The following is a 57671-nucleotide window of genomic DNA, read 5'->3' as shown; positions in this document are numbered from 1 at the left end:
GCCGCCCGCAGTTCGGCCCCGGCCAGCACACCCCGGCGCCAGCTCAGGCCGACCGTGAGCCCTCCCCGGGCCCGCAGGCCCCGGACGTCCCCGTCCGGCCAGGACGGCGGCAGCGCGGGCAGCAGCCGCAGGACGCCGTTGTGGCTCTGCAGCAGCGCCTCGGCGACGGCGGCGGTCATGCCGAGGTTGCCGTCGATCTGGAAGATCCGGGGCGGGTGCAGGTCGAAGAGGTTGGGCGCGATCGAGGTGGCGAGCAGTCGCTCGACGGCGTGCCCGGTGAGCGCGCCGTCGCCCAGGCGGGCGGCGAGGGCCGCGACCCAGGCGAGGCTCCAGCCGGTGCCGCCTCCGCCGTGCTCCAGTCGGCGTCGGAGGGCCCGGCGGGCCGGGTCCAGCAGGGTGGTGTCACCGAGCGGGTCGACGGCGCTGCCCGGGTAGAGGCCGTACAGGTGGGAGAGGTGGCGGTGGCCGGGGTCCTCCTCCGGGAGGTCGTCCCTCCATTCCAGCAGGCGGCCGTCGGCTCCGAGGGACGGTGGGCGCAGCCGGGCGCGGACGCCGGCCAGTTCCCCGGCCAGCTCGTGGTCGACGCCGAGTTCGCGGGCGGCGGCGACGGTGTTGTCGAGGAGTTCGGCGGCGAGCCAGTGGTCCATGGTGGCGCCGGCGTCGACGGCGGCCAGGGAGCCGTCGGCGAGCCGGAAGTGGTGCTCCGGTGAGGTGGACGGGCAGGTCACCAGCGCGCCGTCCGCGTCCTCGACGAGGAGGTGGGTGAGGAAGCGGGCGGCCTCGCGCATGGCCGGGTAGGCGCGGTCGGCGAGGAACTCGCGCTCCCCGTGGAAGAGGTGGTGGTCCCACAGGTGGGCGGCGAGCCAGGGCCCGGCCATGGGCCAGTGCGCCCAGACCGGGTCGCCCGAGACGGGGTTGGTGGCGCGCCAGAGGTCGACGTTGTGGTGGCAGCACCAGCCGGGCGCGTCGTAGTACGCCCGGGCGGTGGAGCGCCCGGCTTCGGCGAGGTCGGCGACGAGGTCGAACAGCGGAGCATGGCATTCGGCGAGGCCCGTGGTCTCGGCGGGCCAGTAGTTCATCTGGAGGTTGATGTTCGACGTCCAGTCGCAGTTCCACGGCGGGGTGAGGTCGTTGTTCCAGATGCCCTGGAGGTTGGCGGGCTGGGTGCCCGGCCGGGAGGAGGCGACGAGCAGGTAGCGGCCGTAGGCGAACAGTCGGGCGGTGAGCGCCGGGTCCTCGGCGCCGGCGTTCGCGGCGGCGAGGCGCTCGTCGGTCGGCCGCTGCTCGGCCTCCGCCGGGCCGTGGAGGTGGAGTTCGGCCGCGCCGAAGAGCCTGCGGTGGTCGGCGACGTGTGCGGCGCGCAGTTCGTCGAAGTCCTGCCCGCCGCTCCGGTCCAGCCACCGGTGGGCCTCGGCGAGCGCCGCCTCGGGGCCGTCCGGCCGCTGCCGCCAGTCCCGGTACCCGGTGCCGACGGCGACCAGGAGCTCCGCCTCGTCGGCGCCGGTGACCTCGAGCGAGCCGTCCACGGCGCGGGTGGTTCCGTTCACCGTCCGCACGCGTATCGCGGCGGCGAAGCCCGTGCCCTCGTCGTCCCGGTGGACGGTGGCGGCGCCCCGCCAGGACGCGGCGCGCCCGGATATCGACAGTGCTCCGGGTTCGACCGCGCTGGTGGCGGCCGGGTGGGGTGTCGTGAGGCTCACGCGGAAGGTGAGGGCGCCGGGGGTGTCCGTGCGCAGGCGCAGGGCCAGCACGCCCGCGGGCGCGGAGACGAAGCTCTCCCTCCGGTACCGGGCTCCTCCTTCGGTGAACGAGACGGTGTGCACGGCCTGGTCGAGGTCGAGTTCGCGCCGGTAGTCGGCGGCCTCGCCCTCCTCGCGGGCCGGGAAGGTCAGCAGGAGGGTGGCGAGCGGCTGGTACGCCTCGGTGTCGGGGCCCTGGAAGTGGGCCGTGGAGATCGCGTGGGCGTCGGCGTGGGCGCGCTCGCGCAGCACGGCCTCCCGCAGGGCGGGCAGGTGGCGGGCGGCTTCCGCCCGGTCGCGGGGGCCGGGCCCGCCGGACCACAGGGTGTCCGCGTTGAGTTCGATCCGCTCGGTGCGCACCCCTCCGTACGTCATGGCGCCGAGCCGGCCGTTGCCGAGGGGCAGCGCCTCGAGGAAGTCGTCGGCGGGGCGTCGGTACCAGAGGGTCTGCTCGGGCGTCGGGTGGGTGTCCGTCGGCACGCTGTCCGTCAGCGCGGGGTCCGTCGGCACGGGGTCCGTCCGATCGTGGGCGGGGCGGAGGAAGGGTGTCGGGGGGCGGTACCGGCGGTGCCGTGGCGTTCGCGGTCCGGGAGGGGGGCGGCGCACGTCAGGGCTCCCGGGGGGTGGCGCGCCGCTCGTGGTTGAGCCGGCCGGAGGCGAAGCCGTCGACCACGACGGGCGTGGTGCCGAAGCCCGCCTCGCCGACGCTCTCCGCCAGGGAGGCGAGTGCGGCCGCCGCGGTGGCCGTCTCGGGGTCGAGTTCGATCCGCACGGTGTCGCCGAGGTCGCGCACCCGCAGCTGCTCGGTGCGCAGCCCGGCCCGGTGGAGCGCCCGGCGTACCGCCGCCTCGGCGCGGTCGACCCGGGCCAGTCGGTGGCGGGTGACGGGGATGCCGTAGCGGATGCGGCTGGCCAGGCAGGGGGTGGCCGGTTTGTCCCAGGTGGGCAGGGACCACAGCCGGCTGACGGCCCGTACGTCCGCCTTGGTCAGGCCGGTGTCCAGCAGCGGGGTGCGGATGCCGCGCTCGCGCCCGGCCCTGATTCCGGGCCGGAACGGGTCGGCCGCGTCGTCGGCGTTGGTGCCGGTGGCGACCAGGTCGAAGCCGTGCTCGCGGGCCGTTCCGGCGATCGTGTCGAGGACCTCGGACTTGCAGAAGTAGCAGCGGTCCGGGCCGTTGGCCCGGTAGCCGGGGCTGTTCAACTCCTCGGTGCGGGGGGCGAGGTGGGTCACGCCGAGGCTCTCGGCGAGGGCGCGGGCGGCGTCGAGTTCGCCGGAGGCGAGGCTCTCGGAGACGGCCGTCACGGCGAGGACGGCGTCGGGCCCGAGGGCGCGCGCGGCGGCGGCGAGCACGAGGGCGGAGTCGGCGCCGCCGGAGTAGGCGACGGCGAAGGGCCCGGTCGCGCGTACGGCCGACAGCAGGGCGGCGGCCTTCACCTCGACCACCTCCGCCGGGTTGTCGTCCGTGTGATCGCTGTCCGGCCTGCCGTTCATGGCGTTCATGGCGTTCCGCCTTCCTCCGTCGAGCCCTCGGGGTGTTCCCGCTCGGCCAGCCGCCGGGCCCGCTCGGCGACGACGCGCAGCGGCAGGCCCGTGAGCGCGGCGGCGGTCGCGGCGTCGTCGTGCTCGGCCTTGGCCCCGAAGGGCCCTTGCTTCACGCGGACGGGCACGCCGCCGACGTCGACGGTGCGCGTACTCCGCGGTACCGCGACGCGGGTCTGGGCGGTGTGCCGGATGCCGAGCGTTCCGGTCTCCGCGAGCACCAGTGCCTGGAGCCGTCCGACGGCCTCCGGCCGGGCGAGGACGTGCAGCACCTGCGCCGGCCGGCCCTTCTTCATCACCGCCGGCGTCGTCCAGGCGTCGAGCGCGCCCTCGTCCAGCGCCCGGGCGATGGTGTGGGCGAGGGTCTCGCCGGTGACGTCGTCGAGGTTGGTCTCCAGGGTGACCAGGGCCTCGAGCGTCGTGCCGTGCACGTCCGGCGGGTCCGGCGCGCCCGGCGGGTCCTGGGGGCGGCCGAGGGTGACGGCGACGACGTTGGGGCGGTCGGGCAGGACGCGTGTTCCGGCTCCGTAGCCCGTCGCCACGGGCGTCATGGTCGGCGGCGGGCCGTAGCGGGCACCGGCGGCGCGCAGCAGGGCGGCGCCGGTCGGGGTGACGGTCTCGCCGCGCAGGTCGGTGCCGGTGACCACGGCGCCCTCCAGCAGGGCGAGGGTCGCGGGGGCGGGGCAGGGCAGCAGTCCGTGCGCGGCGCGGACCCGGCCGGTGCCGAGGGGCAGCGGGGCGGACACGACCTCGGTGACGCCGAGGGCGTGCAGGGCGGCGGCGACGCCGACGATGTCCACCAGGGCATCGTGGCCTCCGAGTTCGTGCAGGTGGACCTCGGCGGGGTCGGTGCCGTGCAGCCGGCCCTCGGCGTGGGCGATCGCCGTGAGGGCCGCGGTGCTCAGTGCGGCCACCGGCTCGGGCCGCGCCGAGGCGGCCAGTTCCAGCAGTTCGGCGGCCCGCCGCTCGGTGGCGCTGTCGGTCACCCGTACCCGGGCGCTGGTCGCGGTGAGCCCGTGCACGGTCACCCGCTCGGCTTCGAGTTCCCAGCCGGTGAGGCCCGTCGCGCCGATCGAGGCCCTGACCTCGTCCAGAGGCGCGCCGGCGTCGAGGAGGGCGCCGAGGAGCATGTCGCCGGCGAGGCCCGTGAACGGGTTGATCCAGCAGATCACGGGCGCCGCCTCCCCGCCCAGGCGAGGCGGTGGGCGGCCATCGCCGCGCCGAAGCCCGAGTCGATGTTGACCACCGTGATGCCGGCCGCACAGGAGGCGTGCATGGCCAGCAGGGCGGTGATGCCCTCGAGGGAGGCGCCGTAGCCCGTCGAGACGGGCACGGCGATCACCGGGCAGCCGACCAGCCCTCCGACGACGCTGGCCAGGGCGCCCTCCATCCCGGCCACGACCACGACCGTGTCGCTCGCGCGCAGCTGTTCCCGGACGCGGAGCACGCGTTGGAGTCCGGCCACGCCCACGTCGTGCACGGTGGTGACCGTCAGTCCGACGGCCGTGGCCACGGCGGAGGCTTCCGCCGCCACCGACCAGTCGGAGGTGCCGCCGGAGACGACGGTCAGGGCGAAGCCGACCGGTTCGGCCGGGCGGCGCCAGAGCAGCAGGCCCGCGAGGGCGTCGTAGGTGCCTCCCGGCACGTGGGCGAGGACGTCGGTGGCGGTTTCCGCGTCGACGCGGGTGACCAGGACCGGCCCGGTGTTGTCGCGCAGCAGCTCGGTGACGATCGCGCGGATCTGGGCGGGGGTCTTGCCGGGCCCGTAGACGGCTTCGGGCAGCCCCTGGCGCTGCTCACGGCCGATGTCCACCTGGGCGAAGTCGAGGTCGTGGACTCGGTTGGGGTGCATGCGGCTCTGCTCCTCCTGGTGCTGTGCGCGGTGCTGTGGGTGGGGGGAGGCGGGTCGGGCGGAGGGGCCCGCGGATCAGAGCGCCGCCGCTTCGCCGTGCCGCAGGTACGGGATGGTCATGGGGCCCTCCGGCAGGACGCACACCCGGGCGTCGGGGCCGGCGGCGGCGAGCGCCTCGGCCACGGTCGCGGCGATGTCGTCGGTCTGTTCCAGGTGGGCGGTGGCGAGTTCGGCGTCGCCGAGGTGGGAGGTGTGCATCACCACGCGGCAGGAGGACTGGATGCGGGCCTGCACCTGCACCTGCCACTGGTCGGGCACGGTCACCGCTCTGGCCCGGATGTCGGCGAGCAGCGCCTGCGGGGAGGGCGCGGAGGCCAGCACCTCGCGGTAGGAGCCGTGGTCGGGGAAGCCGTCGCGGCACTCGGCCGCGCAGACGATGAGCCCGCCGGGCCGGACCACCGTGTGGGCCGCCGACATGCCCTTGACCGACTGGTAGAGGTTCTGGTCGAGCGGATGGCCCGCGTTGGTGGTGACCACCACGTCGAAGAGGCGGTCGACCGGGCGCATCGCGATCCGGCGGGCGGCAGCGGTGGCCGCGGCGTGCATGGGCAGCAGGTCGCCGCCGAACGCCTCCACGATGCGGTGGTCGCGGTTGAGGACGACGTCGAGCGCGAAGTCGACGCCGGTGCCCGCGGCGATGGCGCGCACGTCGTCGTGGACGGGGTTGCCGTGGGTGGTGCCCCAGGTGGCCCGGGGGTCTCCGATCCGCTTGGCGTCGTGCAGGACGAGCACCGTCTCCAGCCCGGCCAGGCCGGGGGCGACCAGCTTGGGGCCGCCGGAGAAGCCGGCGAAGAAGTGCGGCTCGACGAATCCGGTGGTGATCCGGACGTCCGCTTCCACCCACTCGCGGTTGAGCCGGACCGGGACGTCGTCGCCCCAGCGGCCCATCCACGTCAACCGGGCGTCGTCGCGGGCGTCGTGGTTGACGATCCGGATGTGGTCGACCACCTCGTCGCCGAACATCCGCCGCAGCTCGTCCGGGTCGTTGCCCCGGTGGGTGCCGGTGGCCACGAGGATCACCACGTCCTGCGGCCGGACGATCCCGTCGAGTTCGGCCAGGACGGCCGGGATCATCAGGTGGCGCGGCTGCGGGCGGGTGCCGTCGCAGGCCGAGATGGCCACGGTCTGCCCCGGCCTCACCCGCTCGCGCAGCGGCGGCCCGGCGACGGGGCGGCGCAGCGCGGCGCGGAGCACGGCCGTCTCGTCGGCGGCTCCGGGGTGGTGCAGCGGCTCCACGACCGTGGTGACGGCGGGGTCGACCTCGAGGTCGAGCCCGGTCTCCCCGTAGGCGAGGCGGATCCTCATGCCGGTACCTCCTCCTCGCCGGGGCGGGCCGCTTCGCCGAGCCCGTAGGTCCTGGCCGCGGTGCCGCCGAAGACATGTGAGCGCTCACATGATTCGAGACTGTCCGTCAACTCCTCGGTCGTGCTGATGACTTGCTCATAGGAGGCGGCGACCAGGCAGACCGGCCAGTCGGAGCCGAACATCACGCGGTCGGGCCCGAAGGCGTCGAGGACCGTGTCGGCGTAGGGGCGCAGATCGGCGACGCTCCAGCCGTCCGGGGCGGCCTCCGTCACCATGCCGGAGAGCTTGCAGACGACGTTGGGCTCGCGAGCCAGTTCGCACAACAGGGCGGCCCAGGGCTCCAGTTCGCCCCGCGCGATCGGCGGCTTGGCGAGGTGGTCCAGGACGAACGGCTGCCCCGGCAGGGCGCGCACCGTGTCGATGGCGGCGGGCAGTTGGTGGGGCCGCACGAGCAGGTCGTAGCAGAGCCCGGCGTCGCCGACCGCGCGCAGACCGCGCCGGACGTCGGGGCGGGCGAGCCATGCAGGGTCGGGTTCGCCCTGGACGAGGTGCCGGATACCGACGAGCCGGTCGCCGCCGGGCCCTCGCCGCAGTTCGGCGAGGGTGTCGGCGATGCCGGGCGCGGTGAGGTCCGTCCAGCCGACGACCCCCGCGATCAGCGGTTCGGCGGCGGCCAGGGCGAGGAACTCCCCGGTCTCGTCGGCATCGGGCAGGACCTGCACCAGCACGGTGCGGTCGATGCCGGCCGCCCGGGCGTGGGGGGCGAGGTCGGCCGGTCCGAAGTCTTGCCGGACGGGCGCCAACTCCGGGGCGTCGAGCCAGGTTTGCGGGCGCCGGGTCAGGTCCCACAGGTGGTGGTGCGCGTCGACTCTCACGCGCGGTCGCTCCTCGGTCGGTGGTGGACGGGTGGTCGGGTACGGGCCTGGTCCGGCTGCGGTTCGACCGACGGGCCGGGGGCGGGCCGGGGACGGCGCCAACGTAGCAGGAGATCCCATGTCTCGAAAGGCGATCGGCGACTTCCTCGCCAAGCTTCACAGATGACCTGCAGGTTTACCGGACCCGGCCGTACTCGCGAACGCCCGGGCCACCCCCTTCTCGGTGGATACATCCCATGTCTCTACCGGGAGGGGCCGGTCCGAGCGCCCCGGCTCATGATCCGGCGTAGGCGGTCGCCTGGATGCCGTAGAGCTCGGCGTAGCGCCCCCCGAGGGCCAGCAGCTCCCGGTGCGAGCCGACCTCCTCCAGGCGCCCCCGGTCGAGCACCAGGATGAGGTCGGCGCCGGTGACGGTCGAGAACCGGTGCGAGACGATGACCGTGATCGCCCCGGTGCGCTCGGCGAGTTCGCGGGCGCGGGCCATCTGCCGCTGGAAGATCTCCTGTTCGCTGGGGGCGTCCAGGGAGGCCGTGGGCTCGTCCAGGACGAACAGCAGCGGCTCGCGGCGCATGGTCGCCCGCGCCAGGGCCGTCTTCTGCCACTGGCCCTCGGACAGCTCCACCCCGCCCAGGGCGCGGCCGAGCCGGGTGTCGACGCCCTGGGGCAGCCGGCTGACGAAGCCGGTGGCCTCGGCCTCGCGCAGGGCTTCGGCGATGCGTCCCCGGTCGTCGACGTGCGGCAGGTCGCCCAGCCCGACCGTCTCGGAGAAGACGGTGCGGTACCGGCCGAAGTCCTGGAACGCGGCGCTCGTGCGGGCGTGCCAGCCCTCGCCGTCGTGGAGGGCGAGGTCCACCCCGTCGACGGTGATGCGGCCGGAGTCCGGCCGGTAGAAGCGGTTGAGCAGCTTGACCAGCGTGGTCTTGCCGGAGCCGTACTCGCCGACGATCGCGACCACCGTCCCGGCCGGGATGGTGAAGCTCACGTCCTCCAGGGCGAACCGGTCGGTGCCGGGGTAGCGGTAGCTGACCCGCTCGAAGGCGATGCCCTCGGTGAGCCGGGGCGGCGTGGCGAGCCCGCCGGAGCCGTGCGTGCGCCGCTCGGCGACGAAGCGGCGCAGCCACAGGTAGGGCTCGACGAAGCGCTGGGCGGCCACGGAGTCGGTCGTACGGCCGACCGCGGCCTCGACCGAGCCGCGCAGGGTGGAGGCGACGGTGATGGCGAGGACGATGTCGCCGGGCGAGCCGTGCCCGTCGGCGGTGCGGTGGATGACGACGGCCAGCGCGGCGACGAAGCCGACGGTGAACAGCGACCAGCCGCTCACCCGCCAGGCGGCGGCCCGCATTTCGGCCCGGAACCTGTGGGTCGCGACCGCCTCCCAGACCGCGGCCTGACGGCGGACCAGTTCACCGGCGGCCCCGGCGACCCGGATCTCCTTGGCCGCCGCCTCCTCCGAGGCCGTGTCGAACAGGTGCTTCTGGAGGCGGACCGCCTCCGCCGTGTCGGTCTCGGCCCGGCTGACGCGGCGCTGGCCCTGCCGGTCGAACCAGAGCGGGGCGGCGGCGAACAGGACGAGCAGCAGCAGCCAGGGGCTCACCGTGCCCAGCAGGAGGAGGGAGATGCCGAGTTGGAGCACCCCGAAGAGCGCGGCGACCGCCGACCAGAAGCCGTTCACGATCGCCCAGGGGGCGGAGAGGACGATGTTCACCCGGTCCAGGAAGTCGCTGCGCTCCACGTGCTCCAGCCCGTCCAGCCGCGCGATGTCGCGGTTGATCGAGGCCGGCAGGTCCAGCACCGCGACCTTGTCGACGAGCCGGCCCTTGACGTTGAAGCCCAGATCGCCGAGGGCGGCGGTCGCGGCGTAGACGACGGCGGCCCCGGCCGCCCCGGCCACGGCGGCGCCGGTGTCGTGGGCGATCGCCCCGTTGATGGCCGCGCGCAGGGTCAGCGCGGTGGCGGCGACCGTCACCAGGGACAGCGCCTGGGTGAGCAGGACGGCGATCGTCAGCCCCGGCGCACGGCGGTAGGAGACGGCCGGCAGTTCACGGGCCAGCCCCGCGTACTCCCGTGCGGTCGGCCGGACTTCGGGCTGCTGCGGGTCGAGTGTCACGAGGGATCGCTTTCGTCCGAGCGGTCGTCGTAGCCGAGCCGGAAGCGCTCGGCCTGGATGGTGAAGAGCTCGGCGTAGCGGCCGCCGAGGGCCATGAGTTCGTCGTGGGTGCCGGATTCGGTGATCCGGCCGCCGTCGAGGAGCACGATGCGGTCGGCCTGCCGCACGGTGGACAGGCGGTGCGAGATCAGCACCACACTCGCCCGGCCCCGGTGCTCGGCGAGCCGGCTGAAGACCTCGAACTCGGTGCGCACGTCCAGGTGCGCGGTGGGTTCGTCGAGGACCAGCAGGTCGGCTCCGGTGTGCACGGCGTACAGGGCGCGGGCCAGGACGGCCTGCTGCCACTGGCCGCCGGAGAGGTCGACCCCGCCGGTGCGGGTGCGCGCGAGCGGGGTGTCCCAGCCGTCGGGCAGGCGCTCCAGCACCGCGTCGAAGCCGGAGTCCTTCGCGGCGGCGTCCAGCGCGGCCCGGTCGACGGGCACCGTGGCGTTTCCGAGGGCGACGTTGTCGGCCGCCGACAGCTGGTACTTGACGAAGTCCTGGAAGACGACCGAGACGCGCCGGCGCCAGGCGTCCGGGCCCAGCTCGGCGATGTCCGTCCCGTCCGCCGTGATCCGGCCCCCGGTGGGCCGGTAGAGGCCGGCGAGCAGCTTGATCATGGTGGACTTGCCCGCGCCGTTGAGCCCCACCACGGCCAGCAGTTCGCCGGGCCCGACCTCCAGGCGCAGCCCGTCCAGCACGGTGCGCCTGGTGCCCGGGTAGGCGAAGGAGACGTCCTCGAAGGCGACCAGCGGCGGCTCGGTGCGGCGCCCGCCGTCCCGGGGCGCGGGGACAGCGCGCGCGGGGACGCCGTGCTCGGGGTCGGCGTGCTCGGGGTCGGCGTGCGCGGGGACGGTGTGCGCCGCCGCGGCCTGTACGCCGCCGAGGGCCGCCCGGAGTTCGCCGTGGGCGAGCATGCCCTCGGTCGCGGCGCGGACGCTGCGGACGTCCTCGCTGTAGCCCAGGGACTGCACGAGCGACCAGGAGGCGGCCAGCACCGCGGTGAGGGCCGAGACGCCGACCGTGCCACGGGCGGCGTCGTCGGCCGTGACCAGGTACACGAGCATGAGCGGAGGCCCGATCAGCAGGAGCTGACTCCACTCGCCGCGCATGATCCTGCGGGACACCTCCCAGGTGGGCTCGAACATCGCCCGCAGGTGCTGCTGGACGCGCTCCACCATCCAGTCGGCGAAGCCGAAGACCCGCAGCTCCATGCTGGGGCCGACTTCGGTGAGCCCCTTCACCCACGCCTCCGCACGCAGCCCGTGCTCCACACCCCGCCGCCACGTCCGGATGTAGACGTGCGCCTGACGGGCCCGCAGGTACTGGTTGACCGCGCCGGGCACCAGCAGCACCGGCACGGCCCACCACACGTACTGCGCCAGCACCGCGCAGGCGCCCGCCAGGCCGAGCAGCGAGGTGAGGCGGCGCAGGCGCCCCAGTGCGCCGTCGCCCGGGGTGCGCTCGGTCCAGTTGGCCGGCTGGGCACGGGCGCGGCGGATCAGCTCCTGCACCTGCGGCGTCTCCAGCGCCTCGATCGTCGGGCTCGTCGCGGTGAGGTGCAGGACCCTGGCGCGGTGCGCCCCGTCGATGCGCTGGGAGGCGAGGTGCCCCAGCGGGGCGATCAGCGCCTCGATGACGTGCCCGAGCAGCAGGACCGCGCCGAACACGGCGAGGGGGGCGACGGCGGCGTCGAAGAGGTCCGCGCCCGGATGGCTCTGCACTCTCGCCACCAGGGCCGCGGTGGCCAGCGCCGCGGCCGCCGGGAGGGCCGCCTGCACCACGAGGAGCCCGACCAGTGCGGTCAGGAGCGGCGCTCGCGCGTCGCGCAGCGGGTGGACGAGCAGAGCGAAGCGGCTCGCTCTCGACCGAACGGCGCCGTCGAAGCGCTTCGACTCAAGCATGCGACGAATGTGGCAGGAGTCCTGATGGGGTGTCAACTCATATATTCTGGACCGGTATTCCCATCGATATCATCGAAATCGGCGTCGAATTCCCGAGGTTATGAAGGTCGTCGAACCAGTAGTCGTACTGGCCCCGGGCTACCCGAGGGGAAAGTGGCGGGCGAGGAACTCGTTGCGGAACCTGCCCGCCGGGTCGAGGTCGCGCAGAAGTCCCCGGAAGTCGTCCCAGCGCGGGTAGGACGCGCGGATCGCCTCGGGCGCGGTGGTGAAGACCTTGCCCCAGTGCGGCCGGGCGGAGAAGGCGGACAGGGCCGCCTCGACCGCCCTCACCGCGCCTGCGGCGGCGGCCGCGTCGGGGTGCCAGGTGAAGTGGAAGGCGACGCAGTCGCGCCCGTAGGCGGGGCTGAGCCACAGGTCGTCGGCCGCCACGGTACGGATCTCACCGATCTGCAGGGCCGGTGCGATCCGGTCCCTGACCGCGTCCAGCGCGTCGAAGGCGCGGACGGCGTCGGCGCGGTCGACGAAGTACTCGGACTGCAGCTCGTCGCCGCTGCTCGGCGTGAACTCCGCCCGGAAGTGCGGGAGCCGGTCGTGCCAGCGGCCCGGGGCGCCCAGCTGCCGGGTGCAGGGTTCGGGCGGGCACCCCGGCACGGGATGGCGCGGGCCGTCGGCGAGCACCGCTCCGAGCCAGGCGCCGGGCGCGTCGGGGCCGCCCCGCCGCTTGAGCCAGACCTGGTCGATCCGGTCCGTACGCCAGCGCGTGAAGAGGCTGACGCTGTACGCCGCCGCCATGATCTCGTCGAACCGCTCCCTCAGCACGGTGCCGGGCAGGCCCTCGTAGACCCACTGCCGGACCTCGAAGGCCGGCACCAGGTCCAGGGTCAGCCGGGTGACCACGCCGAGGGCGCCCAGGGCCACGACGGAACCGGGGAACTCCGCCGCGCCCCGGGCGATCGTCCGCAACTCGCCGTCCGCCGTGACCAGTTCGACGGCCCGGACCGCCGTGGCGAGGCTGCCGTTGGTTACCCCCGAGCCGTGCGTCCCGGTGGCGCACGCGCCCGCGACCGAGATGTGCGGCAGGGACCCGAGGTTGTGCAGGGCGAACCCCGCCCGGTCCAGCACCCCGGTGAAATCGGCGAACCGCAGCCCGGCGCTCACCGTGACCGTGCGGGCCCGCTCGTCCACCTCGACCGTCCTGGGCAGGCCCGCGACGGACACCAGGTCGCCCGTGGTGTCCGCGATCGTGTTGAACGAGTGCCCGGTCCCGACGGTTCGCACGGACCGGGCGCCCGCGACGATCCGCCGCAACTCCTCGACGGAGCGCGGCTCGTGGCGGCGCTCGGCGCGGAACCTGATGTTCCCGGCCCAGTTGGTCGCGGCCACGGTCATGGGCGGTGCCTCCTCGGGCTCGGGCTCGGTGCTGCGGCAGGTCGGCAGCGGGTTCAGCAATGGGTTCAGCAGCGGGTCAGCCGCACCGCGAGGCCGTCGTGGGTGTGGATCGGCGTCGCCCGGTACCCGTCCGCGTCGACCGTGACGCTGCCGAACCCGCCCTGCGGCGTGCGCCCGCCGATCACCGGCACCACGACGTCCTCGTCGAGCGCCTCCGCGTCCGGCACCCGCAGGACGAGCCGCGCCCCCGAGCCGAGCGTCACCCGGCCCTCGACCGTCAGGGCCGGGGAGTGGAGGTGATGGAGCGTCACCTCCAGGGCCGTTCCGTCGGCCGCCTGCAGGTAGTCGCCGTGGACCCGGACGGCGCCCCGCTCGGCGTCCACGCGCAGGGTGCCGCCGCGTACCTGGACGCCGCCGCGCCCGAGCGCGTCGCGCGAGCCGGCCACGAGGACTCCGCCCTCCACCACGGTGGTGCCCGTGTAGCGGTTGGTGCCGGTCAGGGTCAGCGTCCCGGTGCCGCGCTTGGTGAGCCCGCCGGGCCCGGCGATGTCGTTGCGCCAGGCGTCCGCCGCGCGGAACCCGCCGTCGGCCGCGTTCAGCTCCACGGTCACGTCCCGCTCGAAGGCGCCGTAGCCGTCGGCCGCGGCGAACAGGTCGAGCCGGCCCCACATCTCCGGGCCGTCCAGCAGGACGTAGCCGGAGGGCAGGGCGGTGGTGCGCAGCACCTCGCGGCGCTGGGCGGCGTCGAGGTAGGGCAGCCTGGTCTCCAGCAGGACCTCGGCGCCCTTGGGCACGACCATCGGCACGTTCCGGCCGCCTCGGCGCAGGACGTACGTCAGCCGCGGGGTGACCTTCTCGGCGTTGACGTCCCGGTCGGCGTACGGGTCCTCGTCCGTGGTGGCCCGGTGGGCGAACTCGTACAGGGTGTCGGCCGAACTGCCCGTCCTCTGCTGGAAGTAGGCGGCGGCCTGGCTCCGGGCGGCGGCCTTGAGGGCGGCGTTGCCCGGGTCGGAGAGGGTGGCCGCGGCGAGTGCGGTGGCGAGCGTGCGGCCGCCGATGACGTCGAGCGGGGAGTGCATGCCCGCGGTGATCCGGGTGTGGCTGAGGTCGAACGCCCGGGCGATCATCTCCTGGAAGCGCTCGGGCACCGCGTACGCGAGGGCCAGCGCGGCCAGGTGGAAGGCGTTGGTGTGACCGCTCACAAAGCCGCCGTCGTCGGCCGGCGAGGTGCCGCGCTGGCGCAGGAGCTGCGGGGCGACGACGACGTCCGACTCGTAGACCGGGTAGCCGAGGGCGTCCGTGGCGCCGGTGTCGACGACCGCGCTGTCCTCGTTCAGCCGCCAGGGGCGCGGGTACCGGTACGCGTACTTGGCGGGGTTGCCCGAGGCGTGCGGCCCGCGGAGCGTGTTGACCAGGGCGACCACCTGCCCCAGCTCCGAGTCGGTGGCCCCGGGGCCGAGCGCGGACCCGGCGGGCGCGCCGGCGGGGACGGCGTCGTCGACCTTCGCGGGCGGGGTGGAGTCGGGCGCCGTGGTGATCGAGGTGACGGCCCGGGCGCCGGTCCGGTAGAGGTCGGCGAGCGGGCCGAGGCCCGCGATGGCGGCGTAGCTCTGGTGCTGGCGGTCGTAGACGAACGCCTCCCGGGCCTCCTCCTCGCTGCGCTCCGTGGTGACCCGCACGCAGTAGCGCACGTTGGCGCGCAGGACGTCGGCCAGCAGGGGCGAGCCGTCGTTCCAGGACGCGCCGGTGTGCCAGATCCGGTTCATCCCGGTGAGGATGCGCACGGCCGCGTTCCCCTCGGGGGTGAGGTCGGCCATCGTGTTGGTCGCGTAGGAGTCCACGAAGGCGGCGCCCTGGGCGGGGCCGGCGGGCGCCGCGGCGGCGCGCTGCGGGGCGGCCAGCAGGCTCATCGCCGTGGGCGCGGCGAGGATGCCGGCCGAGGCGACTGCGGAGTTCCGCAGGAAGCGGCGGCGGTTCAGGGTGGGCTGATCGTTCACGGTGCTCTTCCTGCGGTGCTGGGCCCGGGGGCGTGGCGCGGTTCGGGGCGTGGCGCGGTTCGGGGCGTGGCGCGGTTCGGGGCGTGGCGCGGTTCGGGGCGTGGCGCGGTTCAGGAGCGGGGAGGGTCCCGGCCCGGGCGGCGGCCCGGGCCGGGAGTTCGGCGGCGTGGGGCCGGGGTCAGCGGCGGGTGAGCAGGAGGCCGAGCTTGTCGACGGCGTCGCCGGAGCGTCCGTGGAACCCGGCGATCTGCCAGCCGGCGGGCGCGGTGCGGGTCACGCAGTCGGCGGTGGTGGTGCCGCCGGCCAGGGTGCGGCCCAGGTTGGTGGTGAACGAGGCGGAGAAGATGCGGGTGTGCCCGTTGTACGAGCCCTGGCAGAGGGTCGCCGAGGTCAGGTACTCGTCGCCGCCCAGGGTGAGCGTGGCGGCGGTGCCGCCGGTGCCGCCGTGGGTGAGGGCGGTGCCGTCGGTGAGGGTCAGTCCGACCTGGTCGACGCGGGTGCCGGCCCGCAGGCTGACCGAGGCGGCGCGCGCACCGGCCGGGACGCGGTCGATGTCGTTGTAGAAGTCGCCGTGCGGGCCGCCGAACTGGTCGCTCGCCTGGTAGGCCGGGTTCCGGCTCCAGGTGAAGCCGACCGCGACCGGGTCGTGGTCGGAGAGCATCGTGCCGGAGCCGTCCAGGAAGTCGGCGTGCTTGTTGGCGTACGAGGTCGCGTTCAGCGAGACCAGCGCGCTGCCGCGGAACAGGACCTTGTCGACGATCTCGCAGGTGTCGGTGGGCGCCTTCTGGTCGCACAGCAGCGGGTCGGCGCCCTTGGTCGGTGCCACGCCGCCGCGCTCCAGCTTCACCCACGCGTCGGTCAGCCCGTTGTCGGCGGCGAAGGCGCCGATGGTGTCGTCGGCGCGCGTGTAGCGGGTGTTGGTGTCACCCGCCACGAGGACGGCGTTCCCGGCCGAGTGGGTCCTGATGTAGCCGGTGAGCTGCGCCAGGTTGGCGGCGCGGGCGGTCTCGTCGCCGGGGTTCGTCCCCGCGTTCGCGTGGAGGTTGTAGACGTCCACGTAGACGCCTTCGGCCAGCCGGGTCCGCATGAAGGTGAACCCCTTGGGCGTGAGGCAGTCACCGGAGTCCAGCTGGCAGTCGTTCCACTTGACCCGCTCGAAGTCGTCGGTGTCGTAGGCGAGGCCGGACAGGGTGTTGAGGCCGCTGCCGATGCCCGCCCCACCGCTGGTCGCCGTCCGGTTCGGGTGCGCGTCGGCGGCGTACAGCGCGGCGTGGTAGTTGAAGTCCTCCTGGACGTTCACCAGGTCGTACGGCGCCAGCCGGCTCCCGATGGCAGTGGTGCTGCTCTGCCGGTCGGTCGAGGCGCTGGACAGGACCTGCGGGAGGCCCGCGACGTTGTACGTCAGCACGGAGAACGACCCGCCCGCCGTGTCGGCGTGCGCGGCCGGAGCGGCGGCCAGGCCGCCCAGCGGGGCGGCCGCGCCGAGTGCGACCACGAGGAGGGAGCGGGCGAACGTGTGACGGAAACGGGGCTTGGACATCGTGCTCCGATCGGAGGGCAGCCACGGAAGATCAATCCGGTGCCCGGAGCGTATGAGCGAACCTTGAGAGCGTCAACAGGGCCGGAGCGTCCCACAATCCGCTCTGACCTGGGCATTTATGAGACCATGCCAGATCTCTCACAAAGGTTCTGTTAGCGTTAACAGAGAGTTCGTGCTGCGGGTGGCCCCGGCACCGGGCCTCGCGCACCTCCCCCGCGCCGACGCCGACGGCACCGTCCCGACCGGTTACATTCCTTCCGGCTCACCTGCGCGAATCCGGCCCCGGTGGGTGGTCACCGTCGCCTGCGAGGAGCAAGACCCTGAGTACGTCGTTCGCCGAAGCCCTGTCCGTCGGGCTGCTGGTCCTGGTCCTGGTGTGCGCGGTGGCCCGGCCCTGGGGCTGGCCGGAGGCGGTCGTCGCGGTCCCTGCGGCCGGGCTCGTGGTGGCCGTCGGCGCGATCTCCTGGGACCACGCGGTGGCCGAGGCGCAGCGGCTCGGGCCGGTGATCGGGTTCCTGGCGGCCGTACTGGTGCTGGCACAGCTCTGTGACGACGAGGGCCTGTTCCGCGCCTGCGGGGCGTGGATGGCTCGCACCTCGGCCGGGAGTCCGCGGCGGCTGCTGGTGCAGGTCTTCGTGATCGCGTCGGTGGTCACGGCGGTGCTCAGCCTGGACGCCACCGTGGTGCTGCTGACGCCGGTGGTGTTCGTCACCGCGGCCCGGCTCGGCGCGCGCCCCAAACCGCACCTGTACGCCTGCACCCACCTGTCGAACACCGCCTCGCTGCTGCTGCCCGTCTCCAACCTCACCAACCTGCTGGCCTTCACCGCCAGCGGACTGGGCTTCACCCGCTTCGCCGCCCTGATGGCCTTGCCGTGGCTGGCCGCGATCGCCGTCGAGTACGCGGTGCTGCGCCGGTTCTTCGCCGCCGACCTCGACGCGGGCGCCCCCGCCCCGGCCGCGGTGGAAGCCCCGGAGCTGCCGCTGTTCGCGCTCGTCACCGTGGCGGGCACGCTGGCCGGCTTCGTCCTGGCCTCGATCGTCGGCGTCGACCCGGCGTGGGCGGCGGCGTGCGGCGCACTCGTCCTCGCCGTCCGGGCCCTGGTCCGGCGCCGCGCCACCCCGGTGACGATCGTGCGCTCGGCCGCCGTTCCGTTCCTCGCCTTCGTCCTCGCGCTCGGCATCGTGGTCCGGGCGGTGGTGGACAACGGACTCGCCTCCGCGCTCGGACACCTCGTCCCGGACGGCACCTCGCTGCCCGCCCTGCTCGGCGTCGCGGCGCTGGCGGCCGTACTGGCGAACGTCATCAACAACCTGCCCGCCACCCTCGTCCTGCTCCCGCTGGCCGTCCCCTCCGGCCCGGGCGCCGTCCTGGCCGTGCTGCTCGGCGTCAACATCGGCCCCAACCTCACCTACGCCGGCTCACTGGCCACCCTCCTGTGGCGGCGGATCGTCCGCGAGCACGACACCGAGATCGGCCTGGGCGAGTTCACCCGGCTGGGACTGCTCGTCGTACCCGCGGCCCTGGCGGCGGCCGTGGTAGCACTGTGGGGGTCCCTGCAAGTCATCGGAGGCTGACCGCGTGACCGTCGTCGTCTGGATCACCGAAGGCACCTGGCCCGCCTGCGTGGACGCCGCCCGCGCCCACGCCCCCGGGGCGGCGGACATCGTCCTGCTCCACGTCAGCGGCCAGGAGATCCCCGGCGTCGCGCACGGCGCGTTCGCCGGGCTGCTCGGCCGCGGCCACCGCGAACGCGACCCCGGCACCTGGGTGGAGACGCTCGCGGCGGACTCCGCCCGCCACCTCCTCGAGGCCGCGGCCGAGCGCCTCGGCCGGCCCTGCACCCGGGAGGAGCGCACCGGGCGCGTGGAGCGCGAGGTCGTCACGGCGGCCGAGGGCGCCGCCCTGCTCGTCCTCGCCCGCGACGGCGACCGCAGCCGCCTCGGACCCCACAGCCTCGGCCCCGCCACCCGCTTCGTCGTCGACCACGCCCCCTGCCCGGTCCTCCTCGTCTGGCCCGAACCCGCGCCCGGCACCGCCACCATCCCTCCCCCGCCCGACGGCCGGTAGCGGCGGACCGCGGCCGGTGAGCGACCCGCCGCCCGGCCCCCTCCGACGGCTCTGCGCGGGTGCCGGACCCCGGCACCCGGCATAGCGTGGCCGACGGCTCCCGCCGACGCGTCGCGGTGCGCGGGAGGACGGCCCCGATCCCAGGAGGACGGCTCATGCGCGCGGTGACCTACGACTCGTACGCCCAGGACAACTCCCGGCTGCGGTACGGCGACGTGCCCGACCCGAAGGTGGGCCCCGGCCAGGTGCTGATCCAGGTCCGGGCGGCCTCGGTCAACCCGGTGGACTGGAAGGTCATGGCCGGTGGTCTGGACGGCATGATGGACGCGGTCTTCCCCGTGATCCCCGGCTGGGACGTGGCCGGCGTCGTCACCCGCACCGGCCCGGACACGCCCGAGTTCGCCCCCGGTGACGAGGTGATGGCGTACGCCCGCAAGGACGTGGTGCAGGGCGGCACCTTCGCGGAGTACGTCGCGGTCTCCGCCCCCGCGGTGGCGCGCAAACCCGCCGCCCTCGACTGGGCGCAGGCCGGGGGCCTGCCGCTGGCCGGCCTGACCGCGCTGCGCAGCCTGGACGCGCTCGCCGTCGGCCCCGCCGACGTCCTCCTGGTGCACGGCGCCGCCGGCGGTGTCGGCAGCCTGGCCGTCCAGCTGGGCCACGACCGCGGGGCCCGGGTGATCGGCACCGCCTCGGAGCGCAACCACGCCTTCGTCCGCTCACTGGGCGCCGAGCCGGTGACCTACGGGGAGGGTCTGGCCGAGCGGGTGCGCGCGCTGGCGCCCGGCGGTGTGTCGACCGTGGCCGACTTCGTCGGCGGGCAGCTGGAGACCACGCTGGCCGTGCTCGCCGACGGCGGCCGCCACGTCTCCATCGCCGATCCGGCGGTGACGCAGCACGGCGGCCGCTGGCTCTGGGTCCGGCCGGACGGCGCGAAGCTCGCCGAGCTCGCGGAGGCGGTCGACCGCGGCGTGCTGACCGTGGAGGTCGCGGATACCTTCCCGCTGGAGAAGACGGGGGCGGCCTTCGACGCCAGCCGCACCGGCCACACCCGCGGGAAGCTGGTCATCGTGCCGTGACGTCCGCCGCCCGGCGGGCGGGGGCCTTCGGCGGGCGGGGGCCTTCAGTAGGCGGGGGCCTTCGGCAGGCCGGGGTCTTCGGCGGGCGCGACCCGAATGGCACGACCTAGGCTTGACGGCAGCGGCCGGAATCCGTTCCGGCGTGCACGGTTGCCCGGACGGAGGTCTGGCACGTGGACTCGGCTGATGTGCGGGACGCGCCCACGGCGGTCGTCGTGGTGGACGCGGACGGCGTGGTGAGCGGCTGGAGCGAGGGCGGACTGCTTCTGCTGGGCTGGACGGCGGAGGAGGTCGTCGGCCGGCCCGTGACCGACCTGCTGGTCGATCCCCCACCGGGGTTCCCCGGGGACGTCGACGGCTGCGACCCGGACCCTCTCACCCTGCGCCACCGGGACGGTTCCCCGGTGGAGGCCGTGGTGACGACCCACCCGCTGCACGGAGCCGACGGCCTGGCGACGGGCCGCGTGGTGACCGTGCAGCGCTGGGGACGGCGCCCGGTGATCGCCGACCGGGCCTTCGAGCAGTGCCCGTTCGCCCTGGGGATCTACGACCCCGAACTGCGCTTCCAGTGGATCAACGCCGCCGCGTGCCGGGTGATCGCGCACTCGGAGGAACAGGTCCTCGGCGAGAAGTACCGCGAGCTGTTCCCCGAGTTGGACGACGCCGCGTACACCCACCAGCTCGCCGAGGTGGCGAGGACGGGGACGGCCGCGCGGCTCATCACCGTCTACCGCCCGCTCGGCAGCGCCTACGCCAACGCCTGGGCCACCAGCATGTGGCCCGTCCGGGACGCCGAGGGCAAGGTCCGCGCGGTCGCCAACTGGGGCTTCGACATGAGCGCCGAGTACTGGGCCCGTCAGCGCCTGCTCCTGCTCAACGAGGCAAGCCGCGGCATCGGCCAGACGCTCGACGTGGTCAGCACCGCGGAGGAACTGGCCCGTACCTCGGTCCCCGGCTTCGTCGACCTCGTCACCGTCGACCTCTTCGAGGAGGTGCTGCGCGGGGAGGAACCGCCCCCGAGCGCCGAGGTCACCGCCGGTGGATCGATCACGCTCAGCCGGGCCGCCCGGCACACCGAGCGGGAGCACCCCGGCTGGCCTTCCGGTTCCGGGACGCCCATCGTCTACGCCCACGGTTCCGTCCCCGCCCGTTGCATGGCCACCGGAAGGTCCATCGTCCAGCTCTCCGCCGAACCCGACCAGGGCGGTGAATGGGCCTTCGGGCCCGGGCTCGCCGCCGACCCGGCCCACTGGCCGCCGGGCACCCCGCTGATCGACCGGTCCATCGCCGCCCAGGGGGTGACGGGCCGGATCACCGTGCCTCTGCTGGCGCGCGGTGCCCTGCTCGGCGTCGTCGCGTTCACCAAGCGCGACCGGCCCGAGTCCTTCACCGCCGACGACCTGATCCTCGCCGAGGAACTGGCCGCCAAGGCCGCCGTCGCCATCGACAACGCCCGCCGCTACACCCGCGAGCACACCACCGCGCTGACCCTGCAACGCAGCCTGCTGCCGCAACGACTGCCCGGCCACGGGGCGGTCGACGTCGCCTCCGGCTACCTGCCCGCCGGGGCCCGAGCGGGCGTGGGCGGCGACTGGTTCGACGTCATCCCGCTCTCGGGCGCCCGGGTCGCGCTGGTCGTCGGCGACGTCGTCGGCCACGGCGTGCACGCCTCGGCCAGCATGGGCCGGCTGCGCACGGCCGTCCGCACCCTGGCCGACGTGGACCTGCCGCCCGACGAACTGCTCACCCACCTGGACGACCTGGTCCTCCACCTCCCCGACGACCCGAGGCCCGAAGGCGGTTTCGAGTCGGCCGGCGAGAGCGGTGCCACCTGCCTGTACGCCATCTACGACCCGGTCTCCCGCCGCTGCGCGATGGCGAGCGCCGGCCATCCGCTGCCGCTGGTCGTCTCCCCGGACGGCACCAGCGCCCCGGTCGACGCGCAGCCCGGCCCCCCGCTCGGCGTCGGCGGACTGCCGTTCGAGGTCACCGAGATCGAGCTGCCCGAGGGCAGCCTGCTCGCCCTCTTCACCGACGGGCTGGTGGAGAGCCGCGAGCGCGACGGCGAGCAGGGGACCGCCGACCTGCTCCGGGTCCTGAGGGAACCGGCCGCCTCGCTGGAGGCGCTCTGCGAGAGCGCGATGAAGACCCTCCTGCCCGACCACCGCACCGACGACGCGGCCCTGTTGCTCGCCCGCACGCGCGCGCTGGACCCGGAGCACGTCGCCGACTGGGCGATCGAGCCGGACCCGGCCCAGGTCGCGCGTGCCCGGCGGCTGGCCACCGACCGACTGACCGCCTGGGGCCTGGAGGAGGCGGCGTTCGTCACCGAACTGGTCATCAGCGAGCTGGTCACCAACGCCATCAAGTACGGCGAGCCGCCGATCAGGCTGCGGCTGATCCGCGACACCGCGCTGATCTGCGAGGTCTCCGACGCCAGCGACACCAGCCCGCACCTGCGCAGGGCCCGCGCCTTCGACGAGGGCGGCCGCGGCCTGATGCTCGTCGCCCAGCTCACCCAGGGCTGGGGCACCCGGCACGCCACCCACGGCAAGACGATCTGGTGCGCGCAGAGCCTCGACCCGACCTGACAGGTCACTCCCGCTTCCCGCCGAACCGGTTCCACAGGGGTGGTACTCCGCCCACTCGGCCGCCGGTGGCACGGCCGGGCCGCCCGTGATGTGGGAACTGGGACCGTGAAGGGCCGACCCGCCCTCTATGCTGCGGAGATCAGATGATCAGGAAGGGCGGAGCCGTGCCAGTCACCGACGAGGCCATCGAGAAGATCAAGGCCATGATCGTGAGCGGCGAGCTCCGCCCCGGCGCGAGGCTCCCCAAGGAGGCCGACCTCGCCGAGCGGCTCGGGCTCTCCCGCAACTCGCTGCGGGAGGCGGTCAAGGCCCTCTCCCTGATCCGGGTCCTCGACGTGCGCCAGGGCGACGGCACGTACGTGACCAGCCTGGAGCCCGAAGTCCTGCTGGACGCCCTGGGGTTCGTCGTCGACTTCCACCAGGACGACACGGTGCTCCAGTTCCTGGAGGTGCGCCGCATCCTGGAGCCCGCCGCCGCCGCGATGGCCGCCCGGATCATGCCCGAGGAGGAGATCGCCGCCCTGGGCGAGGTCCTGGAGGGGCTGGCCGAGGACGCGTCGCTGGAGGAACTCATCGCCAACGACCTGGAGTTCCACCGCAGGATCGCGGCCGGGTCGGGGAACACCGTGCTCTGTTCGCTGATCGACGGCCTCTCCGGGCCCACCATGCGCGCGCGGATCTGGCGCGGGCTGACCGAGGAGGGCGCGGTGGAGGGCACCCGCTCGCAGCACCGCGCGATCCTCGACGCCATCGCCGGCCGCCGCCCGGACCTCGCCCACGCCTGGGCGACCGTGCACGTCGCCGGGGTCGAGCAGTGGCTCCGCGACACCCTCGGCGAGGCGGGATCACCCCTGGGCTAAGGCCGGTCCGGGTGATCGTGCCGGGCGAATTGACCCGATGACTCTACAGGGTCCCGAGCTGCCCCGGCCTTCGGAAACGGAACCGTCGAAGAACAGGTCGACCCCTTCGTCGACCTGCGCTTTCGGCTACCCTCGGGCCCGACGGCGGACCGTTCGGGGGCACTGACGCCGGTTCAGCACGGGCCGCAGAGCGCCCGTAGTCATCCGACATATCGCCGTCAGATGCCTTGACAGTCCGCTCCCTCCGCCGCGATACCTGTACGTGACTCACCGAGCCCACCACTCGGCGGGCGTTCCAGGGCGAACGGAGCATCCATGTCACGATCCATCAACCGGCGAAGCATGCTCACCGGCCTGGCGGCTGCCACGGCCGCCACCGTCATCGGACCCGGCGGCGCTCTCGCCGGAACAGCCGAAGCCAGCGAATCCGCCGGAACAGCCGGACTCGCCGAATCCGCCGACGCGCCCATGGACGCCGGCGCGCCGCTTCCCCTCGTCCCCCTGCGCATACCGAAGCTCGACCAGGGCACCTGGCAGCAGCCGGACAGCGGCATCCAGTGGATGCGCGACAACAAGCTGGCCCTGTTCGTCCACTGGGGTGCCTACGCGGTGCCCGCCCACGGCGAGTGGTACATGTTCGCCGGGAAGACCAAGCCGAGCGACTACCGCGCCCAGTACGCCGCCGCCTTCGCGAACCGGTCGCAGTCCGTCGACCCCGCCGCCTGGGCCCGGCTGGCGAGCGATCTCGGCGCCGGCCACGTCGTTCTGACGACACGTCACCACGACGGTCTCGCCCTGTGGCCCGCCGGCCACCCCAACGCCTGGTCCACGGGCGCGGCGCCGTTCCCGGCGGGAACGGACTTCGTCAGGCGCTACGTGGACGCCGTGCGCGCGGCCGGCCTGCGGGTCGGGCTCTACTACTCGCCGATCGACTGGCGCTACCCCGGCTACTACGACGTCACCGGGGCGAAGCCCCCGCAGCCCGCCCTCACCTCCGACTGCGTACTGCCGGGCAGCCCGTACCCGTGGAACTACGAGGGCTCCGATCCGGCCGGCTTCGACTACCACGAGAACGCCAGGACCATGAAGAACGAGGTGTACCAGTCCGTCAAGGAACTGGTCACCGACTACGGCGCGGTCGACGACATCTGGTGGGACGGCGGCTGGCTGGCGCAGCAGGGCAGCGACGCGGACGGGTCCTTCTTCTGGGAGCCCGGCCAGTACCGCGACCCGGCCAACAGCTGGCCGGTGGACGCCGCGTACGGCGACACCGAGCCGGGCACCGGCAGGCCCCTCGGGCTCACGGGCCTGGTGCGCCGGCACCAGCCGAACGCCGTGGCCGGCTCGCGTTCGGGCTGGGTGGGCGACTACGACGTGGAGGAGGGGGGCTACGTGTCGACCGGGCCCCTCCGGTCCGGCCGCCTGGTCCAGAAGGCGTTCAGCATCTCCGGCACCACGTGGGGGTACGACGGCGACAACGCCGTCTCCCTCTCCGCGGCGCTGGCCGTGTTCGTCAACGCCTTCGTCCGCGACATGTGCGTGATCGTCAACGTCGGCCCGGACGCGACCGGTACGGTCCCGAGCGCCCAGGCGGCCGTGCTCCGACAGGTCGGCGGGTTCATGAGCGCCAACCGGGAGGCGCTCCACGGCACCCGCGGCGGACCGTGGAACCCGGTGGACGGCCAGTACGGGTTCACCTTCGCCGACCGGACCGTCTACGCGCACCTACTGGCCGGGTACGGCGGCGGCAGCGGCTTCACGACCCCGTCGCTGGGCGACGCGAAGGTGGCCTCGGTCCACGACGTGGCCTCCGGGAACCCCCTCCCCTTCACCTCGGCCGACGGCAACGCCGTCACGGTCACCGGCATCGACCGCACCCGCTACCCGGACGACACGATCGTGGCGATCGTGCTCGACCGCCCGGTAGTCCCGACGGACATCGCCCGCGGCCGCCCGACCACGGCCGACAGCGTGGAGACCTCGCACGGCAACGTGTCCGCCAACGCGGTGGACGGGGACACCTCCACCCGCTGGTGCGCGGCCGACGGCGGCACCGGGCACTGGCTCCGGACCGACCTCGGCTCGGAGCGTGCGGTGACCGGGGTCCGGATCGCCTGGGAGACGCCCGGGAAGGCGTACCGGTTCCGGATCGACGGCTCGACGGACGGGTCCACCTGGACGACGCTCGCCGACCTGAGCGGGAACACCACCGCCGCGCAGGTGCAGACCCTGGCCTTCACGGCCTGGACCCGCTACGTCCGAGTGACCGTCACGGGCCTGGACAGCGGTGCCTGGGCGTCGATCCGCTCGCTGGAGGTCTACGACCGCCCGTTCGTCGATCCGGCCGTCCCGAACTCCCCCGCCGCCGCTGCGGGCTGATTGACTCGAGGAAATGTGAACGCAAACAATCACTTTCGCAATCCTGCCCTCTTCCCCCGCCGGACCGTGCACCTGGACTTCCACACCGGCCCCGACATCCCGGACGTGGGACGGGACTTCGACCCGGCGACCTTCGCCCGGACCTTCCGGGAGGCGCGCGTCGACAGCGTCACCGTCTTCGCCAAGTGCCACCACGGGCACCTCTACCACGGAACCGACCGGCCGGAGCGCCATCCCGGCCTCGCCCCCGGGCTCGACCTGCTCGCCGAACAGGTCGACGCCCTGCACTCCGTGGGCATCCGTGCGCCGATCTACCTCTCGCTCCAGGTCGACGAGTACGCCGCCCGGGAGCACCCCGAGTGGGTCGCCCACGACGAGAACCTGAAGATCACCCGCTGGACCCCCTCGGCCTTCGAGCCCGGCTGGAACGTCCTCGACATGTCCAGCCCCTACGCCGACTACTTCGCCGACCAGCTGGACGAGGTGCTGCGCCGCTTCGCCCCGGTGGACGGGGTCTTCGTCGACATGTGCTGGACCCAGCCCAGCGCGAGCCGCTGGGCCGTGGACGGGATGCGCGAGGAGGGCCTGGACCCGGCCGACGCCGACCACCGGGTCCGCTACGCGAACCTGGTGGCCCAGCGCTACATGGCCCGCTACTCCGCGATGGTGGAGAAGGCCCTGCACCCGGACTCCGCCATGGGCGTCTGGTTCAACGGCCGGCCGAAGACGGGGCTGACGGAGGAACGGCAGTTCGTACGGCACGTCGAGATCGAGGGCCTGCCCACCGGCGGCTGGGGGTACGCGTTCCTGCCGTACGTGGCCCGCTTCGTCCGCCCGCTCGGGCTGCCGACGCTCAGCCACACCGGGCGCTTCCACGAGAGCTGGGGGGACAACGCCGCGCTCAAGCCCCGGGCGGCGCTGCTCTACGAGAACAGCCAGATGCTGAGCCAGGGCCTGACCAGCGGCGTGGGCGACGTCCTGCACCCGCGGGGCGTGCCCGCCCCCGCGGTGTACGACCTGATCGGCTCGGTCTACCGGCACATCGAGGCGTGCGAACCCTTCCTCGACGGCGGCCGCGTCGTCAGCGAGCTCGCCGTGGTCGTCGACCCCGGCCTCGGCGACAACCCCGGGCCGAGCAACATCGGCGCCGTCCGGGCGCTGCAGCAGCTCCGCGCGCAGTTCGACGTGGTGCCGCCGAACGCCGACCTCGGCGGGTACCGGGCCGTCGTCGTGCCGGAGACCACGAGGGTCGACGACGCCCTCGCGGAGCGCCTGCAGGCGTACCGGCTGGCCGGCGGCGCGGTGGTGCTGGTCGGGCCCGCGCTGCTGCGGGACGGCGGCGAACCTGCTCTCCCCGGCCTCCCGGTGGAGGGCCTGGCCCCGGCCCCGGCAGGCGAGTCCTTCCTCGCCTGCGAGGGTGTGCCCGGGGTCCCGGAGGACTTCCCGGTGATCAGCCACGGCTCCCGGCTCACCGCCCTGGCGCGGCCCGGCGCCGAGGTCCTGGCCCGGGTGGTGGAGCCGTACTTCCCGCGCTCCTGGGACCGGTTCTGCGGCCACTCCTACACTCCCCCGGCGGACCGGAACGAGGAGGTGGCCGTCGCCGTCGGCGGCGGCGTGGCCGCGGTGGCCGTGTCGCTGCTGGACGCCTTCCACGCGCACGGCCTGGAGACCTACCGCCTGCTGCTCGGTGCGGTCCTGGACCGGCTCCTGCCGGACCCGCTCCTGCGCGCGGGCGGTCCGGTCCACCTGGAGACCACCGTCGTCCGGACCGCCACGGGCACCGTGGTGCACCTGACCAGCTTCGTCCCCTCCCGGGAGACCCCGGAACTGGACCTGGTGCACGACCCGTTCCCGCTGGTCGACGTACCCGTCGCCCTCCGGCTCGCCACCGCGCCGCGCTCGGTGCGGCTCCAGCCCGCCGGGCAGGAGCTCGTCTGGCACCACGACGGCGAGTACGTCCACACCCGGGTCACCACCGTGGACGGGCACGCGATGATCGTCGTCGAGCACGACTGACGCGACGGGGCCCGGCGCGGCCGATTCCGTCGGCCGCGCCGGGCCCCTCGGTGGGCCTGTCCTGGGGGTCAGTGGGCCAAAAGCACCAGGGCCAGCACGACCGCCGCCGGGACGGTCTGCACGAAGAGGATCTTCCGGGAGGCAGTCACCGCGCCGAACACCCCGGCGACGGCGACGCAGACGGCGAAGAAGACCGTCACCCGGAACCCGACCGGGTCGGAGGCGAACGCGCCCCAGAGGAGCCCGGCGGCCAGGAACCCGTTGTACAGGCCCTGGTTGGCGGCCATCGCCTTGGTCTCCAGCGCGAACGCCTCGGACGTACCGAACGAGGCCCTGGCCCGGGGCGTGGTCCACAGGAACATCTCCAGGACCAGGATGTAGACGTGCAGCAGGGCGAGCATGACGACCGCAATCGCGGCAACTGTGGACATGCCGGGCATAGTACGCGGTCGCGGGAGCCGGGCCGGGAGCCGAGCCGGTATTTTGTTCAGGCTCCCGCTCAATCGTCAACTCCGGCCCGGGCCACGTCCGGTCGCCTCCGGTCGAACAGCCCTCAGGCGCCCTCGACGTCGCGGCGCTCCAGCCCTGCCGCCCGGGCGCGGGCCCCGGCGACCTGGGTGGCGATCGAGACGGCCAGCCGCTGGGGGTGGGCGACGTGCAGCAGGAGCAGCGGATCGGACTGGTCCCGGAGCAGCAGCGCCACGGCGGTGTGATGAAGCACCGTCTGCTCCCGGCCACCGCCGAGCCGGTGCGTCTCGGTCCGGCCGGGGACGAAGCGGACGTCCAGGATCTCGGCCCAGCCGAGCAGCACCGACTGCCGCTCGTCCGCCGAACGCAGCCTCAGACCCTCCGCGCGCACCTCCACCGCCCGCATGCCCGCGCTCGGGGGCAGCCGGCCGACGACCAGGAGGCCGCCGAGCACCACGGCGTCCACCACCAGCCCCTGCCACCAGACGCCCTGGTACATCAGCAGCCAGAACAGCAGCACCAGGGCGCCGAAGGCCCACTTCCACACCACCATCGGGACATGGCGGTGGACACGGTGAACGCTCACAACCCCACCGCCCGGCGTAGCCGTTGCCATCGACTCCCCCAACCCAATCGTTTGGCCCAATCGTTTGGGTTGGATGATAGGCGCGCCCCCGGGCGTGGCACCAGGGGTTTGCGCCCGGTCCCGCCGGAGGCGAGCCAGGCACCGCGTGCATACTTGCCGGACGATCGGTGAGACGGACAGGTGATGGTGCGGTGAAACTGGCTGAAGCGCTCGCGCAGCGCGCGGCTGCGGTGCGGCGGGTGGAGCAGTTGCGGGCGCGCGTCGTCGGGAGCGCCCGCTACCAGGAGGGCGAGGAACCGGCCGAGAGCGCGGCGGAGGTCCTGTCCCAGGCCGGAGAGGTGCTGGACGAGCTGGAGCGGCTGATCCGCCAGATCAACCGGACCAACTCCACCGCGGTCATCGAGGGCGGCGGCACTCTGACCGACGCCCTCGCCCGACGGGACGTCCTGCGGCTGCGCCACTCGGTGCTCACCGCGGCCGCCGACGCCGCCTCCGGACGTGACCAGCGCGGAGCCGTCCGGCAGATGCGCTCCGAACTGCGGATGCTCTCCGCCCTGCCGGTCGCCGAACTCCGTGCCCAGGCTGACGTGCTGGCCAAGGAGATCCGCGAGGTGGACACCCTGATCCAGCGCACCAACTGGGAGATCGACCTGATCGAGGACTGACCCACGAGCTGGGTGTGGGAAGCAGGTAGTCGTCGCGGAGGCGTGCACACACCGCGGGCCGGCGGTTCATCCGGCCCTTGGCGCGTGAAGAGCAACGCAGGGGGTTCGATTCCCCACCGAAACAGTGCAGCTCAGCATCGCGTACAGGTGACACAGCACACCGCACAGCACACCACCACGTGCAGATCCGGACGACGAGGGCGGGAACGGGGCGCCCCACACCCGGTGCGAGGGCCGTGCACACCGGCACGGCCCTCGCGCCTGCCCCACCCCGGAACCCCGGTTGCGCAGCTGAACTCGATGGAGCCGGAGCGCCACCGGGTCAGTGCCGGAAGCGGGTCGGGTCAGAGAAGTGACGGGCCGACGGGTCGGCCGCTGGTGGCCCGCTCGACCAGCTCGGGCGCGAGCCGCCGCGACCGGGCCGGCTCCCCGTCGATCCGGCGCAGCAGCTCCCGCACCGCGATCCGGCCCTGTTCGGCCATGGGCGAGCGGACGGTGGTGAGCGCGACCGGCAGTTCCGCGGCGACCGGGGTGTCGTTGAAGCCCGCCAGGGCGAGGTCCTCCCCCGGGCGCAGGCCCAGGTCACGGGCGGCGCCCAGAACCCCTATGGCGGCCAGGTCGTTGACCGCGAACAGAGCGGTGGGGCGCCGGTCGGCGGTCAGCAGCGCGGTCGACGCCCCGCGACCGCCCGTGGTGTCGAAGGCGCAGTGCCGCACCAGGTCGGCCGGCACCGGGAGACCGGCCTCGGCGTACCGGTCGACGAAGCCGGCCGTGCGGTCGGTGCCGGTGCTGGCGAAGGGCTCGCCCGCGACGCAGCCGACCCTGGTGTGCCCCAGCCGCAGGAAGTGCTCGGCCACCAGGCGCCCGCCCCGGTAGTCGTCGCAGGTGACGGCGGGAAGGTCGCCCTCCGTACGGCGGTTGACGAGGACGTGGGGCGTTCGCCCGAGCGCCGGGTCCGCCAGGGCGGCGCCGTCCAGGTGCGCGTCGCCGATGATGAGGCCGTCGACCCTCCGGCCGAGGACCATCGCGATCCGCTCGCGCTGGCGGACCGGATCGTCCTGGGTGTTGGTGACGAAGGCGGCGAGCCCGTGCCGGGCCGCCTCCTCCTCGATGCCCTCGTAGATGGTCGCGACGACGACCTCGGACAGCCGCGCGAACACCACCCCGATCAGGTTGCTGCGCCGGGTCCGCAGGCTCACGGCGGCGGGGTTGCGGCGGTACCCCAGCTCCTGGGCGAGTTCCCGGACGCGGCGGGCCGTCGCTCCGGAGGCGGCCCGCCGTCCGTCCGCGTCGGCCCCGTTCAGGACCCTGGAGACGGTGGAGACGTCCAGTCCCAGCTGATCGGCGATCGCCCGCAGGGTCACCGGGCGGTTCTCGATGGCCATGACCGACTCCTTCTCCTCCACGACCGCCCATTGTGCGCGACCGCCGCACCGGCGCCGCACGCGGGCAGTCGACGGGAGTTCGACGACAGGCCCTGGCACTACGCCAGTAGTGGCACTACTTCCGTAGTGCCACTACTGGCGTAGTGCCCGCTCGGGCGGCCCGGGAGGCCGTCCGCGGCTGCCGGAAATTCTTTCCGTGCGGGCGGCAACCTTTGCGGCGACGGCGGCAACCGGGTCATGCAACGTCGAATCGATCTACCTGGAATGGATGGGCATGAAGGCAACGAAACACGCCGTCACCCGGGCGCGGCGCGGACGATGGCCGGTCAGGGGCGTTCCGTTGGCGGTGGCGGCCGTCGCGGTGCTGGTGTGCCTGGGCCTGGCGCTCCTCACGGGGAACGGGGGCGGAGCCGGTACCCCGCAGCCGGCCGCCGCCACCGCCGCCGTCTCCGCGGCGGCCACCGAACCGAGCGCTCCGCCCGGTTCCGGGGCCCCGGTCGATGCGGCGCCGTCGGAGTCGCCGTCGTCGGCCGCCGCCTCCGTGACGGCCAGCCCCGCCCCGACCGCCACCCCCACGGCCAAGCCCTCCGCCTCCACCGCCGCCCCGTCCCCCGCGGCCGCCACCGGCAGCGCCCGTGCCGTGACGTCCACCGCCTCCCTGGCCGGGCGGATCAAGCCGGGGACGAGCTACCCGGGAGTCGCCACCTCCTACGACGCGGCCGACGGCAACGGCGCCTGCTCGTTCGGGCCCTCCGGCGACCTCATGGTCGCGGCGATGAACCACACCGACTACGAGTCGTCCAGCGCCTGCGGGGCGTACGTGCTCGTCCGCGCCGCCGGTGGGGCGAGCATCACGGTGCGGATCGTCAACGAGTGCCCGCTGCCCTGCGCGCCCGGGCAGCTCGACCTGAGCCACGAGGCGTTCGCCAAGCTCGCCGAGCTCTCGGTGGGCCGGCTCCCGATCACCTGGACGGTGCTGAGCCCCGGCACGGCGCCGGACACCGTGTCGATCCGGTACAAGACCGGGTCCAGCCAGTGGTGGTGCGGGATCCAGGTGATCGGCCACCGGAACCCGGTGGCCGCGCTGGAGGTCCGGAGCGGCGGCGGATGGCGGCGCCTGTCCCGCACCGACTACAACTACTTCCTCTCCCCGGACGGCAGCGGGTGCGGCGGATCGATCAGGGTCACCGACGTCTACGGGGAACAGCTGACCGTCGACGGGATCGCGGTGAAGCCGGACGTCATCCAGCCGACCCGCGTCCAGTTCGCCCGGCATTGACCGCGCCGCCCGCTCACCAACCGCCGCCCGCCCGCCGCCCGCCGGCCGCGACCTTCGGGGGCGGACACCGCCCCGAACAGGGGCGATGCTAGGCTCATGCCGGTTGTTAACGCTCACATTGCAGGGAGAGGGCGACCGGGGGAAATGCTCCTCGATGACACGTCCGCGGAATTCCACCAGTTCTTCGAACGCCACTACGCCGAACTCGCCCGCCTCGCGCACCTCCTGACCGGCGAGGCGGACGCGGCTGACGACCTCGCCTCGGACGCCTTGATCGCGCTGTGGCAGCGCTGGGACCGCCTCCGCGCGGCCGACCACCCGCTCGCCTACGCCCGCGGGGTGGTCGCCAACATGGCCCGGGAGCGCATCCGCAGCGCCGTCCGCGAACGGCGCCGGGTCCTGCTGTTCTGGACCCGCAGCCCCGAGAAGACCGAGGGACCGGACGTCGCCGCCGTGCTGGACGTCCGCGCGGCGCTCGCCCGGCTGCCGTTCCGCAAGCGGGCCTGCGTGGTGCTGCGGCACGCCTTCGACCTCTCGGAGAAGGACACCGCCGCCGCGCTCGGCATATCGGTCGGTACGGTGAAGAGCCAGACCTCGAAGGCGATGGCCGAGCTGGAGAGAGCACTCGGCGCACGAGCGGCCGGCGAACTGACGACAGGAAGGAGGAACCGTTGAACGAGCACATCGCCCGGCAGCTGCGCGAGGCCGCCGAGGCCCACCAGCCCGACCGCGCACGGATGCTGGCCCGCGTGCAGCGCGGCGCGGCCGGTCCCGCCGTCCGTCACCGCGCCCGGTCGGGCCTGCGATCCTGGCCCAAGATCGCGCTTGCGGGCATCGCCGCCGTCGGCGCCCTGGCCACCGGCGGACTCGCCGTGGCCGGCATCGCCCCCTGGACCCCGCAGCCGCCGGCCGCCACCACGGCACCGGCCGACCCCTCGCCGACGCTCACGCCGACGCCGACCGGCTCCGCTCCCCCGAGCGCACCTCCCGCACCGGCGACCGTCGCGCCGCCCGCCGCCACGCCGACCGTGCCCCGGCCGACCCAGTCGGCGAGCAGCCGGGCCCAGAACGGGCCGCTGTGGTCGGAGGGTTCGATCGATCCGCACAGCACCGTGTACTGGGCCCAGAGCAACCTCACCCTCAGGACGGGCCAGCCGCTCACCTCGCTCACCGTCGAACTGCGCGTCGCCCAGACCGGCGACGTACGGGACACCGGTAACTGGCGGACCCTGCCGACGGACGACTTCACCGTCACCGTGCAGGAGAGCGGCGGCGCGCTGGTCTACCGCTGGGTGCTCAAGCCGGGCCGCACCGTCCCGGCGGGGCAGCACGAGTTCGCCGCCCAGTACAACCACGCCACCGGGGTGCGGGCGGCCGCGAACGACGGCTACCGCGTCGACGCGGTGTCCGCGGGCGGCTCCGCGTCCGTCTCGGGAGGGTTCTCTCCGGGGCGGTGAAAGGTACACACCGGTGAAGGTATGCACCGGTGAAGGAACGCGCACGTGACAGGGGCGCCCGCTCGATCGAGCGGGCGCCCTGTGCACAGCCGGGTCATGAAGGGGTGGGGTGGGTGGCGATCGTCCGGGGCTGCGTGGCGGGCGATCGCGGTGGTTCCACGACAGTGCTTGAGCAGAGTGCTTGACCAGTGGGAGCGCTCCCACTGTGCGGGATCGCCCCGCGACCGGTCAAGAGGGCCGACGAGTTCCGCAACTCGCGCAACAAATCCCGTCAACTCCCCTTCTCCTCGGCGGCAGTTGGCGCTACCGTCGGTGGCCACCAGTGGGAGCGGTTCCATCAGTCGGCGCGCCGGGAGCGGCGCGCCCTCGAGCGCACTGAAAAGGACCCCCACCATGAGCCGCACCACCCGCGGTACCCACGCACCGCGCCCCACCGTCAACCGGCTGCGCAGCAGCCGGACCGCCCTCCTCGCCGCCCTCGGCCTGCTGGCCGCCTCCGGCGCCACCGCCACCGTGCTGTCCAGCTCCGCGGGAGCCGCCTCGGCCGGCTGCCGGGTCGACTACCAGGTGTCCAACCAGTGGAACACCGGCTTCGGCGCCAACGTCGTCCTCACCAACCTCGGTGACCCGGTGAGCTCCTGGACCGTGGAGTGGACCTTCGCCGGCGGCCAGCAGGTCACCCAGGGCTGGAACGCGACCGTCACCCAGTCCGGGACCGCCGTCACGGCCGCGAGCCTCTCGTACAACGGCAGCCTGGCGACCGGCGGTTCCACCTCCTTCGGCTTCAACGGCTCGTACAGCGGCACCAACCCCGTCCCCACCGCGTTCAAGCTCAACGGCGTGTCCTGCAACGGCGCCACCACGCCGCCCACCACCCCGCCCACGACACCGCCGACGACCCCGCCCACCACGCCGCCGACCACACCTCCGACGACCCCGCCGACGACGCCGCCCACCACCCCGCCCGGCACTCGCGTCGACAACCCGTACGCCGGTGCGAAGGTCTACGTGAACCCCGAGTGGGCCGCGCACGCCGCCGCCGAGCCCGGCGGCACCAGGGTCTCCAACCAGCCCACCGGCGTCTGGCTCGACCGCATCGCCGCGATCGCCGGCGCCAACGGCAAGATGGGGCTGCGCGCCCACCTCGACGAGGCGCTGCGCCAGAAGGGCAGCGGCGAACTCGTCATCCAGCTGGTGGTCTACGACCTGCCCGGCCGGGACTGCGCCGCCCTCTCCTCCAACGGCGAACTCGGCCCGACCGAGATCGACCGGTACCGGACGGAGTTCATCGACCCGATCGCGGCCGTCCTCGCCGACCCCAAGTACGCCGCCCTGCGGATCGTCACCACCGTCGAGCTGGACTCGCTGCCGAACCTGGTCACCAACACCACGCCGCGGGCCACCGCCACCCCCACCTGCGACGTGATGAAGGCCAACGGCAACTACATCAAGGGCATCGGCTACGCGCTCAAGAAGCTCGGCGCCATCCCCAACGTGTACAACTACGCCGACGCCGGCCACCACGGCTGGCTCGGCTGGGACGACAACCTCGGCCCGTCCGCCGAGCTGTTCAAGCAGGCGGCGACCTCCGAGGGCGGCTCCCTCTCCGACGTCCACGGCTTCATCGTCAACACCGCCAACTACAGCGCGCTCCAGGAGAAGAACTTCACCATCGACGACACCGTCGGCGGCACCTCCGTCCGCCAGTCGAAGTGGGTGGACTGGAACCGCTACGTCGACGAGCTCTCCTACGCCCAGGGCCTGCGGGCCAAGCTGGTCTCGCTGGGCTTCGACTCCAACCTCGGCATGCTGATCGACACCTCGCGCAACGGCTGGGGCGGTACCGCCCGGCCGGCCGGTCCCGGGCCGCAGACGAGCGTCGACGCCTACGTCGACGGCGGGCGCTACGACCGGCGGCTGAACACCGGGAACTGGTGCAACCAGGCGGGCGCGGGCCTCGGCGAACGGCCGCAGGCCGCCCCCGCTCCGGGGATCGACGCGTACGTCTGGATGAAGCCCCCGGGCGAGTCGGACGGGGCCAGCAAGCCGGTCTCGAACCCCGACGGCAAGGGCTACGACGGGATGTGCGACCCGGCGTACACCGGCAACCCGAGGAACAACAACCACATGTCCGGCGCGCTGCCGAACGCGCCGCTGTCCGGCGAGTGGTTCTCCTCCCAGTTCCAGGAGCTGATGAAGAACGCCTACCCGGCGCTGTGACGCGGCGTTGAGCGCGCCGGCCGTCCGGAGTCCCCTCGGGGGCTCCGGACGGCCGGCCGTGTCGGGAGGACGGATCGCACGTCGGGATCACGGATCGCGGGCCGGGAGGCCGGACGGCGGGTCAGGAGGACTGCCGCACCACCAGTTCCGTCGGCAGCACCAGACGGGACGGCTCCGCCTCCTCCCCCGCGATCTGCCGCAGCAGGAGAGCGGCCATCGTGCGGCCCATCTGCTCGATCGGCTGGCGGACGCTGGTCAGCGGCGGGTCGAGGTGGCGGGCCACCGGCGAGTCGTCGACGCCCACCAGCGCGACGTCGCCGGGCACGTCCAGGCCCCTGGCCCGCAGGACCGCCAGGGCGCCGACCGCCATCAGGTCGGAGGCCGCGAACACCGCGTCCAGCTCCGGGCGGCGTTCCAGCAGCTCGCGCATGGCCCTGCGGCCGCCGTCCTCGGTGAAGTCCCCGGCGGCGACGAGGCTCTCGTCCGCCGGCAGACCGGCCGCCGCCAGACCCTGGCGGTAGCCGTCGAGGCGGCCGGCGGCGGCGTCCATGTCCGGCGGACCGGTGATGGTGGCGATGCGACGGCGTCCGCGCCCGGCCAGGTGCTCCACCGCCGAACGCCCGGCCCCCACGTTGTCGGAGTCGACGTACGCCACCGACTCCTGCGGCGAACGGCGCCCGTTCAGCACGGTCGGCAGGCCCAGCGCGCGCATCTGGTCCGGCAGCGGGTCGTCCCGGTGGACGGAGACCAGCAGCACGCCGTCCACCCGCTGCGCGGCGAGGTACTGCTCGAAGCGCTGCCGCTCCTGCTCGGTGCGGATCAGCGTGAGCAGCAACTGCTTGTCCGCAGCGCCGAGTTCGGCACTCGCGCCCCGGATGATGTCCAGGAAGTACGGCTCCGCGAACAGCCGGGCCTCGGTCTCCGGCACGACCAGCGCGACCGCGTCCGTCCGGCTGCCCGCCAGTGCCCTGGCCGCCCGGTCGGGCACGTAGCCCAGCTCCGCTACGGCCCGGCCCACCGCCTCCTTGGCCCGTTCGCTCACCCGTGCCGACCCGTTGATCACCCGGGACACCGTGCCGCGCCCGACCCCGGCCAGGGCCGCGACCTCTTCCAGGGTCGGCCTTCCGGTCTGTCGTCCGCCCACCACCCACGCGCCTTCCGTCGCCACCATCGCTCTCGCGCCCGCCTGGCAGGGGATCGTAGGTCACCGGGGCGGGGCGCCGCCAACGAACCGCCGGGCCCGCGACGGCCCCGAGGGCCCCGACGGGCCGACCGGCAGGCCGCGCCGGGCAGTTCGGCTCCTTCTCTTGACACCGGATCAGCCGAGGCTGGAACCTTCCGAAGAGGATGTGGGAGCGCTCCCACGCTACCCCTAGGAGCACTCCGGCAACACCCTCAGGACCGGCGCGATCTCCACCGCCCCGGAACCCGCCCCGACCCCCGCCCTGAGAGCCGCCCCTCACCGTTGGAGCACCCCGTGCCCGTTCCCCCCACCAGCCCGCTCCCCACCGCCACCACACCGCCCCGGTTCCCGGCCGGCTTCCTCTGGGGCGCGGCCACCTCCGCGTACCAGGTGGAGGGCGCCGTGGCCGAGGACGGCCGCACCCCCTCGATCTGGGACACCTTCTGCCGCACCCCGGGCAAGGTCTTCCAGGGCCACACCGGCGAGATCGCGGTCGACCACTACCACCGCTTCCGCGAGGACGTCCGGCTGATGGCCGAGCTCGGACTGACCGCGTACCGCTTCTCCGTCTCCTGGCCGCGCGTCCAACCCACCGGCCGGGGCCCGGCCGCCAAGCCCGGCCTGGACTTCTACCGCCGCCTCGCCGACGAACTGCTCTCCCACGGGATCACCCCCGTCGCCACGCTCTACCACTGGGACCTCCCGCAGGAACTGGAGAGCGCCGGAGGCTGGCCCGAGCGCGCGACCGCCGAGCGGTTCGCCGAGTACGCCGCGCTGGTGGGCGAGGCCCTCGGCGACCGGGTCGGCCACTGGACCACCCTCAACGAGCCCTGGTGCAGCGCCTTCCTCGGCTACGGCTCCGGCGTCCACGCCCCCGGCCGCACCGACCCGGTGGCCGCCCTGCGGGCCGCCCACCACCTCAACCTCGGCCACGGCCTCGCCGTCGACGCCCTGCGCGGCGTGCTGCCCGCCTCCGCGAAGGTGTCCGTCTCGCTCAACCTGCACGCGCTGCGCCCGCTCACCCCGTCCGCCGCCGACCGGGACGCCGTGCGCCGGATCGACGCCGTCGGCAACCGGGTCTTCCTCGGCCCCCTGCTGGAGGGCGCCTACCCGGAGGACCTGCTGGCGGACACCGCCCACCTCACCGACTGGTCCTTCGTCCGCACCGGCGACGCGACGCGGATCCACCGGGCGCTGGACTGGCTGGGCGTCAACTACTACACGCCCACCGTCGTCTCCACGGCGGCCGAGGGCGCGGCCCCCGCCCGGGAGGACGGCCACGGCGGCGGCACGGCCTCGCCCTGGCCGGGAGCGGACCGGATCGGCTTCCACGCGGCGCCGGGCGAGCGGACCGCGATGGGCTGGGCCGTCGACGCCACGGGCCTGCACCAGCTGCTGACCGACCTGACCGACCGCTACCCCGGCCTGCCGCTGATCGTCAGCGAGAACGGCGCGGCCTACGTCGACCGGGGCGGCGAGGACGGCACGGTCGACGACCCGGAACGCACCGCCTACCTCCACGCCCACCTGGCGGCCGTCCACCGGGCGGCAGCCGACGGGGCGGACGTGCGGGGCTACTTCGCCTGGTCGCTGATGGACAACTTCGAGTGGGCGTACGGCTACGACAAGCGCTTCGGCCTGGTGCACGTCGACTTCCCCACCCAGACCCGCACCCCCAAGGCCAGCGCCCGCTGGTACGCCCGGGTGGCCCGCAGCGGCGAACTGCACCCGCCGGCCTGACGGACCGTCCGCCGCACGGCGGAGAGAGAGAAGACATCCTTGAACCACCCCCCGACCCCCACCACCGGCGGCCTGCTGGTCATCGGCAGTGCCGCCGCGGCCGACACCCCCGGAGCCGGCCTGTCCACCGTCCGCCACGACGCCGCCGGCGCCCTGAGCCTCCTGGGCACCCTGCCGGTCGACCGCCCCTCCTACGCGGCCCTCGACCCGGCCCGCGCGGTTCTGCACGCCGTCCTGGAACAGGAATCCGGGCACATCGCCTCCGTGCGGATCGACCCCCGCACGGGGAGCCTCGGTGTGCCCGCCACCACCCCGAGCGGCGGCTCCGGCCCCTGCCACCTCGCGGTCCACCCCGGCGGGTCGCACCTCTTCGCCGCCCACTACGGCGACGGCGTGCTCGCGGTGATCCCCGTCGGCGCCGAGGACGCGCTCGCCGCGGCCGAGCCCTCGCAGACCGTTCACCACCCCGGCCGGGAAGCCTCCGGCGAGCTGCACACCTCCCCGCGCGCCCACATGGCCGCCCCCTCGCCGGACGGACGGTTCCTCCTGTGCACCGACCTCGGCACCGACCGGGTGCACGTCTACACCTTCGACCCGGCCACCGGCCGGCTCGGCGCGCACGACACCGTCCGGCTGCCGGACGGCCGAGGGCCCCGGCACCTGGTGTTCCACCCTTCCGCGAGGCGGGTCCACATCCTCAACGAGCTCGCCTCCACCCTCACCGTCTGCACCTGGGACGCGCTCACCGGCCGCCTCGAACCCACCGCCGAACTCGGCACGCGCCGGAACCCGGCGGCGCCGAACGCCAACTCCGCCGCCGCCCTGCGGGTGTCCTCGGACGGCCGCTTCCTCTACACGACCAACCGCGGCGACGACACGATCACCGTCTTCGCCCTCCACGACGACGGGGCCGCCGTCGAACCGGTCGACATCACCGCCTGCGGCGGCTCCTGGCCCCGCGACATCGCCCTCAGCCGGGACGAACGGCACCTGTTCTGCGCCAACCAGGGCTCCGACAGCCTGACGGCCTTCCACCGTGACCCGGACTCCGGGCGCCTGGCCCCCGCCGGCGAGCCCCTCCGGATCACCGAGCCGACCTCCGTCCTGCCGATCGTCCTGCCGATCGGCCCCTGACCGGCGCGGCCCGCCGTCCCGCGCCGATCGGAGTCACCCCCCGGTGACCCCGATCGGCGCCCCGGGCACCGGGTCTGCAACTACCGGGTCTGCGACTACCCGGCCTGCGGCTCGCGGACCTCGACGATCCGCTCGAAGAAGTACTCGTGCTTGAGGAACGACACGTCGTACTCGTGGCCCGGGTACGGCGGGATCAGCTGCGCGGCCTGGAACAGCCGCCAGCCGTCCCGCAGCGCCTCCACCCCGCTGTCGTACGGCGGCTCGTCGCCGTCGCCGGTGGTCGGCGAGGTGCGGCCGGTGCCGTCGTAGCTCGTCCAGCCGACCACGGGCGAGTCCAGCCGGGAGTCGGCCAGGTACAGCACGAGGACCTGCTGGCGCAGCACGGCGGCCCGGCCGCTCTCTGCGGTGGGGGTCGTCGCGGTCGTCATGCCACCGTCTCCTTCGGGCGGTTGGTGACCCGGGTCACCCAGTGGTCGAGGTCGTAGCCCGCGTCGCCGGTCAGCTCCCGCCACAGCAGGACGCGGTTGTAGCGCTCCAGTCGGCCGGTCGCCCACTCGTACCAGGGGAAGACCGCGTCCAGTTCGGTGTTCACCCGCGGGTCGTGGAGGTCGGAGGTGTCCCACAGCAGCCGCTGGCGGACCCTCGGGTTGAAGCGGATCTTGAACATGTAGCGGACGGCGTCGCTGTCGTTGCGCCGGCCGCCGTGCCAGAGGCCGTGGTGCAGAAACACCACCGTGCCCGCGGGGCAGACCAGGCGGTCCTGGCCGCGCAGGTTCTGGTAGCGGCCGGTGTCGGACTCGTTGGTCCGCCGCAGGTGGCTGCCCGGCACGCTGAGCGTTCCGCCCATCTCCAGCGTCACGTCCTGCGGGTAGTACATCAACTGCACGTCGAACGCGTCCGGCCGCACGTCGATGATCGCGTCCCCGTGCAGCGCCTGCGCCGAACCGCCGTGCGGCTCGCGGATGTGCACCGCATGGTGGTCCACCCACGGCTCCGGGCCGACCAGGCTGCGCAACGCCCCCGCCACCTGCGGCAGTTCCAGCAGGCGGCGGACGAACGAGCCGTCCGCGTACGCCTCGGACACCGGCGTCCCGTACGGCACGTCCGGCACGCCCGCCGCCAGGACCTCCAGGCCCTCGGCGTTCATCTCCGCCGGGACCACGGCGTCCAGCCGCAGCGACCCCCGGGCCACGAAGCGCGCCATCTCCACCGACGAGAGCAGTACTTCCGTCTTCTCCATGGCCGCCACGCTAGATCCGGCCGGCCCGCCGCCGCGTGGGCCGGGCTCACCCTGTGGTGGTCCGTTCTCACCCTCCGCCGCACGTGGTACAACTCGTGCCCATGCGGACAGTCCTCGCCCGTCTCGACGAGCCGCCCACCCTCGCCGACGTCGGCATCGCCGTCCACGGACCGGCCGGCCACGTGGACGTGTTCTCGCTGCCGGACCTGTGGCAGCTCCACCTCTACCGCTACCACGCCGACCTGACGGTGGACGGCACCCCGCACGACATCCGGCCCGGTACGGTCAGCCTGGTGCCGCCCGGCTCCGAGGTCCGCTACCGCTACCGGGGCCGCTCCGAGCACCTGTACGTCCACCTGCGCCTCGGCACCGCCGGCGCGCCGCACCGCATCCCCGTCCTCCAGCCCGCCGGTACGGAACTCGAGCCGCTCACGAGCCGGTTCGGCCAGGCGCTGGCCGCCTGGCCGCGCACCCCCGCCCGGGCCGCCGCCGAGATCTGGACCGCGCTGTGGCGGATCGCCGAACTCACCCCTCCCGCCGAGCCCGACACCCCGACCGTCCACCCGGCCGTCGCCGCCGCCACCTCCCTGATCGAGGCCCGGCTCGCCGAACCCCTGACCGTCCCCGAGATCGCCCGCGCCGTCGGCGTCTCGCACAACCACCTCACCCGGCTGTTCCGCGCCGCCACCGGCGAAACCGTCGTCGGCTACATCCGCGCCCGCCGGATGGAACGCGCCCGCCACTTCCTGTGCGCCACCACGCTCTCCATCCCCGCGATCGCCGCCTCGGTCGGCATCCCCGACCTGCACGCCTTCAACAAGACCTGTCGCCGCGAGCTGGGCGCCTCGCCCCGGGCCATCCGCCGCTCCTCCTGAGGCAGAAAAAAGTTTTCCCGAACCGGGGCAACCTTTCCGGAGCCGGCGGCAACCAGGAGCTGACCGGCCAGGCGGGCCGGTCAGAGACAGCTGCTGAAAGCGAGCACCGACATGTCCCCGCACTCACCCACGCCCCCGGAGCCGTCCCCCACCGGCCGGCGCGCCCGCCGCGGACGCCCGTCGTTCCCCGCGGCCCACCTGGGCGGGCGGAAGGGGCACCGCCGCCGTCGGCTGTACCAGCGCCGCAGCCTCTGGGCGGCCGTCGCCCTCGCCGTCGTGGGCGGCTCCGTGGCCGTGGTCAACGCGGCCTCGGCGAACACCGTGTCCGTGGACACCAATCCCTTCTACCTGCTGGTCAACCGCAGCACCGGCCAGGTACTGGACGACTTCGGCTACGCCGGGTACGACGGCGCCCCGGTCGTGCAGTGGAACCGCACCGGCGAGACGAACCAGCAGTGGCAGTTCATCGACTCGGGTGACGGGAACTACCGGCTGAAGAACCGGTTCTCCGGCAAGGTGCTGGACAACCTCAACTGGTCGAAGACCGAAGGCACCGAGCTGGCGCAGTGGCAGGACCTGAACGGCGCCAACCAGCAGTTCCACCTGGAGAGTTCGTCGGACGGCTATGTCCGTCTGATCAACCGCACCAGCGGCAAGGCCGTCGAGATCCCGGGCGGCGCCAAGACCACCGGGGCCCACATCGCCCAGTACCACGACTGGAACGGCCCCCAGCAGCAGTGGCAGCTCGTCCCGGTCGGCAACAGCGGCGGCGGCGGCAGCGGCAGCGGCAGCGGGAACGCGGGCAGCTCCGGCAGCAGCACCGCGCCCACCACGCCCACCACGCCCGCCACGCCCACCCCGCCGGGCGGCAGCGTTCCGACGGGCCAGGCTCCGAGCGGCCACCCGACCGCGCCCGCTCCGGCCCCCGCGGGCGGCGGCGGCAACAACTCGGCGAAGACCATCATGGGCAGCAGCACCATCCTCATCGGCGGCTCGATGTCCGACGCCTCGGCGAGCGCCGCTCCGTTCGACGTGCAGTACGCCTACGTGCACAGCCAGCCCGCGCCCTCGTCGGACTACTACACGGCGGCCCGCTGCCAGGACACGTGGTCGGGCTGGTGGGGCTGCTGGACCGGCAGCACCACGGCGCCCGGCACGTACGTGACCTACAAGGACGCCAATGCGGCTCATGCGACCTACCAGGGCAAGTCGCGCCCGCAGAAGCAGCTCTGGACGTGGTACTCGCTGCGCGACCTCGGCGACGCGGCGGGCCAGGGCGACGGTCCGGGCGAGGTCCAGGCCATCAACCGGGCCGACCTGCTCACCCGCTACCTGAACGACTACCGCTTCTTCCTCCAGAAGATCGGCACTTCGCCCGACATGATCGACCTCGAGCCCGACTTCTGGGGCTACGTCCGCTCGCTCGGCAACCCGCACCAGGTCGCCGCGCAGGTCAAGGCCGCGAACCCGACGGACTGCGGCTCGCAGGAGAACAGCGCCTCCGGCCTGGCCCACTGCCTGATCACGATGGGGCACAAGTACGCGCCGAACGCCGGCGTGGGGCTGCACCTGTCCTGCTTCGACTGGGAGCAGAACACCCCGCAGTGCGCCAAGGACTACGCGGACCTCGGAGCATCGAGCGCCGACTTCCTCGTCAGCGACGTGACGGACCGCGACGCGGGCTGGTACGCGCTGCCCGCCCACGGCAGCCGTAACACCTACTGGAACGACCAGAAGGGCTTCGCCGCGCTCGGCTTCTACAAGACGCTCACCGAGGCCGTGGGCAAGCCGGTGGTCCTGTGGCAGGTCCCCGTGGGCAACATGGCGCAGAACAACACGCCCAACCACTACAGGGACGACAAGGTCGACTGGTTCTTCTCGCACCTGGACCAGGTGGCGAACGCACACGTCGGCGGCATCCTGTTCGGCGCCGGCTGGACGGAACAGACCACGCCCGAGACCGACGGCGGCAACCTGATCAACAAGACCATCGCCTACCGCAACTCGGGCGGCACGCCGCTCAAGTAGAACCACCCACCCTGAACCCGAACCCCGACCCCCGGCCGCACAGCGGCCGGGGGTTCCCCCGTGACAGCCTCGGATCCGTCCGCACCACGGCACTCAGGAAGGTGACCTCCCCCATGCTCACCGAACTCCACCCGGGCCGTGCCCGGGCCCTGCTCTTCGACTGGGACGGCACGCTGGTCGACAGCCAGGAGGCGAACTACCGGGCGATGGAAGCGGCCCTGGCCACCCAGGGGATGAGACTCGATCAGGACTGGTTCGACGCCAGGACCGGTCTCTCCTCCGCCGACCTGATCCACGAGCTGCTGGCCGGGACCGGAACCCGGCTCACCGTCCCGGTCGACGATCTCGTCGCGGCCCGCGACCGGCACTTCCTGGTGAACGCGGACCGGATCCGGGTGCACGCACCGGTGGCCGAGGTCGCGCTGGCCTGCCACGGCACGCTCCCCCTGGCGGTAGCCTCGGGAGGCGCCCGCCTGATCATCGAGACGACCATCCGGCACCTGTCCCTGGAACGGCTGTTCACCACTCTGGTCACCCGCGACGAGGTCGACCGCGGCAAACCGGCCCCGGACATCTTCCTCCGGGCCGCCGAAGCCCTGCGGACGGCCCCGGCCGACTGCCTGGTGTACGAGGACAGCGACGAGGGGATCGAAGCGGCCCACGCCGCGGGCATGCCCGTCATCGACGTACGCCCGGTCACCCGGCCCCGGGGCTGAGCCCGCACGCACGTGGGGAAACGTGCTTGCCCGCCTCCGATCGTCTTGGCAGGTTGACCTCATGACGATGAGGCGCGTGGTGGTCGTGGGAGCCGCCGGGGCGGGAAAGTCCACGCTGGCAAGGGCGTTGGCCGAAGGCACCGGCGGTCGGCCGGCCGACCTCGACCTGCTGTTCTGGGGGCCCGGATGGAGCCGGCGTCCGGCGGAGGAGTTCCGGGCCGATGTCCGCCGCCTGGCCGACGAGGAGCGCTGGGTGGTGGCGGGGAGCTACCTTCCGCAGGTCGCCGACGTGCTCTGGTCGCGGGCGGACGTGCTGGTGTGGCTGGATCTCCCGCGTCGTGTGTCGTTCACCCGGGTGGTGCGCAGGACGGTGCGCCAACTGCTGGGCGACGGCGAGGTGTTCCCGGAGTGCCACCAGTCGCTGCGCGCCGTCTGGCGGGACGGACTGCTCGGTTCGGCCTGGCGTGATCCCGGTCGCCATCGGAGAGACGTCCCGGAACTGCTGGGCCGACCGGCGTACGCCCAGGTCCGATTGGTGCGCCTGCGATCGGCCGGGCAGGCCCGGAACTGGCTCCGTGCCCAGGTGAACGCGGCCCGCTGACCGGCGACGGCCGACGCCTGGAAGCGCGGTGGCTTCCAGGCGTCGGGCCGTGGCGGTGCTTCGGGGCGTGGCGGTGCTTCGGGCGGTGTGGGCGCTCTCTCAGCGCCAGTTGAAGGTCAGCGCCGGGGTGGCGTTGCCCACCAGGGTGCGGGCCTGCTCGGGCCACCAGGTGCCGGCCGGCGGGTCGACGGTGCCGTACTCCGGGTCGGCCGTCGCGCCGGGGACGCTGCGGTTGCACTGGCCGTCGGACTGCCCGACGGTCTTGATCCAGAGGTAGGCGTCCACGAGCGGGGTGCCGGTGTCGGCCGTGGGGCGGTCGCCGATGCCGCGGCCGGGCGGGTTGCACCAGATCTGCGGGTCGCCGGTGTACTTGCCCGCCGGTGGCTTCCAGGCGCCCTTCCCGTTGCGGCTGGTGTCGACGACGAAGTGGGTGAGCTCGTTCGCGGGCGGGGTGCCGACGGTCTGCTGGAACCACTGGTCGGTCCAGTGCCAGGTGGCGGGGTCGTCCGCGTCGACGGAGTTGCCCGGCTTGCCGTCGTTCGGGGCGGCGGGCGAGTAGTACTGGCCGGCGCACCGGTCGGCGTGACCGCGTGCGGACTCGGGGCCCTTGGTCGCGTACCAGAGGCAGTTGGACACCCACGTGCCGTAGTGGTCGGACAGGTCGGTGGCGAAGAAGTTGGAGACGTTCAGCGAGAAGCCCTGGGTGCGCTCGGCCCCGGCGTCGATCAGGCGCTGGGTCATGGCGCCCACGCTCTGCCAGTGACTGTTGCCCGCGTCCAGGTAGACGGTGGTGTTCGGCTGCTTCTCCAGGGCGTCGATCGCGTAGCGGAGGTCGGCGATGCGTCCGGCCGTGAGGGCGCCCGTGGGGTCGGTGGTCGGGGAGCAGTCGCGGGGCAGGTTGGCCAGGGCGTCGGGTTCGAGGATGATCACGGCCTTCGACCGGCCGACGCCCCGGGCCAGCGCGGCGATCCATGCCTGGTAGGCCGCGTCGGACTGCGCGCCTCCGGAGGAGTACTGGGAGCAGTCCCGCCCCGGGATGTTGTAGGAGACCAGGACCGGGACGGTGCCGGTGCGGGCCGCGCGGCGCACCAGGGTGCGCGTCTGCTCCTCGACCTGGTCCGGGGTGCCCTCGGAGAACCAGTGGGCCTGGGGCCAGGTCGCCAGTTTCGCCATGGCGAGGGCGCTCGCCGGGTCGTGGTCCGTCAGGTCGCGGAGGACCTGCTGGGTGGCGTCGCTGTCCGGCTCGACGTAGAAGCGGGTTCCGGCGGGCAGCCGGTGGCCGGTGGACTCGGCGGCCTCGGCCTGGGCCGGGACGGCGAGCCCGGCGAGCAGGGCGGCGATGCCGACGGGGATCAGCGAGCGTGGGATACGGGGTATCACCAGGTGTCCTCTGGTTGGGAATCGGGAGTCGGGAGGGGCGGGGCAGCACGAAGGGGGCGGTACGAAGGGGGCGGTACGAAGGGGGGCAGCGTGTGCGGGAGGTCGAGGCCGACCCCGCGTGGGAGCCGGCCCCGGCCTCGCTCGGCGTCAGTAGCCGTAGATCATCTTGTAGGCGACCTCGGGCAGGAACTGTCCGGCGGACGAGCCGCTGCCGACACCGCAGTTGCCGTCGGACTCGCCGGGCGCCTTGAGCCACAGCAGCATCTCGGCGCCGCCGCCCATCTGCGAGGGCGAGCCGATCCTGCGGCCCGCCGGGTTGCACCACTGGCCGTTGGAGCCGTTGCCGTTGCGGCTGGTGTCGACGACGAAGGGCTTGGTGAAGCCCTTCATGGACGCCAGGGACGCGTTGACGGCGTTGCCGTAGGAGACGTTGTCCCCGGTGGGGAGGTAGTTCGACACGTTGAGCGAGAACCCGCGGGCTCCGCTCACCCCGGCCGCGGCCAGGTGCCGGGCCATGGTGTCGGCGCTCAACCAGGCGGGGTTTCCGGCGTCGAGGTAGACCCAGGTGTTGGGGGCCTTGGCGTTGAACTGCGCGATGGCGTTGCTCAGCAGGCCGTCGCGCTCGGCGATCTGGGCCTGGCTCATGCAGCTCTCGTCGCCGAGCGAGTCGGGTTCGAGGACCACCACCGCCGGCCGGTTGCCGATGCCGTCGGCGAAGGCGGCGATCCAGCTCCGGTAGTCGGCGGCGCTGCCCGCCCCGCCGCCGGACTGTCCGGCGCAGATGTCGCGGTTGGGGATGTTGTACGCCACCAGGATCGGCAGCTTGTGGTTGGCGGAGGCCGCGCCGACGTAGGCGCCGGTCGCCGTCCCGATGGTGCCGCTCCAGTTGCCGAACCAGCGCGCCATCGGCACGTTGGCGATCGACGAGCGGATGGCGGGGGCGCGGCCGTCCCCGGGGTTGGCGTTGACCCACCGCTGCGCGGAGGAGTCGGGGTCGGCGTAGAAGCCGCTGGTCATGCCGGTGGGGTCGGCGGCGTGGGCGGCGACGGGGTGGAGCGTGAGAAGGGCGGTGCTCAGCACCGGGGCCAGGAGCAGGGAACGCGTACGGAGCGAGCGGCTCATGGTTCCTCCACGGGGTGGGGGGTGGGAGGGAGGATGGAAGCGCTTCCGGTCCCAGATGATTGGGGCAGTACGAACCGGGTGTCAAGACGCGTGCCGTAAGTGCCTGATCCCGTCTCTGATCCTGGAATTCGGCCGGTGCCCGCGCCGGTTCGGAAACTGGAAGCGCTTCCAGTCGGGGCGCGGGGCGAGTACGGTTGATCACCCCACCACGGGACACCCGTGGAATCACGGCCGGAACCACGCCTGAACCACGCCCCGGACCACACCCATCGGCAACAGGAGGACGACGATCGCGATGGAGACGTCTCCACGACGCCAGCCGACGCTGGACGAGGTCGCCGCCCGGGCCGGCGTCTCGCGCACGGCGGCGTCCAGGGTGATCAACAACGTGCCGCACGTGAGCGCGGCCAAGCGCGCGGCGGTGGAACGGGCGGTCCGCGAGCTCGGCTACGTGCCGAACCCGACCGCGCGGGCGCTGGCGACCCGGCGCGCGGGTGCGGTGGTGCTGGCGGTGTCCAGCGACGAACCCGGCCTGTTCGCCGACCCGTTCTTCGCCGAGGTGACGGTGGGCGTGAGCTCCTACCTCGACCGGACGGACCTGGAACTGATCCTGCTGCTGGCCAACACGCCCCGGGGCAAGGAGCGCCTGCGGCGCATCCTGAGCTCCCACCGGGCGGACGGCGTGATGCTGATGGCGCTGCGCGGTGACGACCCCCTGGGCCGGCTGGCCGAGGAGACGGAGCTGCCCGTGGTCTTCGGCGGCCTTCCGCTGGAGGGCAGCACACCCCGGTGGTACGTGGACCCGGACAACCGGGGCGGAGCCCGTCTGGCGACCGAGCACCTGGTGCGCGGCGGCCGCCGTAACATCGCGATGATCGCCGGACAGCCCGACCTGGAGGCTTCCGTCGCCCGCGAACAGGGCTTCCACGAAGCGCTGATCCTGGCCGGCCGGTCCGCCGCCGGCGTGGCGGCCGGCGACTTCACCCAGGACAGCGGCGAAGCCGCGATGGAACGGCTGCTGACGGACCGTCCGGACGTCGACGCGGTGTTCACCGCCAACGACGGCATGGCGCTGGGCGCGCTGCGCGCCCTGCGCCGCCACGGCCGGCGCGTGCCCGAGGACGTCGCGGTCGTCGGGTTCGACGACCTCGCCGGCGCCCTGTACGCCGACCCGCCGCTGACGACCGTGCACCAGCCGGTGCGCGCCCTGGGCCTGGAGATGGCCCGGATGCTCGTGGCCGCCATCGACGGCCAGGACCCGAGCCCCCTCGTCCTCCCCACCCGCCTGACCGTCCGCGAGTCCGCGCCGTCGCCCGGAACCGCCGACTGACACCACCCCTGGACATGGCCCTGCCACGGGCCGCGATCCGGTCTGCCCGAAACCGGTCGGACGGCCCGAATTCCCCTGGTGCCACACCTCTTGACAGTCCTTCACCGAGGGAGCAGGGTTCCCGTATGGGAGCGCTCCCATGCTTCGCCCCGCGCTCCCGGAGCGGCCGGACCGAGTCCGCACCCCGGCCCCCGCACCCCTCACGACCGCTCGCGGCGCCCCTCCCGGTGTCCCGAGCGCGGCCCCACCCCCGCGTCTCCCGCTACTGGTCCTGGAGAACCTCATGTACCTGCGCAGCCGTACCCTCAGAGCCTCCGCACTCCTGTCGGCCGCCGCCCTCACCGCGGTCCTGGCCACCGGATGCTCCTCCGGCAGCTCCGGCTCGGACGACCCGAACGCGAAGATCACGCTCACCGTGGGCGACTTCGGCACCTTCGGTTACAAGGAGGCCGGGCTCTTCGACGAGTACATGAAGGCGCACCCGAACATCACCATCAAGGAGAACTCCACCACGGTGGAGGGTGATTACTGGACCGCACTGCAGACCAGGCTGTCCGGCGGCGGACTCGACGACATCCAGGCCCTCGAGGTGAGCCGGATCGCGCTGGCCACCTCCGACCAGCTCAGCTCCGCCTTCACCGACCTCTCCCACGCCCCGGGCGTGGACAAGGACGCCTACCTGCCGTGGAAGTGGAAGCAGGCGACCAACCCCCAGGGCAAGACCGTCGGCCTCGGCACGGACGTCGGCCCGATGGCGATCTGCTACCGCCAGGACCTCTTCCAGGCGGCGGGCCTGCCCGCCGACCCCGCCGCGGTCAGCGCCCTGTGGGCGGGCGACTGGGCGAAGTACGTCGAGGTCGGCCGCCAGTACCAGGCCAAGGCGCCCAAGGGCACCTTCTTCATGGACACCGCCACGGGCCTGTACAACGGCGCGGTCTCCTCCAACGCCGAGCAGTACTACAAGAACGGCAAGGCCGACTACGAGGGCTCCGCCGGGGTGAAGAACGGCTGGAAGCTGGCCTCCGACGCGGTTGCGGCCAACATCACCCAGGGGCTCAAGGAGTTCGACACGACCTGGCAGACGGCCTTCTCCAACTCCACGTTCGCCACCACCGTCTGCCCGTCCTGGCAGCAGGCCAACATCGAGAAGTACTCCGGCGCGGGCAACTCCGGGAAGTGGAACATCGCGCAGGCCCCCGCCGCCGGGAACTGGGGCGGCTCGTTCCTGACGGTGCCGGCCTCCGGCAAGCACGTGGCCCAGGCCCAGGAACTCGCCGTGTGGCTCACCGCGCCCGAGCAGCAGGCCAAGGTCTTCCAGAAGGTCGGGAACATCCCCGCCAACCAGAAGGCGTACACGCTCCCGGGCGTCACGGACTTCAAGAACCCCTACATCGGCCCGAACTCTCCCACCGGGCAGATCTTCTCCACCGCCGCCAAGGCGATCCAGCCCGCCGAGACGGGGCCGCACCACGGTGACTTCCACGGGGCCTTCGGCAACGGCGTGCAGCTGATGGAGCAGAACCACCAGAGCCCCGAGGAGGCGTGGGCCGCCACCGTCAAGCAGCTCAAGAGCAGCGTCCAGTAGCCGCCGGGCAGGCCGTGCGGACCGCGCCACGCCCCCGACGCGGTCCGCACGGCCACGGCCCGTGAACAGCCGAGACCGACCGAACACTGTCCAGAACGACCCGACGGCCCCAGCCGGCCGTCGACCCGGCACGGAGGAACCTGTGGCCACCCCGACCCGTACGCCCCGAAGAGACACGGCCGACCCACCCGCCTCGGGCCCGCCGCAGCGCCGAGCCAGGCCGACGGGCCTGCGCGGCCGGCTGCACCGCTGGGACCACAAGGGCTCCCCCTACCTGTTCGTCGCGCCCTTCTTCCTGGTGTTCGCGGTCTTCGGGCTCTTCCCGCTGGTCTACACCGGCTACCTGTCGCTGCACCAGGTCAGCCTCTACAACGTGGACCAGACCGACTGGGTCGGCTTCCAGAACTACAGCGACCTGCTGTTCGGGCCGGTGAGCGAGCAGTTCTGGCACGCCCTGCGCAACACGATCACCCTCGGTCTGCTGTCCACCGTCCCGCAGCTGGTGATCGCGCTCGGCCTCGCCCACCTGCTCAACTACCGTCTCCCGGCCCGTGGTTTCTTCCGGACGGCCCTGCTGGCGCCGTACGCGACCTCGGTGGCGGCCGCCACGCTCGTCTTCGCGCTGATCTTCAGCCCCGAGGGCGGCATGGCCAACTGGGTGCTCGGCCTGGTGGACCTCGGGCCGATCCGCTGGGAGTCCGGCGACCTGAGCTCCCAGATCGCCGTCTCCGTGATCGTGATCTGGCGGTGGACCGGCTACAACGCGCTGATCTACCTCGCCGCGATGCAGGCCGTCCCCCGCGAGCTGTACGAGGCCGCCGCGATCGACGGCGCCAACCGCTGGCGGCAGTTCCTCCACGTCACGGTCCCCGAGCTGCGCCCGACGATCCTGTTCACGGTCGTCGTCTCGTTCATCGGATCGACCCAACTCTTCGGCGAGCCCTACCTGTTCGGCGGTCAGAGCGGTCACCAGGGGGGTACCAACCACCAGTACGAGACCCTCGGCATCCTCATGTACGACCAGGGCTTCCACTACAGCCTGCTCGGACGCGCCTCCGCCATCGCCTGGCTGATGTTCGTCCTGCTCGTGCTGGTCGGCCTGGCCAACACGCTGATCGCCCGCCGCCTGCGCGCCGCCAAGTGACCGGGAAGGACCGCTCCATGACCACCATCCCCGCCACCGGGCCCGCCGCGGACCCGGCCACGGACACCGCCGCCGTGCGCCGCGGCACCGGGCGCCGCAAGCGGCTGCGCTCCCCGGGCGCGGGCGACCAGCACCGGGCCGGGCCGTTCGCCCTGGCGGCGCTGGTCCTGGCCGCCCTCGCCTCGCTGTTCCCGCTGTACTGGACGCTCGTGGCGGCGTCGACCGACAGCCACCGGGTGGTCTCCACACCCCCGCCGCTCGTGCCCGGCTCGAACCTGTTCCACAACATCGGCTACGTGTGGGACAACGCCGGGGCGCGCGGCATGGGCGTCGCGCTGCTCAACTCGACCCTGGTCGCCGGCACCGTCGCGCTCAGCACGGTGGCCTTCTCCGTGCTGGCCGGCTTCGCGTTCGCCAAGCTGCGCTTCCGCGGCCGGGGCGCGCTGTTCGCCCTCGTCGTCGCCACCATGGCCGTGCCCGCCCAGGTCAGCGTCGTGCCGCTGTTCATCCTGATGCGGCACCTGGGGCTCGGCAACAACCTCGGCGCGCTCATCCTGCCCTCGCTGGTCACCGCCTTCGGCGTCTTCTTCATGCGCCAGTTCCTCACCCAGGCCCTGCCCACCGAACTGCTGGAGGCGGCCCGGGTCGACGGCGCGAACTCGCTGCGCGTCGTCTGGCACGTCGTCCTGCCGATCGCCCGGCCCGCGATGGCCGTGCTGGGGATGCTCGTCTTCGTCCAGTCCTGGAACGACTTCCTGTGGCCCATCATCGCGATGAACGGCGCCACCAATCCCACCGTCCAGGTCGCCCTGGCGGGGCTCGGCACCGGCTGGTCCACCGACTGGTCCGTCATCACCGCCGGCGCGCTCGTCGGCACGGCGCCGCTGCTCCTGGTCTTCACCGTCTTCGGCCGGCAGATCGTCGGCGGCATCACCCAGGGCGCCCTCAAGGGGTGACCGGCCGCCGGGGCGTGTCCTCTCGGACCACGCCCCTGGCCGGCACCCGACCCGTCACCACCTCGCATTGGAGAACCCCTGTCATGACCGTGGTCCCACCGGACACCCGTTCCGCCCGACGCGCGTTCCCTCCGGGCTTCGCCTTCGGTACGGCCACCGCCGCCTACCAGATCGAGGGCGCGGTCGCGGAGGACGGCCGCACCCCGTCCATCTGGGACACCTTCAGCCACACCCCCGGCACGATCGACGGCGGCGACACCGGCGACACCGCGGTGGACCACTACCGCCGGTTCCGCGAGGACGTCCGGATGATGGCCGACCTCGGCCTGACCTCCTACCGGTTCTCCCTCGCCTGGCCCCGCATCCAGCCCACCGGCCGCGGCCCGGCCTCCGAACGCGGCCTGGACTTCTACCGGGCGCTGACCGACGAGCTCCTCGCCCACGGCATCACCCCGGTCGCCACCCTCTACCACTGGGACCTGCCCCAGGAGTTGGAGACCCCGACCGTCGGCGCCCGCGCCGCGGGCGGCGGCTGGCCGGCCCGGGAGACCGCGTACCGCTTCGCCGACTACGCGGCGCTCGCCGCCGAGGCCCTCGGCGACCGGGTGTCCACCTGGATCACCCTCAACGAGCCCTGGTGCAGCGCCTTCCTCGGCTACGGCTCCGGCGTCCACGCCCCCGGCCGCACCGACCCCGGCGACGCGCTGCGGGCCGCCCACCACCTCAACCTCGGCCACGGCCTGGCCGTCGGCGCCCTGCGCGCCGCACTGCCCGCCTCCGCGAAGGTGTCCGTCTCGCTCAACCTCCACGTCGTGCGCCCGCGCAGTGACGGCCCGGAGGACCTGGAGGCCGCCCGCCGGATCGACGCCGTCGGCAACCGGGTCTTCACCGGCCCGATGCTCAAGGGCCGGTACGACGAGGACCTCCTGAAGGACACCGCCCACCTGGTCGACTGGGACACCCTGGTCCACGACGGCGACCTGGTCGAGATCTCCCGCCCGATCGACCTGCTCGGCCTGAACTACTACAACCCGACCGTCGTCTCCGCCGCCCCGGCCGACACCGCGGACCGTCCGCGCGAGGACGGGCACGGCTCCAGCACCTTCTCGCCCTGGCCGGGGGCCGACTCCGTCGCCTTCCACCGCGCCAACGACGACCTCACCGCCATGGGCTGGCCGATCGACCCCACCGGGCTGTCCGAGGCGCTGCTCTCCATGCACCGCGAGTTCGGCCTGCCCCTGATCGTCAGTGAGAACGGCGCGGCGTTCCAGGACACCGTCGCCCCCGACGGCACCGTCCACGACCCCGAGCGGACCGACTACCTGCGCCGCCACCTCCACGCCGTCGCCGACGCGATCGACGCCGGCGCGGACGTCCGCGGCTACTACCTGTGGTCCCTGCTCGACAACTTCGAGTGGGCCTACGGGTACGACAAGCGCTTCGGCATCGTCCGCGTCGACTACGACACCCTCGTGCGCACGCCCAAGAGCAGCGCCCGCTGGTACGCCGAGGTGATCCGCCGGGGCGGACTGGACTGACCCGCCCCGGACCTGCTCCACCACAGCGCTCCCGTCCCCGATGGGCCGCGCCCGCCCTGGGATGGGAGCGCTCCCACATCCGGTTCCGAACAGAGATGGAATTCCGCATGGACGAGCCACGTACTCAGTTGGGTGACACCGTCGGCACCCAGTTCGTCGAGCGCAACCTCGACCTCGTCGGCAAGCTCTACCAGCGTTCGATCCATCCCGCCGTCCTCGACGTCGCCCGGGGCAGACGCCTCACCTCTCCCCTCGTCGTCGACCTCGACCCGACCACCGTGTGCGACCTGGCCTGCCCGGAGTGCATCTCCACCCAGGTCCTCCACCACGGGCAGATCGGCCAGGACCGCATCCTGCGCCTCGCCCACGAACTCGCGGAATCCAAGGTCCTCGCCGTGATCCTGATCGGCGGCGGCGAACCGCTGATGCACCGCTCGGCGGGCCGGATCATCGAGGTCCTGCACGAGGCGGGCATCAAGCTGGGCCTGGTGACCAACGGCACCCAGATCCACCGCTACCTCCCCCAGCTCGCCGAGATGCTCTCCTGGGTGCGGGTCTCGATCGACGCCGGCACCGCCGACACCTACGCCAAGTTCCGCCCCAGCCGGGGCAAGCGCAGCGTCTTCCCCCAGGTCATCGAGAACATGCGGATGCTGGCCGAGCGGAAGTCCGGCCGGCTCGGCTACTCGTTCCTGCTCATGCAGCGCTTCGACGAGGACGGCAGGGTCACCGACTCCAACTACGCCGAGGTGTACCGGGCCGGGGTGCTCGCCAAGGAGATCGGCTGCGACTACTTCGAGGTCAAGGCCATGCTCGACGAGGACCACTACACGGTCAACCAGCGCCCCGAGGACATCGCGGCCGTCGAGGCCCAGATCGCGGAACTGCGCGGCCTGGAGGACGACGACTTCCACATCCTGCACTCCTCCAACTGGCAGGCGGTGCGCCACAGGTCGGACACCGTCCAGGAGAAGGACTACCACCGGTGCGCCGTCGCCGAGTTGCGCACCACCGTCACCCCGACCGGCGTCTACATCTGCCCGTACCACCGGGGCAACCCCAAGGGCCGGATCGGCGACATCCAGTCCTCGACCTTCGCCGAGATGTGGGCGGCGGCCGACACCGGCGTCATCGACCCGAGCGAGGACTGCCGGTTCGTCTGCGCGCGGCACCCCTCCAACCAGGAGATCGCCGTCATGGCGACCCGGCCGGAGGCGAAGCTGTCCGACGACTTCGACCCCTTCATCTGATGACTCGTCACACCACCTCACCGCCAACGAGTCTGGAGACACCATGCGAACAGTCGTGATCGGAGCCGGCCCCGCGGGGCTCACCTGCGTACGACAGGCCCTCGCCGCCGGCCTCGACGTCCGCTGCCACGAGAAGCGCGCGGACCTCGGCGGCATCTGGAACCCCGCGGGCGGCGGCGCCTACCCGGGCGTGCGGATGCAGAGCTCGCGCATGAGCATGCCGTTCAGCGACCACCCGCCCGGCTTCGCCGCCGCCTTCCCCACGCAGCAGGAGGTCCAGGAGTACCTGCGCTCCTACGCCGCCCGGTTCGGCCTCCTCGACGCCGTGTCCTTCGGCAGCGAGGTCGTCCGGGTCGCCAAGGCGGGCAGCTCCTGGCAGGTGACCAGCCGGACGGCGGACGGCCGGGAGCACACCGAGGCGGCCGACTCCGTCCTGGTCGCCAACGGGGAGCTCTGGCAGCCCCGGCGGCCCCGGGACCTGCCGCCCCCGGGGGCACCCGTGCGGGTCCTGACCGCGCCCGAGTACCTCGGGCCGGCCGCGTTCGCCGGCCAGCGGGTGCTGGTGGTCGGCGGCGGGGTGAGCGGCGCGGACATCGCCGCCGACCTCGGCCCCGCCGCCCTGCGCGTGGACTGGTCGGTGCGCCGCCACCAGCTCTTCCTGCCGCGCCTGGCCGGAGGCGCCTACAACGACGCGCTCTTCTCCTACGCGGGCCGCGTCGCGGTCGAGGACGTGCCGTACCCGGTCTACCTCGACTGGCTCGCCGAGCTGCTCCCCGAGTACATGGCGATGTACCGGTCCACGGGCCTGCTGCCCGAGGCGGGCTTCCACGGCGCCGTCCACGTCAACGACCGGATCGTCGCCCGGGTCCACGCCGGGGACGTGCACCCGGTGCCGGCCTTCTCCCGGTTCGCCGAGGACGGCTCGGTGGAGTTCGCGGACGGCTCCCGCCGCACGTACGACGCCGTGGTGCTGTGCCTCGGCTACGAGATGCCCGACTACGGCTTCCTCGAGGGGCTGCGCCGGGAGGACCTGTACGAGCACCACTTCTGGCGCCACGACCCGAGCCTGGCCGTGGTCAACACCCCGGTGGACACCGAGGCGTTCGGCACCGCCTGCCCGTACTTCGAGGCCGTGGCCGGCTGGGTGGTCGCCGTCGCGACCGGCAAGGCGACGCTGCCCGACGCCGCCGCCCGCGCCGACTGGTGCGAGCGCCACATGGGGGCGCTGCACGAGCGCCGCTACCTCGACTGCTGGCTGGAGACCGTCCGGCTGGGCCTGCTCAGCGGGAGCCTGCCGGACCCGGCCGTCGACTTCGCCGCGTACTGGACGGTGGTCTCCAGCCAGGTGGCCCCCGGAAACCTCGGGCCCGGCCGGGCCACGCCGATCCCGGCCGTCCTCGACGACCGGCTGGACCTGGCCGGCGTGCGGCACCGCATCCTGGCGGCCCTGCCGCCGCACACCCGCGAACGCCTGCTCGCCGAGGCGGTGATCGGCCCGGAGGACCTGGCCGCGGCCGCCGCGGTCCCGGCCGGCCGCGAGCTGGCCCCCTGGCTGCCGTACCGGCAGCGCGAGCACGGGCCCGAGGGGGCGGGGGCGTGACCGGGGAACCCGTCGAGAGCGCCGCTCTTCTCGCCCCGGCGCGCACCACCGGCCGGTGGCACCTGCTCGCCGACCGGTCCGTCCTGAACCTGATCGCCGCCAACGGCGTGGTCGGGCTGGCGGGCGCGTTCGCCGTCCCGACCACCAGCCTGTTCCTGAAGGACGTCGTCGGCGCGACCCCGCTGATGATCGGCCTGTTCTTCGCCGTCCGGTCGATCGGGGAGATCGGCACCGACCTGGCCATGGGCGTCGTCTCCGACCGGCTGCGCGACCGCCGGATGCTGCTGGTGCTGACGGCGCTGTTCAACACGGCCGGGGCGCTCTGCTACTCCGTCCTGCGCGACTACTACCTGCTGCTGCCCGCCGGCCTGGTGCTCTTCGGCCTCGGCGGCGCCTGCTTCGGCCAACTCTTCGCCTACACCAGGGAGTTGGCCGAGCAGCGGCAGGTGGACGCGTCCTTCTTCAACGGTCTCCAGCGCTCCGTCACCTCCCTGGCCTGGGTGATCGGCCCGCCCGTCGCCTTCTGGATGGTCGCCCGCTGGTCGTTCACGGTGCTGTACGGGGCCGCGGCCTGCCTGTCCCTGCTCGCCGGGGTGATCTCCCGCTGGGGCCTGCCCGCCCTGCCGCCGCCGGCGCCGGTCGACCGGGACGCCGAGGCTTCCCCCGGACTGCGCGGGCTCCTCACCGGGCTCGGCCCCCGCACCGCGCTGCTGCTCGCCTCGATCGTGCTGCTGCTGGGCGCCAACGCGATGTACCAGATCAACCTGTCCCTGCGGGTCACCGCCGAACTCCACCTGAGCAGCTCCTTCACGGGCCTGCTGCTCGGGCTGAGCGCGGTCCTGGAGATCCC

45 protein-coding genes (2 of these 45 running past the window's edge) are annotated in these 57671 nt (G+C 73.4%); 26 read left to right on the top strand and 19 right to left on the bottom strand.

From position 1 onward, the window contains the following. From IH61_RS0115140 to IH61_RS0115090, 11 genes are all read right to left on the bottom strand, one after another. Positions 1 to 2249: the 5' portion of a glycosyl hydrolase family 95 catalytic domain-containing protein gene (locus tag IH61_RS0115140; protein WP_051837091.1), read on the bottom strand. Its footprint begins 181 nt before the window's first position; 2249 of the gene's 2430 nt are visible here — the first part of the coding sequence; the start codon lies at positions 2247 to 2249; the stop codon falls past the left edge of the window. Between the two features lie 97 nt (positions 2250 to 2346). Beyond that, on the bottom strand, positions 2347 to 3240 hold the full coding sequence (larE, locus tag IH61_RS0115135) for an ATP-dependent sacrificial sulfur transferase LarE (protein ID WP_234327185.1): 894 nt from the start codon (positions 3238 to 3240) through the stop codon (positions 2347 to 2349). Continuing rightward, the gene (larC, locus tag IH61_RS0115130; protein WP_031069812.1) at positions 3237 to 4451 is read right to left on the bottom strand and encodes a nickel pincer cofactor biosynthesis protein LarC; all 1215 of its coding nucleotides are present in this window, start codon (positions 4449 to 4451) and stop codon (positions 3237 to 3239) included. The genes larE and larC overlap by 4 nt, the downstream gene beginning before the upstream one ends. Further along, a complete protein-coding gene (gene larB, locus IH61_RS0115125; RefSeq protein WP_031069810.1) occupies positions 4448 to 5131 on the bottom strand; it encodes a nickel pincer cofactor biosynthesis protein LarB in 684 nt (227 codons plus the stop codon). The genes larC and larB overlap by 4 nt, the downstream gene beginning before the upstream one ends. Positions 5132 to 5206: 75 nt before the next feature. Further along, positions 5207 to 6496, bottom strand: coding sequence for a nickel-dependent lactate racemase (larA, locus tag IH61_RS0115120; RefSeq protein WP_031069808.1), 1290 nt, complete (start codon positions 6494 to 6496; stop codon positions 5207 to 5209). Next, entirely contained in the window at positions 6493 to 7371 is an 879-nt protein-coding gene (locus IH61_RS0115115) for an amidohydrolase family protein (RefSeq protein ID WP_037972737.1), read from the bottom strand. Before IH61_RS0115115 ends, larA begins: the two co-directional genes overlap by 4 nt. A gap of 274 nt (positions 7372 to 7645) precedes the next feature. Then, on the bottom strand, positions 7646 to 9478 hold the full coding sequence (locus IH61_RS0115110; RefSeq protein WP_199823319.1) for an ABC transporter ATP-binding protein: 1833 nt from the start codon (positions 9476 to 9478) through the stop codon (positions 7646 to 7648). Further along, positions 9475 to 11421 carry an ABC transporter ATP-binding protein gene (locus IH61_RS0115105; protein ID WP_078911110.1) on the bottom strand — a complete coding sequence of 649 codons (1947 nt, stop codon included), beginning with the start codon at positions 11419 to 11421 and terminating at the stop codon, positions 9475 to 9477. Before IH61_RS0115105 ends, IH61_RS0115110 begins: the two co-directional genes overlap by 4 nt. 138 nt (positions 11422 to 11559) lie before the next feature. After that, positions 11560 to 12810, bottom strand: a complete 1251-nt coding sequence (locus IH61_RS0115100) for an FAD-binding protein (RefSeq protein WP_031069802.1) — start codon at positions 12808 to 12810, stop codon at positions 11560 to 11562. Positions 12811 to 12875: 65 nt separating this feature from the next. Then, positions 12876 to 14720 carry a phosphatase PAP2 family protein gene (locus IH61_RS0115095; protein WP_078911115.1) on the bottom strand — a complete coding sequence of 615 codons (1845 nt, stop codon included), beginning with the start codon at positions 14718 to 14720 and terminating at the stop codon, positions 12876 to 12878. Between the two features lie 265 nt (positions 14721 to 14985). Next, positions 14986 to 16347 carry a jacalin-like lectin gene (locus IH61_RS0115090; protein WP_051837088.1) on the bottom strand — a complete coding sequence of 454 codons (1362 nt, stop codon included), beginning with the start codon at positions 16345 to 16347 and terminating at the stop codon, positions 14986 to 14988. Between the two features lie 320 nt (positions 16348 to 16667). On the opposite strand from IH61_RS0115090, the gene IH61_RS0115085 reads away from it, so the two are divergent. The 7 genes from IH61_RS0115085 to IH61_RS0115055 all read left to right on the top strand — a co-directional run bounded on the left by IH61_RS0115085 (position 16668) and on the right by IH61_RS0115055 (position 27339). Beyond that, positions 16668 to 17924: an SLC13 family permease gene (locus IH61_RS0115085; RefSeq protein WP_031069794.1), complete on the top strand. Its 1257-nt coding sequence runs from the start codon at positions 16668 to 16670 to the stop codon at positions 17922 to 17924. A 4-nt stretch (positions 17925 to 17928) separates the two neighbouring features. Further along, positions 17929 to 18417 carry a universal stress protein gene (locus IH61_RS0115080; protein ID WP_031069793.1) on the top strand — a complete coding sequence of 163 codons (489 nt, stop codon included), beginning with the start codon at positions 17929 to 17931 and terminating at the stop codon, positions 18415 to 18417. 155 nt (positions 18418 to 18572) lie between these two features. Continuing rightward, on the top strand, positions 18573 to 19493 hold the full coding sequence (locus IH61_RS0115075; protein WP_031069791.1) for an NADP-dependent oxidoreductase: 921 nt from the start codon (positions 18573 to 18575) through the stop codon (positions 19491 to 19493). A gap of 173 nt (positions 19494 to 19666) precedes the next feature. Then, complete coding sequence (locus IH61_RS0115070; protein ID WP_199823318.1) at positions 19667 to 22084, top strand: SpoIIE family protein phosphatase; 2418 nt, start codon at positions 19667 to 19669, stop codon at positions 22082 to 22084. Positions 22085 to 22248: 164 nt separating this feature from the next. After that, entirely contained in the window at positions 22249 to 22944 is a 696-nt protein-coding gene (locus tag IH61_RS0115065) for a FadR/GntR family transcriptional regulator (RefSeq protein WP_031069787.1), read from the top strand. Positions 22945 to 23259: 315 nt separating this feature from the next. Next, positions 23260 to 25323: an alpha-L-fucosidase gene (locus IH61_RS0115060; protein WP_031069785.1), complete on the top strand. Its 2064-nt coding sequence runs from the start codon at positions 23260 to 23262 to the stop codon at positions 25321 to 25323. A 66-nt stretch (positions 25324 to 25389) separates the two neighbouring features. Beyond that, complete coding sequence (locus IH61_RS0115055; protein ID WP_031069783.1) at positions 25390 to 27339, top strand: alpha-amylase family protein; 1950 nt, start codon at positions 25390 to 25392, stop codon at positions 27337 to 27339. Between the two features lie 68 nt (positions 27340 to 27407). Here the strand turns inward: IH61_RS0115055 and IH61_RS0115050 are convergent, their stop codons facing one another. Further along, positions 27408 to 27770 (bottom strand): DUF1304 domain-containing protein, encoded by a 363-nt coding sequence (locus IH61_RS0115050; protein WP_031069781.1) that lies wholly within the window; start codon positions 27768 to 27770, stop codon positions 27408 to 27410. Positions 27771 to 27892: 122 nt separating this feature from the next. Continuing rightward, positions 27893 to 28393: a hypothetical protein gene (locus IH61_RS0115045; protein ID WP_158844982.1), complete on the bottom strand. Its 501-nt coding sequence runs from the start codon at positions 28391 to 28393 to the stop codon at positions 27893 to 27895. Positions 28394 to 28584: 191 nt separating this feature from the next. Here IH61_RS0115045 and IH61_RS0115040 point away from each other — a divergent pair, with 191 nt between their 5' ends. Beyond that, on the top strand, positions 28585 to 29058 hold the full coding sequence (locus tag IH61_RS0115040; RefSeq protein WP_031069777.1) for a DIP1984 family protein: 474 nt from the start codon (positions 28585 to 28587) through the stop codon (positions 29056 to 29058). 344 nt (positions 29059 to 29402) lie between these two features. On the opposite strand, the gene IH61_RS0115035 is transcribed toward IH61_RS0115040, so the two are convergent. Then, positions 29403 to 30443 (bottom strand): LacI family DNA-binding transcriptional regulator, encoded by a 1041-nt coding sequence (locus tag IH61_RS0115035; RefSeq protein WP_031069774.1) that lies wholly within the window; start codon positions 30441 to 30443, stop codon positions 29403 to 29405. Between the two features lie 274 nt (positions 30444 to 30717). Here IH61_RS0115035 and IH61_RS0115030 point away from each other — a divergent pair, with 274 nt between their 5' ends. The 4 genes from IH61_RS0115030 (at position 30718) to IH61_RS0115015 (ending at position 35399) form a co-directional block, all read left to right on the top strand. Beyond that, positions 30718 to 31722, top strand: coding sequence for an expansin EXLX1 family cellulose-binding protein (locus IH61_RS0115030; protein ID WP_031069773.1), 1005 nt, complete (start codon positions 30718 to 30720; stop codon positions 31720 to 31722). 144 nt (positions 31723 to 31866) lie between these two features. Further along, entirely contained in the window at positions 31867 to 32397 is a 531-nt protein-coding gene (locus tag IH61_RS0115025; RefSeq protein WP_031069772.1) for a SigE family RNA polymerase sigma factor, read from the top strand. After that, positions 32394 to 33179 (top strand): hypothetical protein, encoded by a 786-nt coding sequence (locus IH61_RS0115020; protein ID WP_031069769.1) that lies wholly within the window; start codon positions 32394 to 32396, stop codon positions 33177 to 33179. Before IH61_RS0115025 ends, IH61_RS0115020 begins: the two co-directional genes overlap by 4 nt. Positions 33180 to 33572: 393 nt before the next feature. Then, positions 33573 to 35399 carry a glycoside hydrolase family 6 protein gene (locus IH61_RS0115015; RefSeq protein WP_031069768.1) on the top strand — a complete coding sequence of 609 codons (1827 nt, stop codon included), beginning with the start codon at positions 33573 to 33575 and terminating at the stop codon, positions 35397 to 35399. A 121-nt stretch (positions 35400 to 35520) separates the two neighbouring features. Here the strand turns inward: IH61_RS0115015 and IH61_RS0115010 are convergent, their stop codons facing one another. After that, positions 35521 to 36570: a LacI family DNA-binding transcriptional regulator gene (locus IH61_RS0115010; RefSeq protein WP_037972733.1), complete on the bottom strand. Its 1050-nt coding sequence runs from the start codon at positions 36568 to 36570 to the stop codon at positions 35521 to 35523. 306 nt (positions 36571 to 36876) lie between these two features. Here IH61_RS0115010 and IH61_RS0115005 point away from each other — a divergent pair, with 306 nt between their 5' ends. After that, positions 36877 to 38322: a GH1 family beta-glucosidase gene (locus IH61_RS0115005; protein WP_031069764.1), complete on the top strand. Its 1446-nt coding sequence runs from the start codon at positions 36877 to 36879 to the stop codon at positions 38320 to 38322. A gap of 39 nt (positions 38323 to 38361) precedes the next feature. Then, complete coding sequence (locus IH61_RS0115000) at positions 38362 to 39456, top strand: lactonase family protein (RefSeq protein ID WP_051837086.1); 1095 nt, start codon at positions 38362 to 38364, stop codon at positions 39454 to 39456. A gap of 95 nt (positions 39457 to 39551) precedes the next feature. Here IH61_RS0115000 and IH61_RS0114995 read toward each other — a convergent pair whose 3' ends face one another. Both IH61_RS0114995 and IH61_RS0114990 read right to left on the bottom strand, forming a co-directional pair. Continuing rightward, positions 39552 to 39836, bottom strand: a complete 285-nt coding sequence (locus IH61_RS0114995) for a hypothetical protein (RefSeq protein ID WP_031069760.1) — start codon at positions 39834 to 39836, stop codon at positions 39552 to 39554. 44 nt (positions 39837 to 39880) lie between these two features. After that, entirely contained in the window at positions 39881 to 40696 is an 816-nt protein-coding gene (locus IH61_RS0114990) for a phytanoyl-CoA dioxygenase family protein (RefSeq protein WP_031069759.1), read from the bottom strand. A gap of 101 nt (positions 40697 to 40797) precedes the next feature. On the opposite strand from IH61_RS0114990, the gene IH61_RS0114985 reads away from it, so the two are divergent. From IH61_RS0114985 to IH61_RS42885, 4 genes are all read left to right on the top strand, one after another. Next, entirely contained in the window at positions 40798 to 41571 is a 774-nt protein-coding gene (locus IH61_RS0114985) for a helix-turn-helix domain-containing protein (RefSeq protein ID WP_031069757.1), read from the top strand. 111 nt (positions 41572 to 41682) lie between these two features. After that, on the top strand, positions 41683 to 43599 hold the full coding sequence (locus IH61_RS42890; RefSeq protein WP_078911108.1) for an RICIN domain-containing protein: 1917 nt from the start codon (positions 41683 to 41685) through the stop codon (positions 43597 to 43599). Between the two features lie 113 nt (positions 43600 to 43712). Next, complete coding sequence (locus IH61_RS0114975) at positions 43713 to 44315, top strand: HAD family hydrolase (RefSeq protein ID WP_031069753.1); 603 nt, start codon at positions 43713 to 43715, stop codon at positions 44313 to 44315. Positions 44316 to 44376: 61 nt separating this feature from the next. Next, a complete protein-coding gene (locus IH61_RS42885; RefSeq protein ID WP_158844979.1) occupies positions 44377 to 44916 on the top strand; it encodes an adenylate kinase in 540 nt (179 codons plus the stop codon). Between the two features lie 99 nt (positions 44917 to 45015). Here IH61_RS42885 and IH61_RS0114965 read toward each other — a convergent pair whose 3' ends face one another. Together IH61_RS0114965 and IH61_RS0114960 are read right to left on the bottom strand one after the other, a co-directional pair. Continuing rightward, on the bottom strand, positions 45016 to 46296 hold the full coding sequence (locus IH61_RS0114965; protein ID WP_037972731.1) for a glycoside hydrolase family 6 protein: 1281 nt from the start codon (positions 46294 to 46296) through the stop codon (positions 45016 to 45018). Between the two features lie 147 nt (positions 46297 to 46443). Then, on the bottom strand, positions 46444 to 47418 hold the full coding sequence (locus tag IH61_RS0114960) for a glycoside hydrolase family 6 protein (protein ID WP_031069748.1): 975 nt from the start codon (positions 47416 to 47418) through the stop codon (positions 46444 to 46446). Between the two features lie 295 nt (positions 47419 to 47713). On the opposite strand from IH61_RS0114960, the gene IH61_RS0114955 reads away from it, so the two are divergent. The 8 genes from IH61_RS0114955 to IH61_RS46945 form a co-directional block, all read left to right on the top strand. Beyond that, positions 47714 to 48748: a LacI family DNA-binding transcriptional regulator gene (locus tag IH61_RS0114955; RefSeq protein WP_031069746.1), complete on the top strand. Its 1035-nt coding sequence runs from the start codon at positions 47714 to 47716 to the stop codon at positions 48746 to 48748. A 283-nt stretch (positions 48749 to 49031) separates the two neighbouring features. Continuing rightward, positions 49032 to 50333 (top strand): extracellular solute-binding protein, encoded by a 1302-nt coding sequence (locus tag IH61_RS0114950; RefSeq protein ID WP_051837082.1) that lies wholly within the window; start codon positions 49032 to 49034, stop codon positions 50331 to 50333. Positions 50334 to 50475: 142 nt separating this feature from the next. Next, on the top strand, positions 50476 to 51477 hold the full coding sequence (locus IH61_RS0114945) for a carbohydrate ABC transporter permease (RefSeq protein WP_051837080.1): 1002 nt from the start codon (positions 50476 to 50478) through the stop codon (positions 51475 to 51477). A gap of 17 nt (positions 51478 to 51494) precedes the next feature. Further along, positions 51495 to 52433 carry a carbohydrate ABC transporter permease gene (locus IH61_RS0114940; protein WP_031069737.1) on the top strand — a complete coding sequence of 313 codons (939 nt, stop codon included), beginning with the start codon at positions 51495 to 51497 and terminating at the stop codon, positions 52431 to 52433. 83 nt (positions 52434 to 52516) lie between these two features. Then, positions 52517 to 53971, top strand: coding sequence for a GH1 family beta-glucosidase (locus IH61_RS0114935; RefSeq protein ID WP_031069735.1), 1455 nt, complete (start codon positions 52517 to 52519; stop codon positions 53969 to 53971). A gap of 107 nt (positions 53972 to 54078) precedes the next feature. Further along, positions 54079 to 55221, top strand: a complete 1143-nt coding sequence (locus tag IH61_RS0114930; protein WP_051837078.1) for a radical SAM protein — start codon at positions 54079 to 54081, stop codon at positions 55219 to 55221. 43 nt (positions 55222 to 55264) lie between these two features. Further along, positions 55265 to 56821, top strand: a complete 1557-nt coding sequence (locus IH61_RS0114925; protein ID WP_031069731.1) for an NAD(P)-binding domain-containing protein — start codon at positions 55265 to 55267, stop codon at positions 56819 to 56821. After that, a protein-coding gene (locus IH61_RS46945; protein ID WP_051837074.1) for a sugar efflux transporter crosses the window boundary here: on the top strand, positions 56818 to 57671 show its 5' portion. 418 nt of this gene lie beyond the right edge of the window; only the first 854 of its 1272 coding nucleotides appear in the window; its start codon is at positions 56818 to 56820; its stop codon lies off the right edge, out of view. Before IH61_RS0114925 ends, IH61_RS46945 begins: the two co-directional genes overlap by 4 nt.

It is taken from the genome of Streptomyces sp. NRRL WC-3742 (genome assembly GCF_000720635.1).
Lineage (GTDB): Bacteria > Actinomycetota > Actinomycetes > Streptomycetales > Streptomycetaceae > Kitasatospora.
Note: the sequence above shows the minus strand (reverse complement) of the source record. Positions and strands in the feature narration are given on the sequence as shown.

What these genes read in the sequence shown, in the direction of transcription:
- larE (WP_234327185.1), bottom strand. Translation starts at nt 3,240, where the DNA reads ATGAACGCCATGAACGGCAGGCCGGACAGCGATCACACGGACGACAAC.
- larB (WP_031069810.1), bottom strand. Translation starts at nt 5,131, where the DNA reads ATGCACCCCAACCGAGTCCACGACCTCGACTTCGCCCAGGTGGACATC.
- larA (WP_031069808.1), bottom strand. Translation starts at nt 6,496, where the DNA reads ATGAGGATCCGCCTCGCCTACGGGGAGACCGGGCTCGACCTCGAGGTC.
- IH61_RS0115105 (WP_078911110.1), bottom strand. Translation starts at nt 11,421, where the DNA reads ATGCTTGAGTCGAAGCGCTTCGACGGCGCCGTTCGGTCGAGAGCGAGC.
- IH61_RS0115100 (WP_031069802.1), bottom strand. Translation starts at nt 12,810, where the DNA reads ATGACCGTGGCCGCGACCAACTGGGCCGGGAACATCAGGTTCCGCGCC.
- IH61_RS0115095 (WP_078911115.1), bottom strand. Translation starts at nt 14,720, where the DNA reads ATGAGCCTGCTGGCCGCCCCGCAGCGCGCCGCCGCGGCGCCCGCCGGC.
- IH61_RS0115090 (WP_051837088.1), bottom strand. Translation starts at nt 16,347, where the DNA reads ATGTCCAAGCCCCGTTTCCGTCACACGTTCGCCCGCTCCCTCCTCGTG.
- IH61_RS0115075 (WP_031069791.1), top strand. Translation starts at nt 18,573, where the DNA reads ATGCGCGCGGTGACCTACGACTCGTACGCCCAGGACAACTCCCGGCTG.
- IH61_RS0115060 (WP_031069785.1), top strand. Translation starts at nt 23,260, where the DNA reads ATGTCACGATCCATCAACCGGCGAAGCATGCTCACCGGCCTGGCGGCT.
- IH61_RS0115050 (WP_031069781.1), bottom strand. Translation starts at nt 27,770, where the DNA reads ATGTCCACAGTTGCCGCGATTGCGGTCGTCATGCTCGCCCTGCTGCAC.
- IH61_RS0115035 (WP_031069774.1), bottom strand. Translation starts at nt 30,443, where the DNA reads ATGGCCATCGAGAACCGCCCGGTGACCCTGCGGGCGATCGCCGATCAG.
- IH61_RS0115030 (WP_031069773.1), top strand. Translation starts at nt 30,718, where the DNA reads ATGAAGGCAACGAAACACGCCGTCACCCGGGCGCGGCGCGGACGATGG.
- IH61_RS0115025 (WP_031069772.1), top strand. Translation starts at nt 31,867, where the DNA reads ATGCTCCTCGATGACACGTCCGCGGAATTCCACCAGTTCTTCGAACGC.
- IH61_RS0115015 (WP_031069768.1), top strand. Translation starts at nt 33,573, where the DNA reads ATGAGCCGCACCACCCGCGGTACCCACGCACCGCGCCCCACCGTCAAC.
- IH61_RS0115010 (WP_037972733.1), bottom strand. Translation starts at nt 36,570, where the DNA reads ATGGTGGCGACGGAAGGCGCGTGGGTGGTGGGCGGACGACAGACCGGA.
- IH61_RS0114990 (WP_031069759.1), bottom strand. Translation starts at nt 40,696, where the DNA reads ATGGAGAAGACGGAAGTACTGCTCTCGTCGGTGGAGATGGCGCGCTTC.
- IH61_RS0114985 (WP_031069757.1), top strand. Translation starts at nt 40,798, where the DNA reads ATGCGGACAGTCCTCGCCCGTCTCGACGAGCCGCCCACCCTCGCCGAC.
- IH61_RS42890 (WP_078911108.1), top strand. Translation starts at nt 41,683, where the DNA reads ATGTCCCCGCACTCACCCACGCCCCCGGAGCCGTCCCCCACCGGCCGG.
- IH61_RS0114975 (WP_031069753.1), top strand. Translation starts at nt 43,713, where the DNA reads ATGCTCACCGAACTCCACCCGGGCCGTGCCCGGGCCCTGCTCTTCGAC.
- IH61_RS42885 (WP_158844979.1), top strand. Translation starts at nt 44,377, where the DNA reads ATGACGATGAGGCGCGTGGTGGTCGTGGGAGCCGCCGGGGCGGGAAAG.
- IH61_RS0114960 (WP_031069748.1), bottom strand. Translation starts at nt 47,418, where the DNA reads ATGAGCCGCTCGCTCCGTACGCGTTCCCTGCTCCTGGCCCCGGTGCTG.
- IH61_RS0114955 (WP_031069746.1), top strand. Translation starts at nt 47,714, where the DNA reads ATGGAGACGTCTCCACGACGCCAGCCGACGCTGGACGAGGTCGCCGCC.
- IH61_RS0114950 (WP_051837082.1), top strand. Translation starts at nt 49,032, where the DNA reads ATGTACCTGCGCAGCCGTACCCTCAGAGCCTCCGCACTCCTGTCGGCC.
- IH61_RS0114940 (WP_031069737.1), top strand. Translation starts at nt 51,495, where the DNA reads ATGACCACCATCCCCGCCACCGGGCCCGCCGCGGACCCGGCCACGGAC.
- IH61_RS0114935 (WP_031069735.1), top strand. Translation starts at nt 52,517, where the DNA reads ATGACCGTGGTCCCACCGGACACCCGTTCCGCCCGACGCGCGTTCCCT.
- IH61_RS0114930 (WP_051837078.1), top strand. Translation starts at nt 54,079, where the DNA reads ATGGACGAGCCACGTACTCAGTTGGGTGACACCGTCGGCACCCAGTTC.
- IH61_RS0114925 (WP_031069731.1), top strand. Translation starts at nt 55,265, where the DNA reads ATGCGAACAGTCGTGATCGGAGCCGGCCCCGCGGGGCTCACCTGCGTA.